Consider the following 57,671-nt stretch of genomic DNA (forward strand, 5'->3'; position numbering starts at 1 on the left):
CAGCCACTTGCGTATCGCGAGCGAGAATCCAGCGGTTCTCATCCTCCCCAATCAACTCGCCATGTGTCGCTTGTGTCGCGTAATCCGTAGGGCCGACCGCAACTGTGGCCCCGATCAGTGCACTGCGTTTCATTTGCTCAGAGATCTTGCGAGGATCTGCATGAGCGGCGATCTGTAGTGTATCTTCAGTGGTTATGTTCGTTCGGTAGCCATGTCCTATAGCGGCCATCCGGTGAAACCAGTTTCTGAGAAGACGACGCCCCTTGAACACTTGCTGCCGATCCATCTTCTCACGGAACCAAACCATATGAACCGCACTGAAATCAGCGATGCCGGGTGTATATCCGTGCAGGAAATCGGAGGTTAATCTGCTCTCCAACTGATCCAGAAACCGCTGCCATGTAGCCTTCGCATCTTCTCGTGTTGTCGGGATAAGGTGCTTATCAGACATCAGTTTCTTCTTGTCCTGCAGATATCCCGGAATAGCCTGCAAAGGCACCTGTTGAAGCAAAGCCTTGATCACACCGAGAACAGGTATGGAGGCCACGCAGGCAAAAAATACATCGGTCTCCAGTTCTTGAAGAAATGCGGTGAGGTCTTCGCTCTGTCCATAAGGAGATAACTGCGGGTTCTCTGAAAGTCGGGCAATCTCTTCGGCAATCAGAATGGTATCGCAGAACACATCCGCACCCTTCTGAGCCACTGGTATGCGCCGATACCCGCCCACCAATGGATCAATTGAGGGACGCGGAGGCGTCAGAGGGGCTTGCACGGAGGACCAGCTGATCCCGGTGTAACCCAGCATAAGCCGAATCTTCTCCGAATACGGAGAAACGTCTTTGTGATGGAAAATCATGAATATACCGCTGATCAGGAGGCAAACGGACGGAAATCACCATTTTTGGCAAGTGCTGTCTTGTAAGCCGGACGCGAACGCATCCGCTTCAGGTAAGCGGCAATCTTCGGGTACTCGCCCCCAAATCCGACCCGAACTTCGGTCACCTCAAGACAGTATCCCATCACGATGTCAGCAGCTGTCAGGTTCTCTCCGGCCAGCCAGGTTGAACGCCCCAACTCTTCCTCAATGTAGGAAAGCATACGCGTAACACGCGGGGTCAGATAAACACCCCGGACCTTGCCAACCACCGCAGACATGATAGGTCGCAAAAAGAACGGCACCTTGGAAACCATCCGCTTGAAGATCAGGCTATCCAGCAGCAGCGGCATAAAGCTGCCCTGCGTGGCGTGAAACCAAAACAGATATCGCGCCCGCTCAGCAGAACCCGGCTCAGGTCGTAAAACCGCATTGGGGTGCTTATCCAGAATGTAGTCGACAATCGCATTGGTTTCCGGCAGCACCACATCACCATCAGAGATTGTTGGCGAAGTACCAATCCGGTGCAGCTTCTTGTAGTCAGCTGGCGCAAGGTCCGTAGTCGTATCCCGCTTATACTGCTTGATCTCATAGGGAACGCCAAGTTCCTCTAGCAGCCACAGGATACGAATGCTCTGCGAGTTTCCAGATTATGAACGGTAATCATGCCAATCCCTTTGCGTGGTGCAAAAGGGGCAGGCCTTAAAGCTTCAGCAGCAGCTCGTAGAGCTTCTCGTAATCGTCCTTCGAAAGAGAGGAGGGCCCCATCTTCAACAGCTCCTCATCAGCAGAGCGGTGGGCTGCTCGCCCATCCTCAGTGATGCTGATAAAAACCGTCCTCTGGTCCTCTTCGCTGCGCTCTTTGGTGATGTACCCCTGAGCTACCAGCTTGTTCAAAGTACGCGAGACATTGGGACTGTCATCAATCATGATCGACTTGAGCTGGCCTACGGTCATGACGCCCGTTGGTGACTTATCAAGCCCGTGCAGAATGGTGAGCTGCAAGAGAGAAAGGTTCTGCCCGCTGATCAGGCGTTCCATCTCTGCCTTGCGTTCCTGAGCCGCGCACATGAGCAAAGCCATGGCTTTGTGCTCAATCTCCATATCTGAATTGATGATGATGTCCTTGTTGGCCAACCGCATCTCCTTGTCTGATGGAATGCTATTTCGCACAGAACTTCATGGTGTTGCAAGTTGCTGAGATGGCGAATGACCCACTGCGATGAACTTTGGCCTGTCCCCCTGTTGTCTTGATTTCAAAAGGGATCAGTGAAACCGGCGAAACCCGCCGTTCAGCTTCTTGATGTTGGGGGCAAGTGCTTGGTTGTCCCACTGATCTCCTGCAAAGGAGTAGCTCTGAGTAAATTAAGTGTCAAGGAATATAAATCCATGGACATTAAATTGCGACAGTTTGAAGCGAGTGAGAGAAAGAGACGATAAAATGAGAAAACCCCCGCAGAAGACTGCGAGCTGAAGGGGAATGTGGTTACTCAGCAGGCCACTTCATCTCACCCATCACCACTTTGGCACCAAGAGCAAGATCGTCCGTTCTGCGCTCTTCCAAAGCCGGAAACTCCGCTTTCATCAGGGTCACCAGATCCTCTGATGTCTTGGCAAGAGCTGCATTCTTCTCAACGGCAGCTACATAAGCCTTGGTGAAGGCGATGGAGCCCACTGTCTGGCTGTTGGTCTCACCCATAAAGTGCCCAGGGATCACGCGTTTAGGGTTCAGAGCCAGAAGATCATCAAGACTCTTCTGCCAGTCATCACGCTTCTTGGTCGTTGGATTATCAGCCTGCCAGATATGAGAGTTGTCATAGACCAACACACCACCAACCACCGTGCGTTCTGAAGGTACCCAAAGGCTGGTGTGAGTAGGGTCGTGTCCTTCAAGACCAACAATCTCGATCGGAGTTCCATCCACTTCAAGACTGTCTCCACCAATGGCATCTGGAACGATCAGCTCTTGTGGCGCATCTTCCTTCAGGATTGGTCCCCAAAAAGTAAACTTGCCCTCGATGGTAGCTTTGATTTTTTCTACGGTTGGCTGTGTCGCAACGATCTTTGCATCAGGAAAGGCAGCATGAAGCGCGTCCAGACCGAAGTAATAATCTGGGTCGCCATGACTGATGTAAATGGACGTCAGAGTCTTCCCGCTTTCTTTGATGAGCGAGATCAGATTTTCAGCATCGCTGCGCTGAAACTGCGCATCCACCAGAACAGCCTCGGTTGGCCCTTCAATCAAAGTGGAAGTAACGGGAAACAGACCTTTATCGCCCGGGTTATAAACTTCGAAGGTCAGTGCAGCAGTATCCTGAGCAAAGGTTGCAACAGGCGCAAGAGTAGCGGTTGCTGCAAGACCTGCAGCAAGAGCAAGTGACTTAATCATTTGTTTTCCTTGGGGTTAAGCGGCAGGGCTGACCTGCTGAATGGTGACAGAGAAACCCTTGAGGTTCTCTGCCAGTTGCTCCTGAGAGCTGTAAAGAAGCGTAGAAGACATAAGCATCCGTTCACCTTGAATGTCGGCCACCAGAGTAGGGACACCACTGGCATTCATCTGGTTCAAAACCATCTGTCCGTGAGCAACACGTCTGGCCGTTTCTGCTTCAACAGAAGCCATATGCCCTTGAAGCAACTCAGCTGCATCTTCAAAACCATTGCCGGAGAGCAAACTTACCAGAACACGAAGATCGGTGATGTCCTCACCGCCCACATACCGTGCCTCCTGAATGAGCTTCAAAGCCTCCGGTCCCTTGTCCGGTTCAACAATGGAACAAGCCGTCATAGCGAGCGTGGCAACCGTGGAATCCAGTAGTTGCCCATCTCCATTCAGAATCCGACTGCGATAAGCAGAGGAGAAGGTCTGCCCAGTCAGTTTGGCAATCCGTTGATCTGATGCCCAGGCATAAGAAGCAAACGAGCGATCCAACGGACGGGCACCAACCCCGGCAAACAGGCCAGCCGGGATCATCTCCACCTCAAAGCTCTTGGCTAGGTCTGCCAGTCGAGGGGCTGAGCCATAACACCATCCGCAGAGCGGGTCATAAATGTAGAGGAACGAGTGCGTCATTGGTTTCTCCTAACTGCGAAGAAACCTAGGGCAACTTGACTATCTGTAGAATGAAGATAATTTCTACACACTGTCTGTAAAATAAAGACAATATGATGAGCCTCTACAATCTCAATCGCCTCCGCCATTTTGTCGAAGTTGTCGAAAGCGGTTCCTTCACTGCCGCCGCGAAAAAGCTCGGCCTCGGCAAAGCCATCGTCAGCCATCAGGTCGCCAGGCTGGAAGAAGAGCTCGGTGCAGCTTTGCTTGTACGAACAACCCGTTCTCTCCAGGTGACGGAAGCTGGACAGCGGTTCTATGAAAGCGCCGCTGAAATTCTGGAACAAGCAGAACGTGCCGCACAAGAACTTCAGCAGGAGCAAGACGTCCCTAGCGGTTTGCTTACGGTGACAGCACCAGAAGATTACGGTCGATACGTCGTCGCCAAAGCGCTCATGCGCTTGCGAAAGAAACATCCCAAAATTCAGGTCAATGCGGTCTTCACGGATGAAAAACTAGACCAGCTCAAGGAGAAGATTGACGTCTCCATCCGTGTCGGTTGGTTAGAAGACAGCTCTGCAATCGCGCGCAAAATCGGTACGTTTCAGCAGTACACAGTAGCTTCACCAAGCGTGGTAGAAGCTCTGGGACCGGTTGAGAAACCATTGGACTTGCAAGGCAAACCATGGATCTATCACCGCAAACTGCCTTCAGAGATGACATGGAGATCTGAAGGCGGGGAGGAGGCACACTTTACGCTTCAATCCCCGGAGGTCACAGTCTGGAACACGCTCACCTCCCATGCCTGCGCACTTGAGGACGGTGGCATCTGTATTCTGCCATCCTTCCAGATACGCGATGACTTAGCCTCAGGCCGACTGCAACGCATCCTAGCCAAACTGGCATCAGAAAGAGGGCGGTATCTACGCGCTCTTCCCAAATAGCCGCTTCCGCCCAGCCAAAACCAAGGCGTTCGTGGAAGAGCTGATCAACGCCCATAGAGAAGTGCGGGATGTGTTTGAGGAGGACGTGTAAGTCTACACCCAAGTCTTCTGGTGCAGCTGACACATACGATTAATCAACCACTTACAGGCCGGAGCCTGTGATTGCTGCTTGCCCCAGACAAGGGAGACTTTGTTAAGAATGGCATTCTGCTGAAAGTCATAGGAAAGCTCCTTCAGCTTACCGGCCTTCACCTCATCATCACCATCTGTGCTGGCAACTCTGCCCAGCCCACACTGCCATGCACCATATTATGCGCCACACGCGGATTATCTGTAATCAGCAGATGTGGCCCTTTCTGGCGTGAGAACTCTGGGGAGTTTCGGTCAATCTCAGTCTCGGAGATGATCTGCCGGTAGCCACGCAAGTCCACCAGCCGTACCTCATCCAATCCTGCCAGTGGATGATCCTTGTGGCACACCGCTATTCGGCGCTCAAATCCAAGCCCGCGGAAGTGAAACCTTCCTTGTAAGGATGGCGCTCAATGATAATCCCCAGCTGAGCGCTTTCATCTGCAAGACGGGAAAAAACATCTCCGAAAGAGGTGGTCTGCACATGCAACTCCACCTTTGGAAACTGCTTGTCGAAGTCATGCAAAACTTCATTAATTGCAGAGACATAGGTGCCATACTCAAACACCACTTTCAGGCTGCCTTCCGCTCCTTCACTCAACGCTCCAGCCTTCACCAGAAGGTCCTGCCTGCTCTGCAAAATGGATTTTGCGTAGTCCAGCAAGGAAACGCCTGAGACTGTCAGCTCAGCCCGGTAACTGCTGCGATCAAACAGATCAGACCCAAGATCAATCTCCAGATTGGAAATCGCAGCACTTACAGCAGATTGCGCCTTTCCAAGGCGCCGGGCAGCAGCAGAAAACGAGCCCAACTCTGCGGCAGTTACAAACGCTTCCAACTGGTCAACACTGGGCATCCAACCTCAACACGATCTGAAATTCTGATGGAGTTCAACTTTACTGCATAGGTCAAACCGATCTTTATGTCATCCAAATTTCAGAACTGAGAGGAATGACCATGCAAAAAATAATCGGGCTGGCAACCGCAACAATGATTGGCTCACTCATGACTGCAGGTCTTGCAATGGCAGAAATATCGCCATGCGAAACCACGCTGCCAATCGACATCCCATCCAACTGCGATGCCATCACGGTGGTCAAACCAATTGAAAACCTGGAGAACTTCCGGGCACTCACCACACCGCAAAACGGTCCGGCTCTGAAGCCACAAATGGTCTTCCGCTCCGACCAGCTGGACAGCCTGACAGAAGCTGATCAGGAGAAGCTCAGTGCGCTGGGCATCGAAACTATCGTGGATCTGCGCGCACCGGATGAGCTGGACAAGCACCCCAACAAACACATCTCCTCCGTAGACTTCAACATCAACCTGCCAATCGGATCTGACCCGGCTGACATCGCCAAGATCATGCCTTTGGAAGTCGCCTCTCAAATCCGTCCGCTCTGGTTCAGTGGTAAATTTGATGAGATCGATCAGCTGCTGAAAGACCACAGTGTAGATATCTACCACACTCGCATCGACCGCTATAAGGACTTCGCTCGCAAGTTCACGCCGCAAATCTCTCGCTTCATGCATGTGCTTCTGGAAGAGCAAAACTACCCGCTGGTGTTCCATTGTGCAGGCGGCAAGGACCGCACTGGTTATGTGGCAGCGGTGCTGATGCTCTCATTGGGCTTCTCAGAGGAGGACGTGATGCGCGATTACCTCACCACCAACCTCTACACCTTTGAAGAACTGAGCAAACTGGTGGGAAGCGGCCCGCATTCTCTACGCCCGGCATTTGGTGCTCACAAAGAGCAGATCTCTGCAGCTTTGGACGCAGTTAAAGAAGACTACGGCAACTTTGAAAACTACCGCCGCGATGCGCTGGGCATCTCTGATGAGGAACTCGTCCGCATCAAAAAGAACCTGCTGGTAGACCCAAGTTAAGGCCTCCCAGCACCCCTCGTGCTGCCTTCCCCCAACGTTGGCGGCACGAGGTTTCTCAAGTAAGTTCCACGAGAGGCTCATTTGCACCTGAAGGCAGATCCAGCCTAGACTTCCCTTATGTTTTAGGGGAATTTCATGACTGTATTATCTTCAGCAATTGAACGCGGATATCTGGGATTTGCGTCCCACGAAGCCAAAGATAACTCGCCTATTTATGAAGAATGGGCGACTCACGTAGCCGGCTCGCCAATCTTCCACGATTTCCTGATGGCAATGCCGGAGGCCAAGCAGCAACCCAACCTCCTTTTCGCGGCAATCAGATGGGTCACAGGACGCGTTCCTGAAGTGGCAGAGCTGGATGAGACATTGCAACGACATAACAGAGCAATCAAACAAGAGATGATGATCCGCAGCACGCAGACCAACGAATCCGGACGCTGTGCAACTCTCCTTCCATTGCTCGCTCGCCTCCCACAACCACTTTCATTGATTGAAGTCGGCGCCTCCGCTGGTCTTTGCTTGCTGCCGGACCACTACGCCTACAATTACAACAACGGCGCACACACACTAGCGCCTGAGACGAACGCACCCGATACACCAGTGTTGCACTGTCAGGCGACTGGCAATGTCCCTCTGCCAACCAAACTGCCAGAAGTTGTCTGGCGTGCAGGGCTGGATCTGAACCCGTTGAACCTTCAGGATGAAGACACCGCAGCATGGCTCCAAACGCTCGTCTGGCCGGGGCAGGAGGACCGCCTATACTGCCTGCAAAAAGCAATCAGTGTTGCAAAGCAGCAGAAAGTCCAACTGGTTAAAGGAAACCTTCTCGAAGACCTGCCAGCCTTGCTGGAACAAGTTCCAACAGGCACCACACCAGTGGTCTTCCATAGCGCCGTTCTCAACTACGTTCGAGATACCACCAAGCGCGAAGTCTTCGTCGATCTGATGCTCAACTCCAAGGCCCATTGGATCTCCAACGAAGCACGCGGCGTCTTCCCACAGTTCGCCGATAAAGTCTCCAGCCCACGCCCTTCAGGTCGCTTCCTCCTCTGCGAAAACGGAGAGCCCCGTGCGTGGACTGGGCCACATGGCCAGTCGATTGATTGGATTGGGTAAACCTATCGAGCCTAACTCCCACAAAAAAGCCCGGCACTTTCGTACCGGGCTCTTCAAACTCATAAAGGCTGTTCAGCTTACTTGCAGAGGCTCTTGCCGACGCAGTTCAGGTCTTCGCAAGCTTCTTTAAGGCGTTCGATGATGCCCAGCTCACCTTCACGCAGCCACTTGCGTGGGTCGTAAAGCTTTTTGGTTGGGGCACCGCTCTCTGGATCGATCTGGTATTTGAAAGCATTGGCGTTTGCTTCCACATACGCACCAACTTTTTCAGAGAATGCGAACTGAGTGTCGGTGTCGATGTTCATTTTGAACACACCGTAGTTCAGGCTCTCTGTGATCTTGGATTTCTCAGAACCAGAACCACCGTGGAACACCAGTGCCAGCGGGTTCTCACCTAGATTGTGCGTTTCGCTCACCAGCTTCTGGCTTTCGCGCAGAATTTCAGGGCGCAGCTTCACGTTGCCTGGCTTGTAAACGCCGTGCACGTTGCCGAAGGACGCTGCCACGGAGAAGTGACCCAGTGGGTTCAGGCGGTCATACGCCTGCAGCACGTCTTCTGGCTGGGTGTAAAGCTTTGGATTGTCCGCTCCAATGTCTTCATCAGAACCGATACCGTCTTCTTCACCACCGGTAACGCCCAGCTCAATCTCAAGGCTCATTTCCAGCGGAGCCATCATCTTCAGCAGACGCTCGCTTTCAGATAGGTTGAACTCGATGTCTTCTGCAGAAAGATCCAGCATGTGAGAGGTGAACAGCGGCTTTCCGTGGGCTTTGTAGAACTCTTCGCCGTGCTTGATGAGTTCTTCCAGCCAAGGGATCAGGCTCTTGTCCGCGTGGTCGGTGTGCAGCACAACGCCAACACCGTAATGCTCTGCAAGCAGGTGCACGTGCTGAGCCGCAGAAACTGCGCCAAGCACTTTTGCCTGGAAGCTGTCCTTGATGCCTTTACCGGCATAGAACTGCGCACCACCGTTGGAGAGCTGAATGATAATGTCTGTATTGTTTGCAGCTGCTGCTTCAAGAACTGCGTTGATGGAGTCCGTTCCAACAACGTTCACCGCAGGCAAGGCGTATTTGCCTGTCCGGCATGCTTCAATCAGGGTTTTATAGTCTTCACCAAAGATGACGCCCGGCTTGAGCTTTCCCATGTTTATAGGCTCCTGTGTAACAGCAGATAGGGGAGGCAAAGTGCCTCGCACTGTGAACTGGCAACAAAGCCGGACCATGGCCTTGGCCAGTTGCCGCGCACACTACTCAGCAATACGCAGAACTACAACATTTCTAAGGGCATTCTGAGGAATTTAATGGATTTAAGAGGCAAATCACTGGCCTTAAGCGTAATTCCCTTCATGCAGTTTTCGTGTTTTTCACAAGTAGCAACAAGAACCACAACTTCTACGCAAGTTTCGCAGTCGACCTAGGGGAATCAGAGGACGGACTGTCCTGACATCACACGGGCGCTGATGCCAATTGGCATGGACTGCGTATCCCCCGCCAGAACCTCCAGCACAGGCCGCAACTCAATCGCGGACCCATACTTGCGCAGATGCGTCGAAAGCTCCATCAGCAAAGCTAGATCAGTGGACACCAGCGTGCCTGCACCGCAAGAGCGAACCGCATGCAGTAGTCCGCTCAGGTCCCCCTGTCCAAGTTCTGGAGAGATTGTGCCATCCGGCGCACCCTTCACCTGAGACGCGCAGATCTGGGGGAGATCGACAACGGAAACCTGCTCCATCTGCCAAGCAGAGCACGGGACGCAACCTGACTGCCAAACAGGTTAGGCGCATCAGAAACATCTAAAAACGCAACCTTGCCTGCAAACCCACCCAAATTCTGCGCAAAGTCTGGTGCCGCAAGCAACAGGTCAGATACCTCAAAACACTTGCGCGTAAACTTCGCTGTGATCTTGGCAAGTTCCTCCGATTGCTCGGAGAGCAGAGGCATATATGCTCGCTCAAACACCTTGGCGCAAAACGGCGATAGCACAGCCACGAAATCGTAATGACCAAACTGCGAAATCACTTCCTTCGCCAAGTCCCGCGCATCATCCAACTCATTGGAGCGCAAGGAAACGAGCCCACAACAGCTTTGAATACTAGGCGCTTCCACCTCATAGCCAGCCTTCTCCAGCAGATGCACAGCAGCTTTGATGAGGGAAGGGCGGAAGAGATTTGTGGTGCAGGAAACAAACAGGCCGACCCGGGCATCCTTCTTGTATTTTGGGCGTCGTTGTTTGGCCATAACAGCTGGAAGTCCTGCAGTCTTTTGAGCAATGCATAAATCAAATCACACAAAGACTGCCTGCCACACTTTCCGGGCCATCGCAATGATTTATCAGGGAGGCGCTATACAACACCCATAGTATCTAATCTGTGCCTATGTGTATTTTTTGTGCGTACTTGTCCAATGAAAACCAAGTGCTATCTATCACACAGAACACGACTTAAAACAATAAATCGGAAATTTGGAATGAACTTAAAAGACGTCGCACTGAGCCGCTATTCCACCAAGGAATTTGACCCAACCAAGCAGATCTCTGCTGAGCAGTTTGACCACATCAAATCCCTGCTGCGCTTTAGCCCATCCAGCGTAAACTCCCAGCCTTGGCACTTCATCATCGCAGATACAACAGAAGGACGTGAGCGCGTTTCCAAAGGCACACAGGGCATGTTCTCCTTCAACAACGGCAAGGTCCTGAACTCCTCGCACGTCATCGTATTTTGCGTAAAGACTGACATTTCTGACGAGTATCTGGAGCGTTTGCTGAAGGCGGAAGAAGATGACAAGCGTTTTGCTGATCCAGCAGTCAAAGAAACCGTAAAAGCAGGCCGCGCGACCTTCGTTGGCATTCACCGTGACCAGCTGAAAGATGCTGACCACTGGATGGAAAAGCAGGTCTACCTGAACATGGGAACCATCCTCCTCGGCGCAGGCGCACTGGGCATTGATGCTGTGCCGATTGAAGGCGTAGATGTCGAAGCGCTCAATAAAGAGTTCGGTCTTTCAGAAAAAGGCTACCGTGCCGTCGCTCTCATCGCTTTGGGCCACCGACACGAAAATGACTTCAACGCCGCCCTCCCAAAATCCCGCCTCCCAGAAGCCGAAATCTTCACCGAACTGGCTTAAGCGGCTTTACAATCCGCTCACTAAAGGGATGCCCTGCGCATCCCTTTTTTATTTGCGAAACAAAGCCTTATTTCTACCAAGGTCCGCGGGCACGTTGCAATCAGCAGATGAAATTCTTCTGTAATGTTGCAACCAATATCGATTTCTGAAGACACCCCAAATGACCATCAGACCCTACCGTGAAACTGACTTCCCCGATGTCCTGAACATCTACGCTGCGAGTAAGTTGGATGAGTTGATTTATGAGGAACGAAGCTTCCAATTGTTGCCGTTGGATCAGGATCAGAAGCGGTTGGAGGGGTTTCTGGCCTCGCAAGTGTTTGTCTATGAGCAGGACGGGGTGAAGGCGTATGCGGCGCGCAACCACTCTGAGATCACGGCGCTGTTTGTGCACCCGCGAGGGCGGGGAACTGGACTAGGCAAAAAACTGCTGCAATTCCTGTTGGACGGGATTGAAGGGGAGGCCGTGCTTTATGTGGCCAAGACTAACCACCCAGCCAAGCAGCTTTATGAGCGCCACGGCTTCAGCGTGACCAGCGAGTTCCTCACCGAGTACAACGGCACGCCCGTGCTGGCGAACAAGATGGTGCGCAAGGCTTAAGCCACTCACCAACATGCCGGCAATAAAAAAGGGCCGCAGAACTGCGACCCCCGATCTTTAGGATCTCTGGAATCCAATTATTTCTTGGAACCGTCTTTGTTGAACTGAGCGAGGTACGCAATAACGTCCTGACGCTGCTGTTCTTTCTTAAGACCAGCGAAAGCCATCTTACCTTTAGGGATAACTTTCTTAGGCTTGGTGAGGTAAGCGTCAAGAGTAGCTTCGTCCCAAGACTTGCCTTCTTCTTTACCTGCCAGAAGAGGTTTGGAGTACTTGTAGCCTTCGACTTCACCCCAGCCTGCACCAACGATACCGTTGAGCTGTGGACCTACCTTGTTCTTGGCTTTTTCACCAACAGCATGACAAGCCTTACATTTTTTGAAAACTTTAGAGCCCTTAGCAACATCGCCTTCCGCGAATGCCGCACCTGTGCTCACCAGCAATGCAAGCGCTGCAACGACGCCAAACTGCTTCATGTTTTAATCCTTCCCACTATATCCTAGAGATAACCGCGAATAGAGAACAACATAGTCTAACTCATGGGGCAGTTCCCATAGATTCGACGTTACCTTCGTATATATTGTTACGGCATATTGTCGCGGACGGAATTGATCATAAGCATAAACGCCTGAAAATAACTTGTTTTGAGTCAAACTCACGAAAATCTGAAGCCGTTGTTTTACGGGCCACAATAGACTTAATGCGGCTTTCTTCTTTGCATAAATTATGAGAGTCTCAGCCCCTGTATTTGGAAAATGCGGTTGAGTTCGTGGCTTGGAAATAAAGTTTCAAACCACGGTGCAGGAGGGAGGCCTGATGGCAGCGATTGCGATGCCAAAACCGTCGCAGGAGACACTAAGCAAGCGCTCCAGGATCGTGGCTGATTTGCAAAAAATCGTGCAGGAGAAGGTGTTATCTGCGATGAGATTGAGATGCGCCCCTATGAGACGGATGCCTTCACAGCGTACCGTCAGCTTCCGCTTGTGGTGGTCCTGCCGGAGACCGTGGATCAAGTTTCACGTGTCCTGAAGTACTGTTACGATAACGATGTGAAGGTGGTGCCGCGCGGTGCCGGAACGTCCCTTTCTGGAGGCGCATTACCGCTCGAAGATGGCGTTCTGCTCTCTATGATGAAGTTCAACCGCATTTTGGAAATCGATTTGCAAAATCGGGCGGTTGTGACCCAACCAGGTGTGACCAATCTGGGGATTACCAAGGCCGTGGAGGCTGATGGCTTCTATTATGCGCCCGATCCATCCTCGCAGATTGCCTGCTCCATTGGCGGCAATATTGCAGAAAACTCAGGCGGCGTGCACTCGCTGAAATACGGTTTGACTACTAATAACCTGCTTGGTCTGGAGATTGTGCTCATCACCGGTGAGGTGATCCGTTTGGGCGGTAAGCATCTGGATTCTGAAGCTTACGACTTGCTGGCTCTGCTCACAGGCTCAGAAGGCCTGCTGGCTGTCGTCACTGAAGTCACCGTCCGCGTTCTGCAAAAGCCAGAAACCGCTCGGGCAGCGCTGATCGGCTTCCCAACTTCTGAGCAAGCCGGCAAATGCGTTGCTGACATCATCGGCGCAGGTATCATCCCCGGTGGCATGGAGCTGATGGATAAACTCGCCATCGATGCAGCTGAAGACTTCGTGCACGCAGGCTATCCGCTGGATGTGGATGCCTTGATGATCGTGGAGCTGGATGGCCCGGAAGCAGAAGTGGATGATCTGCTTGAACGTGTCAGCACTATCGCAGAAAAGAATGGCTCTTCGTATCTGCGCGTTTCCCAGTCAGAGGAGGAGCGCAACACGTTCTGGGCCGGACGCAAAGCAGCATTCCCTGCAGTTGGCCGTATCTCGCCGGACTATTTGTGCATGGATGGCACCATTCCGCGCGCAGCACTGCCACAAGTGCTGCAAGAGATGCAGGAACTGAGCGAAAAGCACGGATTACGCGTCGCCAACGTGTTTCACGCTGGTGATGGAAACCTGCATCCACTCATCCTTTATGATGCGAACCAGCCGGGAGAACTGGCCGCAGCAGAAGAGTTTGGAGCAGATATTCTGCGCCTCTGCGTAAAAGTGGGCGGCGTACTGACCGGAGAACATGGCGTCGGCATCGAGAAACGCGATCTCATGCCGGAGATGTACTCAGAAGACGATCTCAAGCAACAGCAGCGTGTGAAGTGTGCGTTTGATGAAAAGCAGCTTCTCAATCCGGGCAAGATGTTCCCGGTCCTGCATCGCTGCGCAGAGCTCGGCTTCATGCACGTGCATCAGGCCAACTGCCATTCCCGGATATTCCGCGTTTTTAGATAAAACGCGAGACGAAAAGACAGAACAGGACGAAACCATGGGAGAGGGTTTCCACCCAACCACAGCTGAGGAGCTGGAAGCGGTTGTCAAATGGGCTGCCGCTGAACGAACCCCACTGGAAGTGATCGGCAGCGGCTCCAAACGCAACTGGGGCAGGGCGGTGCAGTCCGCGCATACTCTGCGCGTTGATGGCATCACCGGCGTTGTCGACTACGAACCAGCTGAACTGGTACTCACCGTCAAGGCTGGCACGCCTCTGCAAGAGGTTGAGGCCCTGCTGAAGGAACACAATCAGGAATTGCCGTTCGAACCTGCTAATCTCAGCGCTGTGTTAGGGGCACCAGCGCAGTCAGGCACCATTGGCGGTGTTCTGGCCACAAACCTGTCTGGCCCCCGCCGCCTCAAAGCAGGCGCTGCACGCGATCATGTGCTTGGTCTGGAAGCGGTCTCTGGCCGTGGTGAGATTTTCAAGGCGGGTGGCCGCGTCGTAAAAAACGTGACGGGATATGACCTCTCCCGCGGCTTTTGCTCCTCATGGGGCACACTGGCGGTCGCTACAAGCTTCTCCATCAAAGTGCTGCCTCGTGCTGCCAAAGAATGCACCTTTGTCCTGCTGGGCCTCACACCGCAGGAAGCTGCACAGGCCATGTCCGAAGCGATGGGCTCCTCTGCTGAAGTCTCTTCTGCGGCTCACTTGCCTCACGGCTTTTGCCCGCTTTCGCAGGAGCACTCCATCACCTTACTCAGGTTGGAAGGCATTCCCGTTTCCATCGACTACCGGCTGGACAAGCTTCGCAGCATCCTGAAACGTTTCCCGTCGCAGGAGCTGATCGAAGGGCAGGCCTCCCGCAAAACATGGGGTGATCTGCGAGATCTTGTCCCGTTTGCTGGTAGCAATAAACCGCTCTGGAAGATCTCAGTGAGCCCAACAGCTGGGCAGCAAGTGATAGCTGAGCTGGAAAAGCGCTTCGCCATCCGCTGGATGATGGACTGGGCAGGCGGTCTTGTCTGGGTGGAAATGCAAGGTGATGAGCCGCATGATGTGCCGCTCCGCCGTCTCATTGCAGAAAACGGAGGCGGGCACGCCACACTGCTGAGAGCAAGCGCTGAACTGCGTGCGGATGTTGATGTGTTCCAGCCATTGCCGGAAACATTGATGGGTCTTTCCAAACGCCTGAAAGCCCAGTTCGATCCGCACAACATCCTCAACCCGGGCCGTATGTACGCGGGGATCTAGTTCATGCAGACAAATTTTACGCCAGAACAACTCAAAGACAGTGCAACTGCCGTCTCCGAACAGATCCTGCGCAAGTGCGTGCACTGCGGGTTTTGTACCGCAACCTGTCCAACCTTCGCGCTATTAGGGGATGAGCTGGACAGCCCCCGTGGCCGTATCTACCTCATCAAGGAAATGCTGGAAAATGATCGTCCTGCTGACGCCAAAACCGTCAAGCATATCGATCGCTGCCTGTCGTGCCTGTCCTGTATGACCACCTGTCCATCGGGTGTGAACTACATGCATCTGGTAGATCATGCCCGCATTCACATTGAGCGAACCTATAAACGCCCGCTGCAGGATCGCTTGCTCAGATCTGTCTTGCAAGCCATCCTGCCCAAACCGGGCCGCTTCCGGCTGGCAATCGCAGCAGCTTTTTATGGCCGCCCATTTGCTGGCTCATGAAGAAATGCGGTGGCACCCTTGCAAAACTGGGCGCGATGCTGGCACTGGCACCAACCAAGTCACCCATGCCCTCCCAGTTTGTTGGGCAGGAAAGCGTTGCACCCAAAGTGCAGAAAAAGGGACGCGTCGCGATCCTGAAAGGCTGTGCTCAAAGTGTGTTGGCACCTTCCATCAATGATGCAGCCACACGCTTGTTGACCCGCATCGGCTATGAAGTTGTGTTCCCAAAGGGAGAAGGCTGCTGCGGTGCCCTAGTGCATCATATGGGCAAGGAAGAAGCTTCCAACGAGCAGGCCAAAACCAACATCGATGCATGGATGAGAGAGATGGAAGGTGAGGGGCTTGATGCCGTCATCATCACCGCGTCCGGCTGTGGCACCACCATCAAGGATTACGGCTTCATGCTGCGTGATGACCCGCAATATGCAGAGAAGGCGCAAAAGATCTCTGAGATGTCTAAGGATATCGTGGAGTTTCTGATCGAACAGGATCTGGGCGAAACCCAGCTTCAGGAGGAGCTGACCGTTGCCTACCACTCTGCCTGCTCAATGCAGCATGGTCAGAAGATCACGTGGCAACCCAAGAAGCTGCTCCAGAACGCGGGCTTTACTGTGAAGGAACCGCTGGAAGGCCACCTCTGCTGTGGTTCAGCGGGTACCTACAACATCATGCAGCCCAAAATCGCAACAGCTCTGCGAGACCGAAAGGTCGGCAATCTGGAAGCCACACACCCAGATCTTGTCGCCACCGGAAACATCGGCTGCATCACCCAAATCTCCAGCGGCACCCAAATCCCCGTCATCCATAGCATCGAGCTTCTGGACTGGGCCTATGGCGGCCCTAAGCCGGTGCAATTGGGTAAAATGTAAGCATGCTCATCTAAATCCCTCTCAAGTAGGATTGAGGGGGATTTGTGGGTCAGACTCCACCACCCCGACGTAAAACGTTCTCCTGATGAGCCTTTTCTGCTTCTTCGTACTCTTTCCGGATATGTGAAAGATCGCCAGCAGGCGTATTAGGATTTGCTGGATTTATTGGCTTCAGCTCAACGAGAACAGGGTTCGGTTTGTGATTAAGCATCGCGCCGGTATACGCGTCCACCCCTACGCCAATCACACCTCCTATCAGCGCATTGCCTGCCATGGCTGCTGCACCGCTTCCCGCGACTTCCGTGGTGACATGCACTTTCTGCGTTTTGTAACCTTCTTTGGAAACAGTAACGTTGAATTTTTCTTTGCGTGAAACCTTGAGTGTGCAAGGCGAGGAACTGCAGGTCATTCCAATGTCCGTCGAGATCTCTGCATCCTCTGGAGAGGCATAGATTTTGACTTTTTCACTCATACCGCGTGTAACACTGGCGCATCCTGAAAGGACAAAACCTGCTGTAAGAAATGATGCAATCAAGAAAGTCGTCTTCATCTCAATATTCCCGCCTTAGAAAATTAAACCGATACCTTTGGTATCGTGGGGGGCATGCAAACCTAAGAAATTTGATTCCCAGTGCACGTATGAGTTGATTTTCTGCCTTTCACAGTTTCAGGCAACTCCCGAAAAGGAATATGTTAAGCCGATGATTTTAGAGGTAAAAATCTACTAGGTTCTACCGACTCCCCAAAATCGAATGGATTGATTGAGGGGCAATGCAAGCCTCTGTAGCTCAGCAAGTTGAAGCTGCACAAAAGGCCCCCACCGAGAGGCTAAATTGCAAGCGGGCGACAACTGATCTCGGCGCAGATCATGTCTATGAGAAGTCTATGCTGGCGACATCTGCTCTGTTTTTACTCAGCCAGTTTGTCCCGCGCTGACTTCATTTTGCAGATCACGTTGCCACCCAACTCGCCCTCAATATGGCGCAGCTCCTTAGCGATATCTGGGGGCATGGCATCCTCTGTGATTTCAGGAGGTGTGGTGGAAGCAACAACTGCCGGAGTGTCCTCGGCAAAAACGAGACCGGTCTCATGTGCGAGCAGCAGCAGGCTCAGAATGCTGGCAAAACAACCCAGAGCAATCGCAGCAAGCGTATACCGGTTCAGTGGGCTGCTCTGATCCTTGAGGCAATCTTCCAGAACCACGCGGATCTGGCTGATGTCTTCTGAGTTGAGTGGTTCATCAAGCAGCTCAATGGGTGACCGTTCTTCCGCTGTAGTCTCGGAAGCCTCGCTCGCTGTTGAGGTCTCGGAAGCAACAGCCGGCTGCAAACACTCAAACACCGGCACATAGCCCATATCAGGGAGCCGGATCTGTACATGGTGCGCGTTAGGATGTTCTTCGTTGTAGGCACGCAAGAGCGTCCGCAAACGGGAGATGTTCACACGAACAATCGGATTCTCTCGCGGATTGAAGCCATCAGGCAGATTGAAGACCTTCTGGCCAATAATCTGTTCCTTCAGATCATCTTCCTGTCGGGAGAGTTTGCGTTCAACAAGAAACGTAAGAAGTGCTGTCAGCTTCGGGCTTCGCCTGAAGTTGGGGCTGGACAAAATGCTGGAAAGGGTCGCAACCACTTCGTCTTTGCTGGTGACTAGTCCATTTTTCTTGGCACTCATGCGCAGCACTCCCAAAACACATCGGTGTGGCCTGGGGGAAAAGCTCTCCCTCATTCAGATGGTAGCGACGGCACATTCATTGGTCCGGTGCCTGCATTCAAACAGACCCGTTTTTATGCTGCTTTGCCTATAGCTGGGGTAAGACAAGCAACTTGAAGTTGTTGCCTTATCTTATGTTCCACGAGACAGGAATGCAACAAAGGCACATACCTAGCGGACATAGACCTTTGCGCCAACAGGAACCATGTTATACAGCTCCGCCACATCTTCGTTGCGCATACGAATGCAACCGGAAGAAACAGCTTGCCCAATTGTCCACGGCTCGTTGGAACCATGGATGCGGTAGAGCGTGGAACCAAGATAAAGAGCACGTGCACCCAATGGGTTACGCGGACCACCCGGCATGTAACGCGGCAAGTTTGGTTGGCGTTTCAGCATCTCAGCAGGTGGGCGCCAATCTGGCCATTCCCGCTTGCGGGTCACCTTGTGAACCCCCGCCCATTCAAAGCCAGGACGCCCCACACCCACACCATAACGGCGCGCTTTTCCATTGGCCTGCACCAGGTAAAGATATCGTGATGTGGTATCAATAACCACGGTACCAGGTGCATGAGAGGTGTTGTAGCTGACGGTTGTCGGCAAAAACTGCTTCGGAATACGGCGGCTGTATCGGTTAGAAGTTGTCCGCTTCTTCTTCTGCTTGGCCGAACCACGCAGGCTCTGAACGGCCTTTGCCTGAGAGCGTGGGATCTGCACAACCCATGGATTGGAAAGGTCTGGGCTAAGCACAAGAGGAGGTGCAGACGCACGTGGCTTGTACTCTGCCTGTGCAGCTGTACCCAACGCACACATCAATCCACCCGCACTCAACAGGGTGACAAGCCAGCCCGCTTTACCTTTTACCGATGCCCCGAACATTCCACGCTCCTTTGGTCCTTGCCAATGGCCCGATGCCTGCGGGAAAACCTAGAAGTCGCAACTCTAGCAATCGTTAAAATTATCAATGTTATTTATGCGAGTTCAAACTAAGGTTAACCGATTGTTACTGAGTTGTGCGGCGAAAACGTCAAAATTATCCTTAAAAATCAATGCTGATAAATCTAAGGTAATAATTAACACTCTAAGAAGTATGTGAGAGATAGCCCGAGTGCAGGATTGCGAATCGTACCCATTAAAACCTATGGGTGCATGAGCGCGTCTGTGACCGGGAATGCTGTTTAATATCTGTAATTTATGGCCTCCTTTCGCAAACCTGTGCCAGTTTGCAAAAAGGTAAGGCGGCAAACAAAGAGGGCGCAACGTTGGGCAGGAATAACAGCGATGTGGCTTTCAGTGAGAAGCAGTTATGCTTCATGAGTTCGGGGTTGGGATGTCAGTTGTAAGAAAAACCTTTCGTGCGGAGGCTCAGTTCGGAGCGCACAATGCACGTGCCGAGATTGGATCGCCAATCCAGGATAATGGTGAGGCCGCGCGCCACCAGCAGGTGATGGAAGAAATCGCCAGCCTGAAGGAAATGCTGAGTTCGCCAGACACAGACCCACAGGAACTCTCGCGCCGCGTTGCGGAAGAGCTGCGTGAAGAGATCGGTGAAGCAGCCAAGCTCAAGCGCGAGCTGGACGCCATCTACGAAGCCATTGCCGAAACCAAAACTGAAATTGCTGCCCTCCACAACAAAGCCAGCGTCGATAACGACGAACGTGGCCGTGTAACGTTGGAGCTGGGCGCGATCGTTTCCGGTACTGAAGGGGCGACCGAACAGATCCTGTCCGCAGCCGAAGTTATCGACCAGAGCGCGGCAACCGTTATGCCGATGGTTCCATCTGAGCACGAAGGTCTGGTTACCGATATTCATGAGCAAGTGGTGTCCATCTTCGAAGCCTGTAACTTCCAGGATTTGACTGGCCAGCGCATCAGTAAAGTGGTGAACACGCTCTCCTTCGTGGAAGAGCGCATCATTCGCATGATCGAGATCTGGGGCGGTATCGAAAGCTTCAAGGAAATCAGCGATCGCATCAATGCGGAAAAAGAAGGTGACGACTCAGCTCTTCTCCATGGTCCGGCTCTGGATGTGGAAGCAGGCACCGTCACTCAGGACGACATCGACGCCCTGTTCGACTGATCCTCTCAAAAAGATAGATGCAGATGGCTTGCTATTTCGGCAAGCCAATGCTTTATATGAGAACATAACATAAACATTTTGGCGCATTTCGCGAACAGACAAACACCTGTTTGTGATGATACTGGTGCGCAAAGAAAATTGACAAGAAGGGCAAGGCAATGGACCAGAGCTCAAAACCGATTGCTGAAGGCTGATCCGTGGAGAAGACGGCAAGGACCGCTGCTGGTGGCATGGTGGAGACCCGTTCTATCAGGCCTATCACGACAACGAGTGGGGCCATCCGGTTACCAACGATATCCGTCTGTTTGAGAAGATCTGCCTTGAAGGTTTCCAGTCCGGTCTGTCCTGGATCACCATCCTTCGCAAACGTGAAAACTTCCGCGCTGCCTTTGCTGGCTTTGATTTTGAGAAGGTCGCGAAGTTCACGCAAAATGATATCGAACGGCTTGTGAAAGATGAGGGGATCATCCGCCATCGCGGTAAGATCACCTCCACCATCAACAACGCCAATCGTGCTTTGGAAATGCGTGAGGAGTTTGGCTCCCTTGCAGCTTACTTCTGGAAGTGGGAACCAACCCCGGACCAACGACCGGACGTCTGCGATTACGCCAACCTGCGCCAACTGGGCAAAACGGAGATCTCAACAGCCATCTCCAAAGACCTTAAAAAACGCGGCTGGTCCTTCGTCGGCCCAACCACCGTCTACGCCTTCATGCAAGCCATGGGAATGGTCAACGACCACCTGGAAGGCTGCTGCTGCAGAGACGTAGTGGAAGCCAAGCGAGAGGCCTTGGAACGTCCTGTAAAGGCGTAAAGAGCATTATAAGGCTAACGAGCAAGGGAGGGGATCTCTCCCCTTTGACACCTTAATCAGGCATCTTCCTCAGGGCGCTCATAAGTCCCCTGAGGCGGAAGAATAGCCATCACGAGCGTCTCACGATGCTCAAACCCGCAGCGCCGGTAAATCCGTCCCGCTGGGCCATCACTGAAAGCCTGCAGCACCGGCACAGTTGCTGGATACTCCGCTTTCGCCCAATCCACACCAGTAGTCACCAAAGCCGCACAGATACCACGCTTGCGATGGCTTGGACGTGTCTCAACCTCTTGAAACCGCGAAACAACCGCATCCCGGTAGATGCCCAGATCTGCTACAAGCAGGTTTCCATCGAATGCGCCGAACCAGTTCAGCGATCCTTCCTTGACCTGATGACGACGTGCTTCAAATCGGGTGCGCGTATACGACCCAAAACTATCGCGATCATAGCCTTGCTCAACTGCTGTATCGATCTGAAGAGCGATGACCTGCTCCCAATCCTCCTCAGAAACGATTGGGCGGATCACTATCCCTTCTGGAACTGCAGCACGGTTGAGCGGACCGGTCAGGCTCAGAACATCCATCTGCTCAAGCTCATACCCAAGATCCGTGAAAGCCGAATGCTCCGCTCCGATTGTCATATTCGGCGTATCCCAGCCAAACATGGTATGCGCAGCCCTAGGAAAATCCTTGCGGAACTGAGCGATCTGAACTTCTGGATCCACCTTATCGCCCCGGAAGAAAACCATGTTCCCCGACCAGCAAAAAGGCTCTTCTGGCATGCGCAAAACGATCCTGTCCGGATGAGCCTCAATCTCACTCACACCCCGACCAACAAGAAGATTGCTCTGCACCCCCAATGTCGCCGCCAAATCCCGTTCATCACGCATACCGCTTACCTTCAATCCATTACTCGAAATCAAAACATAGCTATTGAAATCCCGCAGGCTTATCAAGAAAAAGACCACCCATCCGCCAAGTCCCCCAACCGCTGTTACCCACCAGCCACTCTTCATGAAAAGGTATGCCACTCCGGCTCGACCACAAAAAAGCCCCAGCGTAATACACCGGGGCTTCGCAAAGAGGCTGCTGCCAATCACTTAGATGAAGTCGAAGTCATCCGCATGAAGATCTGCAACAGAAACGTTCTTCAATGTGATGGACGTGCTGTCATCGACGTAGATAACGGTATCAGAACCAACATCACTCGCGGCAGCAAGAACCTCTGCAACACTCTCAAACGTCTCAGAGAACTGCAGCACATCATCAGTACCTTCACCAGCTACAAAATCAGTGATGATGTCATTGCCGAAGTCTGACCGGAAATAGAACGTATCACTATCCACTCCACCTTCCATGGTGTCATCCCCGTCACCTCCAAGGAGAGTATCGTCGCCAGCGCCACCAAACATGGTATCGTTGCCACCATACCCATAGATCTTATTAGCATTCGCATCACCCGTCAGATGATCGCTATGCTTATCAGTGCCCATGATGTTTTCGATGGAAACATAAACATCCCCAGCAGCATCGCCGGTATTGTTGCTCTGATCCGTCAGATCCACAGTAACCGCAGAACTCGCCCAACGATAACGCACTGTATCGTTGCCGGTACCACCATCGAGATAGTCTGAACCTGAGCCGTAAGCGTTGAGCCAATCGTCTCCAGCGCCGCCTTCTAGATGGTCATTACCACCAAAGCCATAGAGTCCGTTGTTTCCGTCGTCTCCAACGATAACGTCGTCAAAATGAGATCCGAAAACCTGACTGATGTTTGTCAGATGATCACCCTCTGCATGACCGCCAGTGTTCACATTGGTTGCTAGGTTTACTGACACACCTTCTTCCGACAGAGTGTATCTGATCGCATTTCGACCAGCGCCACCATCGATCGTGTCTGCACCAGCACTACCATAGATTTCTTCGTTCGCATCTGTACCGGTGAAGGTGTCGTCACCAGAAGTACCGTAGTATCTGAGGACACCGCCTTCTTCGATTGGAAACTGCGAAAGAGTGGTTCCATCAGAGAACTCAAACTTTTCGATTTGAGGGCTATCTGCACTCCAGTTTTTGATTGTTATGACGTTAGCAATCTCGTCAAGTGGCTGGTTTGGATTAGCTGGATCAATAAGATAGATCTTCAGGTCATTACCATCAATCACGCCTTTAAGGTCTGACAGTGTAATGCCATCTTCAAAGCGGATAGTATCTGTTCCAGATGTCTCAGTGATAACGTCCTTGCCAAAGTTCTGCTCAAACACGTAGGTGTCATTGTCTTCTCCACCGAGAAGGTGATCATCTCCTTTACCACCATAAAGAGTGTCGTTACCTTTATCGCCGTAGATAGTGTCATTGCCGCTTATTTTTTGCTCTTTTGCATCATCGCCATAGATGATGTCGTCACCATCTTCCCCGTGAAGTATCACTACCATCTTTTCCTTCAATATAATCGTCATTGTTTGTTGCAAAGATTTCATCTGATCCCGAAGAGCCATGTAGTCCAGCAATATTGGTGAGTTTCACATTTCGCACATCTAAAACGTGAGGATCGTTCTCGGAACCACCAGTTGGATTATTTGATAATACTGGAAGAGACGTCCCGACCTGCACGAAAGTGTCAACATGTGTCAGTGTGCTTTTTATCTCTTCAATGCCTGACATCGTGATGATCTCAACATTGGCATATGAGGAATATGGGTGGAGATCATATATCTCGATTGTGTCGTACCCGGTGCCGCCAATGTAGTGATCACCATTTGTTACGGTACCAACACGAAATGTATCATCACCCCCAAAGCCATTCATGATGTCATTAAAGAGTGTGCCTTCGAAAACATCGTTCCCTGCTGTTCCGTTGTACAGGCCGCCATATCCGTAGTCATAACCTTCATTGTTTTTATCGGTATCAATATACGCCATAATAAAATCCCACTATATATTATCTTTGTGAAGTTGTTTAGGTGTATGCAACTTCATGTAAATAGTGTTTCGTGTAGCTTGCGCGTAGCTTTTATGTATAAATTAATGTATTTTTTATTTTTTTTATTAGTTTATTTACTTCATGTATGAGGGTGAATGTTATTATGTTGCTATAATGGGCGGGGGTTTTAAAAAAAACTTCTTTTCGAAATTTGCCACTTCCTGCAGTAAAGCTCCGGCATAGAAATGCCGGAGCTTAAAGCACTTGATTACATAATTACTCAGGAAGCGAACGCAAAATCGTCCGCGTGCAGATCAGTGATTGAGACATTCTGGAGAGTTATAGAGTTGTCATTGTCGAGTTGAATAACAATATCGTCCTCAACTTCTCTCGCTGCTGCAATGACATCAGCATAGCTGTCGAAAGTGCCTTCGCTGAAGTGGATGGTGTCAATAGAACCTGCTCCCGCAGTGAAATCTGTAATGACATCTTTGCCGAAGTTTGTACTGAAGTAGAACGCATCGTTGCCTTCGCCTCCAGTGAGCGTGTCATTACCAGCTTGACCATAAAGTTGATCATCGCCCTTATCAGTGATGATGGTGTCATTGCCTGCACCAGCAAAGACAATGTGATCATGGTGGGACTTAGTAGAATAAAAGTCGTCAGCATAAAATAATGTGATTGTAGTGGCAGTTTCAGTAGTTGGAGCATCACCAGTAAGTTTCTGGTCGATGTCATCTCCGGTCCAGATCGTACCATCTGCGAAGTGGAGCTCCCCAAAGTCGAACTGCGAAGTTTGACGGTTGAAAGCTTCTTTGATGATGATTGTACCACCATCAGCAAATGTCAGCAGGAGATCCTCCTCCTGCTCTGCCACGTAAGCAACAACAACAGAGCTCGGTGAAACATCTTCGCCAAACACAATCTTGTTTGGCTGAACTATAGGAGAAGTTGCTTCCAGTGTGTCATTACCATCCCCCAGATTATAAAGGAATGTCGCATCTTTACTGCGATAAATAATGAAGTCGTCGCCTGTCCCGCCTTCAATTATGGATGAACCGCCATTCGCGATTATGTTGTCGTTCCCAGCACCTCCAAGAAGTTTATTGCTATCACTTGAAAAGCTAACGATGTTATCGTCACCATCTCCGCCATCAAGGATATTTTTGCCTCTAGATGCTTCTAGTATATCATCGCCATCTCCGCCTTCGAGATGATCATCACCTTCGCCAGCATTCAGTCTGTCGTTGCCAGCACCGCCAATTAGTTGATCATTTCCATCATCACCGAAGATGATATCATCACCTCCGAGCCCATCGATGGTGTCATCAGCAGTAGTACCTCGAAGATGGTCTGCCTCATCACTCAAGCCTCCAAGAAGCCTTTCATTGATGCTTTCCCAGTTCCAAATTGTGCCATCGGCAAATTCGATTTCATCGAGGTGTAGTCGTAGTACATCAGGGTCAATAACAGATAGCAGGTTCACTGTTCCACCATCTTTAAATGTGAGTAAGATGCTTTTTGAAGTACCTTTAAAGCGTGTCACTGAAACTTCGTCTGGCAAGATACCTTCGCCAAGGACAAGCTTATGACTTTCATCCTGCAACTGGCCTGAGTACGCAAAATCAACTGTGTCATTGCCATCTCCAAGCTTGTAGTGGAGTGTGACTTTTGCATTTGAGATGAAAATTGTATCATCTCCTGTTCCAGCATCCACAACGGTAGAGCCACTCCAGGCAAGAATTTTATCGTCGCCACTTCCTCCTTTGATCTGGTCTACTCCATCAGTGGCGCTGTAAATTGTATCGTTGCCATCTCCTCCATCGAGGATGTTGTTGCCTGTCCAGCCGTTCAGCTTATCGTTGCCAGCCCCGCCTTCCAGGTGATCATCACCTTCTCCACCGAAGAGATCATCATTTCCTGCACCGCCAATGAGATGGTCGTCCCCGGAATAACCGTCGATTGTGTCGTCACCACCCCGGCCATCAATAGTGTCATCACCCAGGGTGCCAGCGAGTTTTTCACCTTCGTCACCAGCGTTTTCAAAGCGCATCTTGTTGAAGGTCTCCCAGTTCCAGACAGTGCCATCTGCAAAGTGGAGCTCGCCAAATGTAAAGTGATTGGGCCCATAATGGAAAACATCAAAGAGACGTAACGTTCCGCCGTCTTTGAAAGTCAATAGAAGGCTGGTTGAAGTACTACCACTACGCGTAACAGTAACCTCATCAGGCGAGATACCTGCTCCAAAAACAATTTTATTATTGTATGAGCTATCGTCAGAGTGCCTGATGTCAACGGTATCATTACCATCACCTAGATCGTAATGAATGGTAACGGTTGCACTTGATATATCTATATCGTCATCACCTGTCCCACCATCAATGATCGCTGTTCCACTCCACGAATAAATGGAATCGTCTCCGCTCCCACCAATAATTGTATCCTCGCCGTCCGTACTGCTAAAGAAAGTGTCGTTGCCATCGCCACCATCGAGAATATTGTTGCCAATAGAGCCTTTTAGCGTGTCATTGCCAGTACCACCTTCCAGGTGATCATTTCCTTCGGCACCATCAAGCGTGTCATTTCCGGCACCGCCAATAAGGTGGTCATTTCCTGAATAACCAATGATATCATCGTCACCACCCCGGCCATCAATCACGTCATCGCCCAAGGTGCCTGCCAGCTTCTCGCCTTCGTCACTCGTATTCTCAAAGCGCATCTTATTGAAGCTTTCCCAGTTCCAGATAGTGCCATCTGAAAAATGGAGTTCTCCAAAGGCAAAGCCATTCGGTCCGTAGAAGAAAGCTTCCTTGATGAGCAATGTACCGCCATCTTTGAATGTCAGCAGGAGATCAAGATTGTCGCGTTCATTACCGTACTTGTCTGTGCCTTCTCCTTGACGCGTAACTGTAACGTCGGCTGGGGAGATACCTGGGCCAAAGACAACTTTGTCATTGTAGGAAGCATCTACATCGTGGTTGGCATGGATAGTGTCGTTGCCATCGCCAAGGTCATAGCGGAAAGTGGTGGTGCCTTCACCGTAGTGGAACTCATCGTCTCCGGCGCCGCCATCGAGATAATCGTCACCATTACCGGCTTTCAGGACGTCGTTTCCATTGCCGCCAAGGATAATGTCGTGGCCATCACCGCCATCGAGAGTATCGTTGCCACCGTAGCCCCAGATCTTGTTGTCACCAGCATCGCCGGTGATGTGGTCACCATAGCTATTGCTGCCCATAACGTTTTCGATGGAAACATAGACATCACCAGCAGCGTCTCCGGCATTGTTTGACTGGTCAGTCAGGTCGACAGTGACAGCAGACCGGGACCAGCGATAGCGTACTGTGTCGTTTCCGGAACCACCATCAAGGTAGTCTGCGCCCGAGCCATAGGCATTCAGCTGGTCATCACCGCCTCCGCCTTCCAAATGGTCATTACCGTTTTGTGCAAACAGGTTGTTATTGCCATCATCGCCAATCAGAACGTCGTCATGATAGGAGCCAATGATGGACTCTACGTTTGAGATCTGATCGCCTTCAGCGTAACCACCAGAACCTTGGCCTGTTGCCAGATTAACGGTCACCCCCGCGTCTGACAGGAGGTAGTTGATAATATCGGTACCGCCCTTACCATCAATCGTATCAGCGCCCTCACTGCCGTAAATTTCATCTCTGCCAGAGGTGCCGACAAAGGTATCATCGCCATCAGAGCCATAGAGTTTTAGTCGGCCGTCACTCTGAACTGTAAATTTCGACAGGGTGGTCCCATCAGAAAACTCAAACCGCTCGATGCCATGATCGTTTGCGATCCAGTTGTCGAAGTAGAAGACATCGGCAATTTCGCTCAGCGGCTGGTTTGGGTTGGCCGGATCGATAAGATAAAAAACCAGATCGCCACCTTCCAGGCGAATCTTGAAATCACTCAGAGTGAGGTCACCATCAAAACGAATGGTGGTGATGCCAGGGGCTCCCCCAAAGTAGTCCTTGCCTACACCACGCTTGAAACCGTAGCTGTTGTCGCCTTCGAGAGGCATTTTATCTGCAGCCATCTGTTTTCCTCGAGTTTCATAAATATTTAAATATATGCATTGCGCACATCGAAGATATGCACCCCAAGGTTGTGTCTAGGTGACTCAGAGATACTGCGAAATTTACATAAATTGGATGGATAAGTATTTTGAAACTACTGTAACTAAGCAGGAGAAACATAAACGCGCAGATTTCTCGTAAGTAACGCAAATCAACGCAATAAAAAACGCACCCCCGGTCAGAGGTGCGTTTTCAAAGATTTCTCAGTGATTTAAGGCTTAGCCTGCGACTTTTTGTGCCAAAGGCTCAAAAAGCGGGTTTGCCGTGTGGAAGACATACTCCAGCGGCGTCACCGTCACCATTTGTGCCCCTTCCTCGCGCAACTTATCCGCACATTCGGGAACTCTGGAAGCAGGGCAGTGCAGGATTAAAGAAGAGCCTTCGATCCCAAACGGAGCTACACAGCCAAGCCCCGCCACTTTCTCCAAAACACCTGCAGGATTGGCGACAACGGTCCGCATCTCTTTGAAATTGTGAGCGTTATCCTGCGCGGTGATACGGTCCAGCATCAAGCGAGCTGCCTGAAGCGCTTTCTCGTCCCAGTTCGCTGTTCTGGACGCCACAAGATGCGCCTGAGACTTGGCAATCACGCCATCCTCTGGGATCTTCAGATTGTTGGCTTTTAGCGTAGAACCGGTTGAGGTGATGTCGACAACCAGCTCAGCAGACCCTGCCGCAGGCGCTCCCTCAGTCGCACCCGCACTCTCGACAATGCGGTAATCCGCAATGCCTTTTTCGGCAAAGAACTGCCGCGTATGGTTCACATACTTGGTTGCAATGCGCAGACGGCGACCATGCCGCGCCCGAAAATCTGAAGCAACATCAGCAAGATCGGACATGGTGGACACGTCAATCCAGGCCGTTGGAACAGCGATCACAACATCCGCATGCCCAAAACCAAGAGCGGTGATGATGTGGGTCTTTTCCTCTGGGCGGTCGATGTTCTCGTTGACCAGATCCGTTCCGGTGATGCCAAAGTGAACGGTACCAGCTGCAATCTCACGGGCGATCTCGGAAGCTGAAAGGAAAGCGATCTCAACGCCGTCCACGCCCTTCAGTGTGCCGCGATAGTTACGATCACCACCTGGACGTTTCACCTTCAAACCAGCACGCGCAAAAAACGCATGTGTCATTTCCTGAAGACGGCCCTTGGAAGGAATAGCAAGAATAAGATTAGAGCTCATCAGTTTGCTCCCTCACCAGCGCGGTCCAGCCAGATTGTAAAGCCAACAGCAGGAACAGTGCTTGGCGCGCCAAGACGTTCAACCAGCTTGTTGTATCGACCACCACCGATCACCTGTCCCAGATGTTCACTGGATTCATGATGAATTTCAAAGACAAAGTCGGTGTAGTAGTCAAGACGGCGCCCGAAATCACCGGAGTATTCCAGTGCTGAGATATCGATGCCACGCTCTGCCATAAGGTCAGTTCGCTTAGCAAGACGCTCAATGGAAGCATCCAGATCAAGGCCGGTTTCCTTGGCGAACCCGTGCAAGGTTTCAACGGCTTTGGCTGGCGGAGGACCAGACACGTTGAGATACTCGGTCAGACGAGCAATCACGTCTTTGTCGATCCCGGAACCCGCAGAAAGCGCAGCCTGTTCCATGAAGCGCTCAGCAATCTCATGAGCTGTACGCCCGCCAACAGCAGAAATGCCCGCAAGCGACAGCACATCTTCAACCACGGCCACAGCAGCTTCCGGATCACGTCCTTCAAGGGCTGCAAGAAAGCCCAGCTTGGCGTCTGGCTTGGCTTCAGAGCCACCCATGCGGTTGATAACCTGATCGAGACGATCACGCTCACCAAACACATCGCGCAAACGACGCTGCCAGACCTTTGGAATCTCAAGGGCTTGCAGAACAGAGGTAAACAAGCCTTCATCACCACGCGAATGCGGGGGGAGGACAAACCAAGGCTGGAAGATGCCTCAAGAGCAAGCGCCAGCATATCAGCGTCTGCTTGCTCCTGATCTGTACGGCCAATGGATTCAACACCGGCCTGCATGGTTTCACCCAGTTGCCCAGGTCGATGTCGGAAAACTTGTCCAACATAGGAGAATGCCGCAGTACGACCCGCTTCACCTGTTTCCAGATAATGTCGGGCAATCGGAATGGTAAAATCAGGACGCAAGCAAAGCTCTTGTCCATCTTCTCCTGTGGTCAGGAAAAGGCGCCGCCTAAGATCTTCACCAGCCAGATCCAAAAAGATATCGGCTGGCTGCAAGATTGGCGGGGTAGCCTCTTCATAACCGGCATCCCGAAAAAGCTGGCTCAAAGCCATGCTGCGGTTATCCCCCAATGTCATATTAGTTCTCGCTTTGGTTTTTGCGATCTTCTTCCTGAGCAGCCAGAAGCTTTTTCACTTCTGCAACAAGCTCATCCCGTTTCACAGCAAACTGTGCAGGACGGCTCTCGCGCCAGGTTTTGTTATCTTCAATCTCAGCAGAAAGACGTTTGCCTTCAATGAGATCTTTGATCTGTACTTCGCCTTCTTCACGCTCCTGAGAGCCCTGAATAATGGCACAAGGTGAGTTGCGCTTATCAGCGTACTGCAGCTGCTTGCCAAACTGTTTTGGATTGCCCTGGTACATCTCAGCACGGATGCCCGCTGTGCGCAGATCCTGAACCATTGCCTGATAATGCGCAATAGAATCAATGTCCTTGTCCATCACACACACAACCACAGGACCAGCAATCTCTTCCTGACCAAGCTTGCCAAGAGTAGTCAGCGCAGCCATCAGGCGAGAAACACCAACGGAGAAGCCAGTAGAAGGCACTGGCTGGCTCATAAAGCGGGAAACAAGACCATCATAACGGCCACCACCGCCCACAGAACCAAAGCGCACAGGACGACCTTTCTCGTCCTTCACTTCAAAAGTGAGTTCGGCTTCGTAAACCGGGCCAGTGTAGTACTCAAGACCACGCACGACAGAAGGATCGATCAGCACACGACCATCTGTGTAGCCAGCTGCGTCAAACAGCTTGCCCATGGTCGCCAGCTCTTCAACACCTTCAGCGCCGGTTTTGCTGTCTGCGATCAAACCGCGAAGGTTCTCGATGGTCTGGTCGGTAGTTTCTCCACCAGCTTCCACAAAGGCCAGCACTTTTTCCGCTTCAGCGTCTCCAAGGCCAGCACCCTTTGTAAAGTCGCCGGAATCATCCTTGCGGCCTGCACCAAGCAGGGCTTTCACACCGTCAACACCAAGGCGGTCAAGCTTGTCGACAGCACGCAGAACAGTCAGGCGGGTTTCTGCATGTTCGTCACCGGCAAGGCCGATCACTTCCATCACACCGTCCAGAACCTTGCGGTTGTTCACGCGGATCACGTAGTCACCACGAGAGATGCCAAGACGTTCCATGGTGTCAGAAGCCATCATACAGATTTCAGCATCTGCAGAAACAGAAGGCGCACCAATGGTATCCGCATCAAACTGCATGAACTGACGGAAGCGACCTGGTCCAGGTTTCTCATTGCGGAACACGTATCCGGCACGGTAGCTGCGGTAAGGCTTTGGCAGGCTTTCGAAATTTTCCGCCACATGACGGGCGAGGGGCGCGGTCAGGTCATACCGCAAGCTCATCCATTGCTCGTCATCATCTTGTAGCGAAAACACGCCAGCGTTCGGACGATCCTGATCCGGCAAGAACTTGCCAAGAGCATCAGTGTACTCGAACATTGGAGTTTCCACGGGCTCAAAGCCATAAAGCTCATAGGTCTGTTTGATAACAGAGATCATCTGCTCCATTGCCAGCAGTTCTGCTGGACCGCGATCTACAAATCCGCGCGGCAAACGAGCTTTGAGCTTGGCACTTTTCTTTTTTGCCATGAGGCCGTCTCATCCATGAAATAATTAGGTGGTTGCAAAAGCTACCCGTAGAAGTTCTTCAGAACACTCTAAGGTAAGTATGCTGTTGTCAGTCTCCTAGCCCATTGAGCAGGGGAGGGCAAGGCGCGAAGGGGACGCAATCCGGCGCAAATTTCCCAATCAATACTTGCAATAGCGTCAAGAGCGGCTAAGGTCGCCCGAAAAAATGGAAGGGCCATTCTCTCAAGCATGAGAAGGAAGGTCTGCACACTGGAGAAATCATGGTGTCAAACACCAATAGTGAACAAACTGAAGTCAGCAAATCCGATGCCCGCGTCACCGGACCGGCAGAGCTAACCGTTGTACTGCCAACCTATAACGAGAGCAAAAACGTCCCGATCGTAGTTGAGCTGCTGGATAAAGCGCTCGCTGGCGTTGCTTGGGAAGTTATTGTTGTTGATGACAATTCTCCAGATGGCACCTCTCAAGTTACCGCAGACATTGCGCAAAAAGACCCACGTGTGCGCATCATCCAGCGTATTGGTCGTCGTGGTCTGTCCGGTGCATGTATCGAAGGCATGCTGGCCTCCAGCTCCAAGTATGTAGCTGTGATGGATGCTGACCTTCAGCACGACGAGAGCCTGCTGCCAAAAATGTTGGAAGCGCTCCGTTCTCAAAACTTCGATATCTGTGTGGCCTCCCGTCATGTGGAAGGTGGGGATGTCGGAACCGGTCTATCCTCCGTCCGTGCGTGGGGCTCCAACCTCGCCAACAATCTGGCACGCAAGTTCCTGAAAGTGGAACTGTCAGACCCAATGAGTGGCTTCTTCATGCTGCGCCGGGATAGGTTTGTCGAACTGGCACCGCGTCTGTCGTCTCAGGGCTTCAAGATTATGCTGGATATCGTTGCCAGCGGAAAAGGCGCCTTGCGGGTGAAGGAACTCCCCTTCGTCTTCCGCGAACGCCAGCACGGCGAGAGCAAGCTCGATACGCTGGTAACAATGGATTACCTCGGTCTGCTGGTCTCCAAACTCTTTAATGACACGATCTCCGTTCGCTTCCTCATGTACTCTATGGTTGGCGGAACCGGTGTCGTCGTTCACCTCATCGCACTGAAGATCCTGCTGGCTCTCTTCGGTCTGCCATTCGGTGTTGCGCAGCTGATAGCGACCTTTGTGGCGATGAGCTCGAACTTCTTCCTCAACAACCGTCTGACTTATCGCGACCGCCGATTGAAGGGGCTTGCGTGGGTCAAAGGTCTGTTCACATTCTATGTGATTTGTAGCTTTGGTATTTTGGCAAACGTTGGTGTGGCAGAACTCATCTACACGAACAAGCCAATCTGGTGGTTTGCTGGTGCCGCAGGTGCCATCATGGGTGCGGTCTGGAACTACATTGTTTCCAACGCGCTCACATGGCGCAAAGGCTAAACACATTTGCGAGAAGCAAGGTTTGCTCTTTGCTTCTCCATATGCTGACGACCAAAACAGACGCTCTCAGAGGAATGCACATAGATGCAGGATAACACCGCAGGAAAGCCCCTGAGCTTTTGGTTGCGCCCAACCAACCTCATTCTGATTGTCGCCGTCCTGTCTCTGGCACGGTTGGTGACCGGCATGAATGTGGATCTGGTTGAGGACGAGGCCTATTACCGCTTGTGGGGGCTGTACCCGGCTCTGGGGTACTACGATCACCCGCCAATGGTGGCTTATTGGATCTGGCTCGGTCAGGCGCTGTTTGGCGATACGGCTCTGGGCGTGCGGTTCATCAGCATCTTATCCGCAGCCATCGGTTCTCTTGTCCTCTGGCGCACAGCAAGATCCTGTACGATGTGCATGTCGCTGGCTGGACAGTCCTCTTCTTCAATGCCAGCCTTTTAATCGGCGTCGGCTCTCTTCTTGCCACTCCAGATGCACCCTCAGTCTTCTTCTGGGGCCTCGCTCTTTGGGGCATGGCGGAACTGTCAGTCTCAAAGAATGCTAACTGGTGGATCCTAGTCGGTATCTTCGCTGGCCTGGGTCTCCTCTCCAAGTATTCCGTGCTGTTTCTGGGTGCAGGCATCATCCTCTGGCTGATCTGGGTGCCTGAAAACCGCAGATATCTGCTGTCGTGGCAGCTTTGGCTTGGTGGTGCACTAGCCATCGCAATCTTCTCTCCGGTGCTCTATTGGAACTCCCAGCACGAGTGGATTTCCTTCGTAAAGCAGTTTGGCCGCTCAGTCCCTGAAGCTACTCCATCAAATACATCGGTGAGTTTATTGGTGCCGTTGCTGGCTTGCTCAATCCGTTGGTCTTCATCATCGCAATGGTTGGAGCGTGGCGCGTTATCCGCTTGATGTTGAAGCAGGACAATGCTGCCAGTCTGTTGGTGCTGACAGTTCTGCCGTTTCTGATCTATCTGTTCTTCCATTCGCTTCATTCTCGCGTGCAAGGCAACTGGCCTGCACCGATGTATCCGACACTGGCTCTGTTTGCAGGCATCGCAGCAGCTTATCCGCCTGCGAATGTTGGTCGCTGGTTCAAGGCTCTGGCACCTACCGCAGTGGGGCTTGGCGTTGTCCTGGCTGGCTTGGTCTACGTGCATGCATTCGCACCGCTGAACACATCCCTTGGCCGAAAAGACCCAACCCACCAGATGCGTGGGTGGCAGCAGGTTGGAGATGAAGTTGCACGGCTGGCAAAGGCCAATGACATCGATTGGGTTGCAACCACCAGCTATGGTTTGACTGGTCAAATGTCCAACGCGCTCAAGACTTCAGGTCTTAAGGTCTACGGAATTCCCGAGCGAATGCGCTATGCAATGATTCCCGATAATCTCCAAAATCCTGAAAACAGCGACATGCTCTATGTCACCGAGGAAAGAAGAGATCGCTCTCAAAAGCTGAAAAGCAACTTCAATCAGGTTGAGCTGCTGGAGACCATCCCCCGAGAGAATAAGGGATTATTCGGAAAAACAGCTATTGAAAATGTACGGATCTATCGGCTGTCAGGAGCCAAAGAGCCCCTGAAATCCAACTGAGAGGGCTGAGATTCCGTTGCGTTAAAATTGCAGGCTTTGTTAAATGTACTCCTGAACCTTTTGGATTGGGAGATCCGCGCGATGAAGCGCATCCTCTTGACGAGTCTGGAATTTGGGCAAAGCTACGGAGTTGATCGAGCGATCTGCGATTTGATTATCGCGGGCCGCCTCTCTGCCGTCGGTTGCGTTGTTACCGGAGAGATGTGGTCAAGAGAGTTCTATCAGCTCCGCGATGTTGTCGCCTGGGCCGAGCATGAAACCATGGTCGGCCTCACAGTGACCCTCACAAAGCCGGCAGCGCCGCTGACTGACTTTGGCCGCACTGTGTTTGGAGATGTCTTCCCGGCAAACTGGTGGTACGCATTCCGCAGTCCGATGAAGATGCTGCCTGAAGAGGCAATAGCAGCGGAGATTGCGGCACAGGTAGACTTGTTTGAGGAAGTCTATGCCCGCCCTCCGGCCTTTGTCGCCATTCAGGGCAATTTGGCAAAACATCCTGCCGTGCATTCTGCGCTGATCACAGTACTCAGCATGATGACAGGCCGCGAGCCAGCGCTTGTGTTGCCTGCTGGCGTTTCCCGAACCGGCAATGCCATTGTGAAGCGTGCAACCAAAGCAGGGTTGGAGACAATTTTTTCTGGGCCAGATCTACCGATGGCTGATGAGGATACGGATCTGCGGGATTTCTTCTGGCATGGAATCAATGAAGCCCAGGATTCCGCGATGATCTTGTGTCGCCCGTCTTATCCGGAAGAACAGGCGCAACCCGTCAAAAAGAAAAACATGCGTCAGAGCTCGTCTCGTGAAAACCAGCTCAAGTTCCTGATTAGTGAGGAATTTCCGTTTCTTTTGATGGAAAAAGATATCTTCTTGTTCTAAGAACGATCTCTCCCTGCGGTTGAAGAGATCGTTCCTTTTGAATTTGCCATAAACGTTGGGGTATTTATGAACACCCCTAATTTGCCTAAAACTAAAGAATATCTCTGTGACTTCGGTCACAAAATGGCCGCATGATAGACCTAATTAAAATCATCAATTATATTGATGCAGCTTAAACTAAAAAACTGAATCAACGGCGCGTCAGGACCTTGTGGCAAGATGACAAAGTTCAAAGAACTCCTTCAAAACAGCTTTTCACTATCGGGTTTGGCAGAGGAGCATGCACAAGGTCTCTCTTAAATTGCCCAGCCTATGTCATTGAAATCTGGCGCAGTTCTCTTCAAGGCTGGCGATCCGGGCAATGGGTGTTACGCAATCATCGAAGGCAGCATGAAGGTCTCCGTTGTTTCGCTGGATGGCAGTGAGCAGCTGCTGGCCGTTTTGGGGCAGGGGTCTCTGGTTGGTGAAATTGCCTTGCTTGATGGCAGTGAACGTTCAGCCACAGTGACCGCTCTGAAGCCGAGTCAGCTTGCATTTATCTCCAAAGCTGCATTTTATCGTTATGCGGATGAGAACCCCGCTGTGTATCGCCACATGCTGCAAATTGTGGCGACTCGCTTGCGCCGGTCCAACGATGCTCTTGCTGCTCGTTCCTTCCTTCCGCTCAATGGTCGCGTTGCTCAGACCCTGCTGCAACTCTCTGAAACCTTTGGCAAAAAAGTCGATAGCAATAAGATCCTCGTGCACTACAAGATCTCTCAGGCAGAGATCGCCAATATGGCTGGCGGTGCCCGTGAGAACGTGAGCCGTGTGCTCAACGTCTGGAAACGCGAGGGCGTAATCAGCCGCCTCTCTGGATATTACTGCCTCGAAAAGCCAGAGGTGCTACGAGCTGCCGCAGAGCTTTAAACTCGGTATTTGAGTAAAAGTGACCCAAAGTAACAACAAGGGCATGAGCCTTGTCCCTGCAAGGTTCCTGAAACACCGAGATGACTTATCAGCACTTTGACATTCGCCCACTAGACGAATGCACTCCAGTTCACCCTGACCTGACACACGATCAGGTCCGTGCGCTGGTCGCCAATCATTCAGAAAAACTTCGTCAGAATGATACACTGGCAAACGTCTACCAGAGCAACATGAAATGCGACTGGGAAGACTATGAAGCGCAGGCCGTTCGTTTCTGGTGCTCCGCTCTCATGAAAGACCAGAGTTATTCCGGTCGTCCGATTGGCAAGTATCGCGGTTCTGCAAAGCAGGTATGCGGTGATGATATTGCCAGCTGGTTGAATTTATTCGAAAATGCCGTCGAAGAATGTGTTGCTGAAACCGCTCGGGCCAATACCATGAAATGTGCGACCCAGGTTGTTGATTGCTTCCATATGGCGATGATCCCTTCTTGAGTAGTTGAGCTTCGCCATGCATAGCATTTCCTCTGATGGATCGACGGAGCTTTAAAACTATGAATGATACAAGAGACGCTGTCGAAGAAGAGCAGCCAGTAGGTGAACTGACCACACGCACAATGGCGATGCCGGCAGACACCAATGCATCTGGCGATATCTTCGGCGGTTGGGTTGTCTCTCAAATGGATATTGCGGCTGGTATTGCAGCAAGCCAGTGCGCCATGGAGCGCGTTGTGACTGTTGCGATCGACAGTATGACGTTTATTCGCCCTGTAAAAGTTGGCGATGTGATGTGTGTTTACTCCCGTGTCCTCCGTGTTGGCAGAACCTCAATTACGCTGGCAATCGAAGCCTGGGCATTGCGCCATCGTTTTGGGTACCGCGAAAAGGTGACAAATGCTCAGTTCACCTTTGTTGCCGTGGATGATAACGGTAAGCCAATCGAGATCTCTGAAGAGCAGCGTGCAAAGTACAACAACGCTTAATCAGCTAACTGGTCAGGAAGAGGAAGCAAGCAGTGTCATCCAAAATTCCCGTTATGTCAGCGCGTGAACGGACACCGCTTGATCCTTCCATCACACCAGCGCAAATCAACCAGTTGGTTGAAAGCTTTTATGGCAGAGTACGTCAGCATGAGACGCTGGGGCCGATCTTCCTAAAAGAAATGGGCGAGGACTGGGGGCCGCATCTGCACAAGATGAAGCATTTCTGGGCCTCCGTTTTGCTGAAGACCGGATCATACAAAGGCAAACCGGTTCCGGCTCACGCAAAAATCACAGGCGTGACCACCGAGAACTTTCATGAATGGATGGATCTGTTCGAAGAAGAAGTTCATGCGATCTTCTCTCCCGAAGCCGCACCTCTTCTGCTGGCGACTGCACAGCGCATAGCTCAGAGCCTCTGGCTGGCAATGTTTGCAGATCCGTTTGCAACGCCTCCCGCCAAGTTTGGCACGCGCGCAGCTTGAATATCATTATCTGATTATGGATCAGCTTGCTTAGCTCGGGAATTTCTTTTTCGAGCGAAGCGCATTTTGCCTGAAGTATTCGCGCAGCGCTTCCAGCTCGTCAGGACGGCGGCGCACGGTATCAGCGAATAAACGCTCATCAACGACCGTATGGCATCCTTCAGCCCACAAACGCAGCAGAACCGCAAAACGATCAGAACGCTCATCTGTGGTGAGGGGAGTGTTAGCCTGACGTGTTGAGTTGGAAAGCAGACGGCTGCGCAGCCCTTTTTCCAGGATCAAACAGTCAAGCAGATAGGCAGCGGTAAACTCGTCGGCAAGATGAGCGACGGCTTCCCTCAAGGATTGAGGCACATATTCAGATACATACGATTGCCATGCAGACTGAGGCTGACTAGCAAGATCAAACATTAAATCCTCCATCGGTTTCCCGAGGAGGACTGGCGCAAAATCCATTGAAACTACCGCTTGGTTGTTACGAATGATGAAGACGACGTCCTCAGTTCGAAACCACATCCCTTTCGGCGGAGACCACCTTGCCCGGTTAGGCAGGTTGGCGAGGGCGCCAGCCCTTCTCTTGATGATGCGTAGGATTTGGCACGAAAATGAGGCAAATGCAAGTGGGCACCTTTCCTTTGTTCTTTGTCCACACTTTCAAACTTACGTTATGTCGTATTCTAGCACCACAAAACGCAACTTCCGCTAAGTGAATATCTTCAATTTTTGTGGTTCTATAAACCGATTTCCCGTCATATCTGAGTATTCTCCTCAGACTTTGAATGAGCGCATAGTGACAGCTCACTCAGCAGAACATTCCGAATAATGCGATAACTTTTCTCAGTCAAATTTCTAGGCCGTTATGGAGGAAAACCCATGTGCACCACTAAACCTGTTCTCTATGGAGTCCTGTCAGGGTGCGCTTATGCTTTGCTGCTAACCACTTCATTAGCAGCAACAAAAACCGAAACCGTTGATGGTGTCGCCACCGAGTATGTCGAGCAGGACACCGACGATCAGAAAACTCTGGCCCGCAACACCGGTGTGGTGGTGATGCCTCCAGGTTTCCGCATAGAGCCTTACGCCGTTGTGCCGGATGCGCGCCATATGGCGGTCGCGCCGGATGGTAAAACTGTTTTTGTTGGCACAGCCACAGATCGAGTCTGGGTGGTGACGCAGGATGAAGACACCAAAAAAGCTGCTGAAGTCCGTCAGTTTGCTCCAAATCAGTCCTTTGTCATCCCCAATGGTGTCTGCTTCACCAAAGATGGCTCACTGATCCTCGCTGAGCAAAACCGCGTTCTGAGCTTTCCCGATGCATTGGAGAACAAAGAGCAGGGCAAACCTGCGGTGAAGGTGCTGGTTGGTCAGGGAATGCTCATTCCTCCTTCTGAAGAAAGCTACAATCACTCCGCCCGTGTATGTGATCAGGGACCGGACGATCGTATCTACATCACTCTCGGACAGCCCTACAACGTACCGCCCAAGATGAAGCTGAAGCTCTATGACAGTCTCGGCATCGGCGGCATCATCTCCATCACCACCGATGGAATGGATCGCCAGGTCTACGCCACTGGCATCAGAAACTCCGTAGGCCTGGAGTTCCATCCAGACAGCGGAAACCTCTGGTTCACCGACAATCAGGTCGATGGCATGGGGGATGACATTCCACCTGAAGAGCTGAACAAAGCCACAGAGCCCGGCAAGAACTACGGCTTCCCATGGTATGGCGGTGGAACCGTTAGAACCCCGCACTACATTGATGAACCCGTACCAAGCGGTGTAGTCGATCCGGAGGTCGAGCTGGATGCGCATGCAGCCAGCCTTGGCATGACGTTCTATCAGGGGGATATGTTCCCTGATGAGTACAAAGGCGGCGTCTTCATCGCGCAGCACGGCTCATGGGATCGTTCTGTGCCCATTGGCGCCCGAGTGGTCTTCGTTCCAATCAACGCTAAGGAAGAAGCTGGAGAACCCAGCATCGTCGCAACTGGTTGGATTGACGCCAGTGGTGACTATCTGGGGCGCCCCGTTGATGTGGTTGAACTGGGCGACGGCTCCCTGCTGATCTCAGATGACTCGGCGGGTGGCATCTACCGCATGTATTACGAAGGTAACTAGGCCTAAACAAATAAGACCAGAGGAACCCCTCTGGTCTTCTCATCTTCTATCGTAAGCTCTTAGTGCTCACCGGGGATACCTTTGTAGGCATTCGGTCCCCAAACCTCTTTCACGCGCTGGTCACGACCACAGCGATAGCGGTAGTACTTGTAGCGGATCGGGTTCTTCTCATAGTAATTCTGATGGTAATCCTCTGCGTCGTAGAACGTGGACGCGGTGCGGATAGGCGTTACAATCGGACGGTTTGTTTCACCGGACTTCTCAAGTGCCTTCTTGGAAGCTTTCGCTTTCTTCAGCTGGGCAGGGGAAGTTGCAAAGATGGTTGTCTGATAGCTTTCACCGCGATCGCAGAACTGGCCACCAGCGTCTGTTGGATCAACAGAATGCCAAAAAGCAGTCAGCAGCTCTTCGTAAGACACCTTCGCCGGATCAAACTTCACTTCCAGCGCTTCAATATGGCCAGTGCCACCAGCTGAAACCTGCTTGTAGGTTGGGTTCTCAGTACGGCCACCGGTGTATCCGGAGGTGGTTTCAAGAACGCCGTCGATCTTGTCGAAATCAGACTCGATGCACCAGAAGCAACCGCCTGCAAAAATGGCAGTCTCGGTTTTCGCAGCGTGGGCAGGCTGGCTCACAGCATAAAGCAAAGGAAGAACGGCAAGGGCTTTCGCAGCTTTGCGTGCAATCATCTCAGATCCTTAAATCAGGTCATGCATTGGAATTGCCAAAACCCTAGCAGCCACCAAAGCACAACGGAAATGAAGTCACATCAACAAAACGTCAGGTCTTGAGAGCACTACAGCTCGCAGGACATGTTCCATCCCGTCACGTTAAAACCCGCCTTGTAGTAAGTGCGGATGGCGCCGTGGTTGTCTGGGGCGACCCGAAGTCCGATCCGGGAAAGACCCTGTTCCTCAAACATCGTCTTCAGCACCTGCAGGGCCTTGGAGGCATAGCCTTTACCGCGATGTTCCGAGTACACCAGAAAATCCATGATGAACGCGGAGCCGTCATCGTGAAGCGTGTACCAAAGAAAGCCAACCTCAACCTCACGCCCTTTGGTCTTGTTGAGGATGCTCAGCAGCTTGTTGCGCTCATTGCTTTTACCAGCAGGAAAGGCTTGCTCCAGGCTCTCCTTGGCTTTCTTTAGGGCAGCCTGCTCATCCATTTTGCGATTGGCCATCAGGTCCTGCGCATATTCAGAGATGGAAATAATCTGAAACTCATCAAAGCGGTCAGCGGGGAAGTCCTGAAGAACAATCATGGTAAGTCCTGGTTGGTAAAAAGGGGAGCGCTTCAAAATATCCTGCGCTGATCATGCATCACTGAGCTTAATCGAAGGCAAAGACACCGCAAAGCGCAATACTGTGATTTCTAACAGGCTCTGATCAGCAGCAGTCATCTGCCTGTTGGCTTCCCAAACTTGCCGTGAAGTGGCGAAGTGTTATTGGGGCCTTTCGAAAACCAATTCAATTCAGAGCTGCAAATCCTCTGGTTGGTTAGAGACCGTCACCTATACTCTGCGTTACTTTTGAAAAGGATTGCGCATGATTATCCTTCTGGCGTGTATCGCGGTGCTCTGTGGGTTGCTCTATGGCTACAACGAGGGCGTCATTGCCGGCGCGTATCAGCCAATCAAAGCGGAGTTCGCGTTCTCTGCATATTGGGGAGGCCTGTTGGTCGCGTCCCTGTCCATTGGCGGACTCATCGGCGCTTACCTGAGCTCCTACCTCAGTGACAGGTTCGGCAGGCGATCAACGGTTATGATCGCAGCCCTGTTCTTCATCACTGGCGCAGGCTTATCCGGTGTCGCGCAAAACCTTTTCATCCTCACATTCGCTCGTTCTCTCATCGGCATGGGGATCGGCCTGTCCTCCATGGCTGGCCCGCAATATGTCTCAGAGATTGCACCGCGCAAAATCCGGGGCCGAATGCTTGGTGCGTTTCAGTTCATGATCTCTTTTGGCGTATTGATCGGTTACCTCACCAATCTGGTAACGCTGGATCTCGGCTACACCGCTGAAATCATCAACCGCTGGCAGTTCATGTTCCTCCTCTCCGCAATTCCGGCCGCACTGCTGCTCTTCGGCATTTGGAGCGCGCCTGAAAGCCCGAGATGGCTCGTCATGGCAAACCGCTCCGCAGAGGCGGAGGCAGTCTTCGAAAAGATCGAGCCAAACCGAACCGTTGAATGGGTCAAAGGCAACGTCAAGCGCATCGAAGAGGATCTTGCAGAAGTCGCAGACCAAAAGGGCGGCTGGCTGGATCTCATAAATCCGCGCAATCGTCCCATCACCAGCTTCTGTGTCTTCACCTTCTTGTTCCAGCAGCTCAGTGGCATCAACGCCGTTATCCTCTACGCGCCGGAACTGTTCGGCGATCTTGGCTTTTCAGCTGAGGCAAGCCGTCTGTCTGCCACCGTAGGGCTCGGTTCTGCCTTGGCTCTGGCCGCTGCAGCCAGCCTGCTCTTGATCGACCGTGTCGGTCGCCGCCCACTCATGGTCTACGGCTTACCCGCCTGCGCCTTCTCCCAGTTCCTGATCGTTGGCGGCTTCATCATGGGCGATGGCATCGGCACAGCTCTCTCCGTCACAGGCCTATGCCTCTATGTAATCTCGTACTCCCTCTCCATGGGCCCATTACCCTGGGTCTACATGTCAGAAGTCTTCCCGAATTATCTGAGGGCTAAGGGAATGGTCGTTGCGGTGACGGTGAACTGGGTCTTCACCTTCCTGGTGGTGTTTGTCTTCCCCAAGTTCAACCAGCTCTTCTCCATCACAGAGATCTTCCTTTTCTTCGGCATCTGCTGCTGTATCGGTACAGTGTATGCCGTACGCCGCGCTCCAGAGACCAAAGGCGTCTCATTGGAGGATATCTACGATCTCTTCCATAAACGCGGAGGAGCGTCTGCTGAGGGCTCTGTGGCAGGAGAATAAAACAACAAGCACCAAAAGCACCGCATGACCCGTCATGCAGTGGGGAAGTTAAGTCCCCGAAGAACGGGGTGAGCAAGGCGAGCAGGCAGTGCCTGCGCATTGTATTAAGATAAGTTTCTTCGGCATTGGCTGCTCGCCTCGCCCAGGCGTTTTTGCATGAAACAAGATCTCCACCGAAAGGCATTGGGAGCAGGTGCCTACCCATCAAGGTCAGCCCTCACAAAGCACAAGGCTTTGATCAGAACCTCTCCCTCTGAGCAGTTGCTATCCGGAACAGTTTGACCTGTCCATGACAGCTGCAGCTGCCAGTGTAGACGCCCATCGGGTGACCAGCTTCCGCTTGGTCCCTGCACTAAAGACTTTCAAGGGATGTTTCAACGAACCCGCCAGATGATGCGTTACTTCACCCGGTAGCCCCGCCCAGCCCACGCCGCACTGACGGTCGGTCCGCCAGCTGCCCGTTTACGTGAACATGAGCTAAGTATGCAGGAGCCTGAGAGGAGGGGGATAAGAATTTCACTTACGAACCAATCTGTTTAAGTGGGCAAACAAACCTCAATTCAAGTTGAATTGAGATCTCCTGATGATTGGATAACAAACACCGATGACAAGTTTGGTTAAACTAAATTAAGGCTCCAATATCTAACCATGCAACCCGCAGATCAGAATTCTATATGCTCACTACATTCACTTCAAAGCCTATCGAAGTAAGCGTTGTAGCTTCTCGCGTTGCTTGCTTATAAACCATTCTTTACTGTCAGAAGAAAAGAGTAAGATAATGCCATAAAGGCTCATAAGAGTTGTTACAAAAGTGATAATGGCGGAAAGGTAAGAGTGGTTGTCAGTTGGTATATCAATGATCACTCTGATCGTAATCCACACGTGTAAAAATGATCCAAATCCATTTTGCGATTACGCTACGCTGTCTGCTCACCAACAACATCAGACCGATGTATAAGCCAAAAAAAACGAGTACGGCTATGAGCACAAATCCTGCAGAAACTTCGACTGGAGCCTCAACTGGGACAAAAAGACTGCTAATACTGCCGAGGACCAGTGACCATATGGTGAGCTTTTCAAATAACTTAATAGAGTTAGGCATTACTATAAAATTTCTGATCCTCAGACAAAAAGTACGACACCCAAACGTTAGGGCATGCGTTACAAGATAGCCTGTTGCGTCTGCAACGAGTTTACCGCACACAAGTTACCGAAGTAAGCGTTGAAGCTTTTCGCGCTGCTTACTTAGAAACCACTCTTCACTATCAGCAGTAAATAGCAGGATCGTGCCATATATGCCCATAGCTGTAACAATAAATTGAGCAAAAGTAGACGGGTTAGAATAATCATTGGTAGGCAGGTCATAGATAAAAAGCGCTACAGCCAACACTTGCAAGATGATCCAGATCCATTTTGCGATGACGCTACGCAGCCTACTTACCAGCAACATTAGTCCTATTTCAAAGCCCAAAAGGAACAATAAGCCGCCAAATATTAATAAGGGAGTTGCGTCAGCTGGAAAAGGCTGAAGCGGGAAAAAAAGGCCGCTAATGATCCCAATGACAAGTGACCATATAATGAGTTTTTCAAATAATTTAATAGAGTTAGGCATTTGCATGGAAATTCCAAACCTCAGAGAAAAGTAGTACTACAAAACATCAGGCTACCTGCGACGAGAGGGCTGACTGCCGATCTGTATATTTAATTGCATTAACTTATATATGTATACTTCTAGTTGTTATTCTGCTTCAAGAAATGTCCTAAAGTTGTGCACATCATCCACTTAACTATCATAGGTACGAGACGTCCCGTGCAAAGCTATTCGCACATTCCTTACGCTTTTGCTGAACGCTAGTCTGAATGGAAATAAGACCCCATTTGTAGAGGATGATTTGGCCTTTCAATATAGTTTGCTTGGGGAAAGTCGATTTAAATGATTGCATACCTTGCCGTTTGTTAGGTGAGTTGGAGCGAGTGTAAGCAACAAAAAAGGGCGCCCCGAGGGACGCCCTAATTCTCATAGACTTATGAGGGATTGGCTTAGAAGCCCATGCCACCCATGCCGCCCATGCCGCCGTCCATTGGAGGCATTGCTGGGCCAGCGTCTTTCTTAGGAAGTTCAGCAACCATTGCTTCAGTGGTGATCAGCAGGCCGGAAACGGATGCTGCGTCCTGAAGAGCTGTACGAACAACCTTAGTTGGGTCGATGATACCAGCTTCGATCATGTTGACGTATTCTTCAGACTGAGCGTTGAAACCGAAGGTCTCATCAGCAATGTTGTCCTGGATCTTGCCAACAACGATGGAACCTTCAACGCCGGAGTTTTCAGCGATCTGGCGCAGTGGAGCTTCAAGAGCGCGCAGAACGATCTTGATACCAGCTTCAATGTCAACGTTCTCGGAAGATACTTTCTCAACAGCAGCTTTAGCGCGCAGCAGAGCAGTACCACCACCTGGTACGATACCTTCTTCAACAGCAGCGCGGGTCGCGTTCAGAGCGTCATCGATGCGGTCTTTTTTCTCTTTAACTTCTACTTCGGTTGCACCGCCAACGCGGATAACTGCAACACCGCCAGCAAGCTTAGCAAGACGTTCCTGCAGCTTTTCACGGTCGTAGTCGGAAGAGGTTTCTTCGATCTGAGCTTTGATCTGAGCAACGCGTGCTTCGATGTCAGCTTTGTCGCCAGCGCCGTCAACAATGGTGGTGTTCTCTTTGGAGATGTTCACCTTGTCTGCAGTGCCGAGCATGTCGATGGTTACGTTTTCCAGCTTGATGCCCAGATCTTCAGAGATCACGGTACCACCAGTCAGGATAGCGATGTCTTCGAGCATTGCCTTACGACGGTCACCGAAGCCAGGAGCTTTAACAGCAGCGATCTTCAGGCCACCACGCAGCTTGTTTACAACCAGAGTTGCAAGTGCTTCACCTTCAACGTCTTCTGCAATGATCAGCAGTGGACGGGAAGACTGAACAGCGCTTTCCAGGATTGGAAGCATTGGCTGCAGGTTGGAAAGCTTCTTCTCGTGCAGGAGAATGAGTGGCTTTTCCAGGTCAGCAATCATCTTTTCAGCGTTGGTGACGAAGTATGGAGAAAGGTAACCGCGGTCGAACTGCATACCTTCAACAACTTCAAGCTCAGTCTCAAGGGACTTAGCTTCTTCAACGGTGATAACACCTTCGTTGCCAACGCGCTGCATTGCTTCAGCAATGTCTGCACCGATCTGGGTGTCGCCGTTAGCGGAGATGGTGCCAACCTGTGCAACTTCGTCAGAAGAAGAGATGGTCTTGGAACGTGCAGTCAGGTCTGCAACAGCAGCAGCAGTTGCCATGTCAACGCCGCGCTTCAGGTCCATTGGGTTCATGCCAGCAGCAACGAACTTAGCACCTTCTTTAACGATAGCCTGTGCCAGAACAGTAGCAGTGGTTGTACCGTCACCAGCGATGTCGTTGGTTTTGGAAGCAACTTCACGCACCATCTGTGCGCCCATGTTTTCGAACTTATCTTCAAGTTCGATTTCCTTCGCAACAGAAACACCGTCTTTGGTGATGCGTGGTGCGCCGAATGCTTTATCCAGAACAACGTTACGACCTTTAGGGCCGAGGGTAACTTTTACAGCGTTTGCAAGAATGTCGACGCCTTTAAGCATCTTCTCACGAGCGTCAGAACCGAACTTGACTTCTTTTGCAGCCATTTGTTTGTCTCACTTAAATTCTTGTATTTACAGAAGGAACGAGGGTTTGCTCGATGGCTTTAATTAAGCCAGAACGCCCATGATGTCGGATTCCTTCATGATCAGCAGGTCTTCACCGTCGATCTTAACTTCAGTACCGGACCATTTGCCGAACAGAACGCGGTCGCCAGCTTTAAGGTCGATAGCGATCAGCTCACCGTTGTCCTTGCGTGCGCCAGGACCTACTGCAACTACTTCGCCTTCCTGTGGCTTTTCTTTTGCAGTGTCAGGGATGATGATGCCACCAGCAGTCTTTTCTTCAGACTCGATACGGCGAACGACAACACGGTCGTGTAGCGGACGAAACTTCATAATTGGCTCTTCCTCTCATACGCGAGCGTCCCTTTTAGGCAACGCCCGGACGCGAAGGTTAAAAACTTTGAGAGTGGGTGAAACCTTGCGGCCCCACAGTGATTAGCACTCCCAAAGGCAGAGTGCTAACAACCGGGAAATGATGTAGTTTCACGCCTCTGTATAGTCAAGGAGAGAGCAGCAAAAAAATAATCTGAACGGCAAAAAATATAGGAATACTGCGAGAATTTGGGGGTAATCTGGGTGCAAGTTCAACTCAGATTAGACCAATGGACTGTCGCATAGGGAAAGTTCGCAGGAACCCGGAATCAGGCAAAAGAAAAGCCGGCTTTAATATCAAAGCCAGCTTTTGAATGGTCTGCGTAAGGCTTAAGCCAATCAGTTCTGAAGAGCAGCCTCTGTCATGGAGAACGGAAGCTCGAAGCTGCCGGACTTATCAGAGTTCTCGTCGTTGAACCGAACCTTCAGCACATACTCACCTGTCTGCAAGCCAGTCAGGTTGAAGCTGAGGGAAGTCTGGTACTCACGGATCTGGTTGAAGCTCTCAGAATGCAGGGTGGTGAACCCGTCCTGAGAAGCCAGCACCTGACCGGTGGTGTTGCGCAGTTCAAAATCCACGCTCAGATCAATCGCATACTTGCCGCCGGTCTCCTTGTAGGAAAAGCCGACAGGCTCAGCATAAACAGTCAGCGGATCTCCGCTCTGGAACTCAGCAGTTTCCAGAGGCGTGTAAGAACCGTAACTCTCGGCTGGCAATGCAATGAATTTGGCTGCGGTAAAAGCGAGTGGCTGCTGCTGCCAGGCAACGGCATATGCATCTTGTGCAGCTTTAAAGTCAGCGCTCAGCGCCGTCGCTTCTTCAGCAGATGCGGCGCTACCCAACAAAGCAACCGCAAAGATGGAATAGGTCGCAGCTTTGGCAGCTGACATCCCTTTCACTGTAAATGGCATTCTTAGCCCCCTAGAGCCAGCAGAACACAAAATCTGCGGCACTCACCTGATTCTTGGCGGTGGTATAACTCTTAAATCTAAGGGAGACAATACTGCCCCAATTCCTGAGGCAGCTTAGATATGCGTCGTGAAGACATTCCTCATGCGATGGTTAAGCAATTACCACGCAAACCATCACGCGTTGGCGCGCTCAGCCCAGGACTGTTTCTTGCGATAAATGGTAGAAGGGCTGATTTCCAGCGCTGCCGCCGCAAGTGCGATATTGCCGTCAAATGTCTCCAGCGTCGTCTCGATAATCTGCTTCTCCTGGAACCAGAGCGGCTCAATGGAGCGACCCATGCTTGGAGCAGGTTCAGCAGTGCCAAAGGCAATCTCAGAGAGCACTGGCACAGTCTGCTCACGCAGCAACGGGGAAAGCATGAGTTCGGTGACCTCATCACCGTCATTCATCACCACAAGCTGACGAATGACATTCTCCAGCTCACGCACGTTGCCAGGCCAGTTATGTTGGAGCAGAAGCGCTTCTGCATAAGTTGAAAAGCGCTGAAACCTGCGGTTTTCTTCTTCTGCGTACTTCTTCAGGAAGGTGAGGGCGAGGGACGGAATATCCTCCCGGCGCTCACGAAGAGCTGGCAAACGGATCGGCAATACATGAAGGCGATAAAACAGATCTTCACGGAAACGACCAGCTGCAATTTCGGTCTTTGGATCTCTGTTCGTCGCACAGATCACACGCAAGTCCAGCGAACGGGTCTTATGCTCGCCAACACGCTGAATGGAGCCGGTTTGTAGGAAGCGCAGCAGCTTGCTCTGCAGGCAAAGTTCCATCTCACCAATCTCATCCAGGAACAGTGTTCCACCATCCGCAAGCTCAGCCGCACCAGCTCTGGCTTCGTCCGCTCCGGTAAAGGCACCACGTGCATGACCGAAGATTTCAGACTCCATCAGATTGGCTGGAATCGCTCCACAGTTGATTGCGACAAAAGGCCCAGCTTTCCGCGCAGATCTGGCGTGAAGCGCCTGTGCACACAGTTCCTTGCCTGTACCTGATTCCCCAGTAATGAACGCAGGTGCACTGGATGTCGCCATCCGTTTGATCTGCGCATAAACGCTCTGCATGCGGTTGGAGGAACCAACAAACCCCTCAAACTGAGAGGAAGTTCCGGACGCTTCACCAGAGACAATCGCATCCGAACCAGTAGATGCTGTCACGGACGGCGAAGGCGCAGCGGATTTGAAGACACCGAGGTGAGCCTCAAGCTTCTCCAGAAGCATTTCGCTGGTGTAAGGCTTGGTCAAAAAGTCATGCGCACCGTTGCGCATAGCATTCATGGCGCGGCTCACAGAACCCTTGGCGCTCACAGCGATCAGAACCGCGCGTGGAGCAGCAGCAACGATCTCTGAAAGCTCAGCTTCTCCGCCAATGCATTCAAGGTCGACAATGACGATATTGATTGGGGTATGCCGCAGAAAAGCGACTGCATGCTCTTTGCTGGAAAGAATATGCGCAGGTTGTCCGCTGGTCACGTACTTCGACAAAGCGCTGCTGGTTTTGCGAGCCTCTGTGCGATTGGTGTCCACGACACAGGCGTTCAAAAACCTATTGTTAGCTTTGGGGGATCCCATTGGCAGGCAACCTCAAAAATCAATACATCAGGTCGAAAATCATTCGACACCCTGAGTTTGTGCAAACAGGGTAAACAAACCCTTTTCGTTTTTGAGGTTGGTTGCATTATGCAGTTAATTTCTACTGCCCAGAACGCTTCAGGCAACTTTCTTGCCTGATAAAATTCACCATGAGGCGGAATCACACACCCAAGTTCAGCTCGCGATTATGACGAAAATCGTATGCATCGATGATATATGTAGCCTGATTGTCATTCTTGCGGGGACAACACGGGTTTTCCCTAGAAATATGATGGGTATAGGGTTCGAAGGGCCTCGGTAAATGCGGCAAAATTCAGTTATGTATTCTCTGATTCGGACCAACAGGTACTCTTGAGGTTATGACGCGCTTGGCGAACATTTCCATTTTGTTTTCTATTTCGGCCATTGCAGCCTCTTGCGGCACAGTGATGGTCTATCTTTTTGCGCGTCCCGTTGGCGAAGCCATCACCGTTTCTTTCACGGCGATGTGCACCATGATCTTCATCCATTTCATGCTGACCCGCTCCCAGGAAAAATCTGCGGTATCTGAAGCCGTTAATCGTCTGGAAGAGCGCATCGCGGTCATCGATGATGATGTTGGAAATCTCGAAGGTCGCCTGACCGGCGTCGAACACAACATCCCACGCCGCACCCGTGAGGAGATTGATCCGCTGTTCGCAGAGGTTGAAGTCATTGGCTCCCTCGTCAAGCAGATGGCAGAAGCCATGGCGGATATGGAAACCCGTATCGAGGATCAGGGTATCGCCATTGAGGACCAGCGCACCAAACAGGCCATGCTGCAGCCGCAACCGGCACAGCGTCTGGCATCTCCTCAAGCGACGGTAGCTAAGGAACCATCTGTCGATCTGGCTAGTCAGGCAGCTGCTGCCTTTGCGAGTGCAGCAAGCAAGCCAATGGCCTCACCGCAGGAAACATTTGCTGAAACCCGCGCGCCAGAGATGAAGCGTCCAGCCGCACCGCGTATGCATCATCCAAATGCAGCACTGGCTGAGGAAATCCGCGCCAGCATCGAAGCGGGCAGGGTGGATCTGTACCTCCAGCCAATTGTGACTTTGCCGCAGCGCCGCGTCCGCTACTACGAAGCGTTGACCCGTCTGCGCAAAGCCAATGGGGACACGCTGGAACCAATCGAGTTTCTGCAGGAAGCAGATCGCACCGGCCAGATGCCAGCGATCGACAACATCCTGCTGTTCCGTTCTCTCCAGATCCTCAAGCGCTTGGCAACACGCAACAGAGAAGCAGGCCTGTTCTGCAATCTGTCACCAAGCACGCTCATGGATGAAAACTTCTTCCCGGGCTTCCTGGAGTTTGTGCGCGCCAACGACACGTACTCTGACCTGCTGATCTTCGAATTCTCGCAGGCCGATGTCGCTGTCATGAGCGCGATTGAATACGAAAGCCTCGCAGCACTTGCAGAACTGGGCTTCCGCTTCTCCGTAGACCGCATCACTGATCTGCGTATGGATTTTCGCGCGCTGGCTGATCGGGGCTTCCGCTTTGCCAAGCTGCACGCATCCCGCTTGCTGTTACATGAAGATGATCTGGCCAAGAGCAACATCCACCCGGCAGACTTTGGCAGCCTGCTGCAGCGTTATGGCATTGAGCTGATCGTTGACCACGTGGAAAGTGAAAGCGCTGTGCTGGAGCTTCTGGAGATGGACGTCCGCTGCGCACAGGGCTTCCTGTTCTCACCACCACGTCCGGTACGTGCGGATGTTCTGCAGGGGGCTCCAAACCCACGCCCGCTAAAAAGAGAGGCGAGCTGATTTTCATTAACTCGCCTGCTGCAATTTCTCGATTTCTCTCAGGATCAGTTTAGCGGCTTGCCAACTGTAACAAAGGTTGGCTCGTTACCGTCAAACATGTCCCGCGCAACTTCGCGAACACCTTCCAGCGTGACTGCCTCAACCATCTCATTGCGCTTGTCGATGTAATCGATGCCAAGCCCTTGAGTTTGAATGCCTGTCAGCTGACGAGCAATGCTGCTGGAGCTGTCGAAGTTAAGCGCATAAGAGCCGGTCAGGTAAGACTTCGCTTCCTCAAGCTCAGCAGGGGTAGGACCAGTCTGCGCCATGCGTTCCATTTGCGCTTTGATGATATCAATCGCTTCACCAGCTTTATCCGCACGTGTGCCTGTGGAACCCATCAGCAGAGCAGCGTGCTGGTAAGGAACCAGATAGGAACCGACAGAATAAGCAAGGCCACGCTGCTCACGGATCTCGTTGTAAAGCCATGAGGAGAATGTACCACCACCCAGAATGTGGTTCATTACGAACGCAGACATAAACTTCGGATCGTGGCGCTTGTAGCCCGGCAGAGCGAATTGAATGGAGGTCTGCGGGCTTTCAAAGTCCACATGCACATTCTTGTCCGTCACAGGTTCTACATTTGGAATCTCAACCAGATCACCGCTTTCAGGCAGGTCTGCAAAGACCTTGTCCAGAACCACGGCCAGTTCATCGGCGCTGATTGCACCAACAACGCCGATCTTCAAAGAATCCTTTGCAAAGATCTTCGCACGCTGTACCTTCAGATCATCAGAAGTCAGCTTGGAAACGGTATCCTCAGTGCCACGGCTAGGGCGGCCATAAGGATGATCCGGGAAGATGGTCTTGGACAGGGTCAGACCCGCGAGCGCATCCGGGCGTTTCAGGCTGCGACGAATACCGGAGATGGTCTGAGCTTTCATGCGCTCCAGCGGAACAGCATCAAAACGTGGCTCATTGACCGCAAGACGCAGCATCTCAAAAGTATGGTCCTTGTTCGCCTGTAAGCTCTGGAAGGAGCCATAGAAGAAATCACGGCCTGTGCTGAAGGAAAGGCTCATGGTCAGGTCTTCAAGGCGGCCCTGAAAAGCCTGAGAATCCAGATCGCCAGCACCTTCATCAAGCATTGTGCTCAGCAGATTGGTCACGCCAAGTTTGGCATCTGTGTCCTGAGAGCTGCCACCTGCAAACGCAAAGTTCAGCGCAATGATTGGCACAGTGTAATCTTCCACCAACCACGCTGTGATACCGCCAGGGCTCTTGACCTCTTTGATCTCGATCGCCTGACTGCTCTGCGCAAAGCTGGCGACTATTAGGAATGACAGGGCCATCAGAGCAAACAGGCTTGCTGTCAGTCGGGAAGCGGAGGCAGAAGCTGCCATAAGAACTTTAGCTTTCATGGAGCGTCCCCTCTCACTCTACGTTTTCTGCTTGTGCAGCTGGCATCAGATAGCTCGCCACGCTGGTTTCAGTAAGGTACTTCTGCGCAACGGCCTGAACCTGTTCAGGTGTCACCTTCGCAACCCGTGCAGGCCATGTCTGTACTTTGTCGACAGAACCACCTGTTGTCAGTGCGGTGCCAAAAATACGAGCCAGAACATCCTGCTTGTCTTGGGCATAGATTGCAGAGGCCAGCATGGAGCGCTTGGAACGTTCCACTTCCTCAGCAGTGACACCGTTTTCCAGAAGGTCATTCACAATGGAAAGCGCCTTCTTCTCCAGCTCCTCCAAAGAAACGCCATCCTTCGGTGAGGAATAGAGAATGAGACGGGTGTCATCCAAAGCGGTAGATTGATACCAGGCGCCTGCACTGGTCGCCATTTCACCCTCAATCACCAGCTCTTGGTACAGGCGGCTGTTAACGCCACCACCTAGAATGTCAGAGAGAACTTCCAGAGCTTCAGATTCAGTTGGCTCTGCGGTGGTAGAGCTTGGAACAATCCAGCCATGCTGCAGGCTTGGTTGAGCAACCTGATCGCTCTGCAGGCTCACTTCACGGTTGCCCGGAACGATCTGCACATGCGGACGGTCACGAGGACCCGGCTCTGCGCGTTGCTCCACCTTGCCGTAAGTCTTCTTGGCAAGGTCCAGAACATCTTCGGAGGTCACATCACCCGCCACAATCAGGATGGCATTGTTCGGGGTATAGTACTTGTCGTAAAACGCGATTGCATCGTCTTTGTTCAGGCTTTGAATCTCATCTTTCCAACCGATGACCGGAATGCCATACGGGCTGTTTGGAAACAGGACCTGATCAAAGGTTTCGGAAAGACGAGCTGCCGGGCTGCGGTCCACGCGCTGCGAGCGCTCTTCCAGCACCACGTCGCGTTCCGGGTTAACCTGCTTCTCGGTCAGGATCAGGTTGGACATGCGATCGGCTTCATAGCCCATCACCATCTCCAGATGCTCTTTGGCAACCTGCTGGTAGTAAGCGGTGTAATCCTGAGAGGTAAAGGCGTTTTCCTGACCACCCACCTGAGCAACCATCTTGGAGAACTCACCTTCCGGTGTATTCTTGGTTCCCTTAAACATGAGATGTTCTAGAAAATGCGCGAGGCCCGATTTACCGGGTTCTTCATCAGCACCACCAACGCGGTACCACACCATATGCGTTACGATAGGTGCACGGCGATCTGGGATAACAACCACCTGAAGGCCGTTGTCGAGCGTGCTTTGAGAGACATCGGTTCCACCGATGCGAATTTTGGAGAAGTCTTCGATTGAAGCTTTCCCTGTTGTATCCGCAGCCACGGGCAATACTGAGCTTGCGAAAACAACGAGACTTAAAGCAAGGGCTTTAAGCGTGAGAGATCGACCAGTCACGTAGGGGGCTCCCTTTAAAATGAGCAGGACACAGCTGCCCTACCTATAGCGTGATTGTGGTTAATCTCCTCGTGAATTATTCGTAATCTATTGCAGCTATAATGAAAAAAGCGCGAACATCGTCGCGCTTGCTTCATAATTTACTAAGGCTTTCAGCGGGCTTTTAACGCCCTGAGAGAGGTCTCTCTTACTGCTTGCTCATGTCGATGCGAGCGCCATCTTCAATTGCAGCTGCTTCACGCTTCTTGCGCACGAGTTCGCTCTCATCGACTTCCGGCGTCGCAAAGGCTACGCCTGCAACAGGAGTGGAGTATGCGACTGGAGGCTCAGTCAGATATTTGCGGGTAGGCTTACAGGTAGGATCTTCAGGAGAGCAAATTGGAGCTTCCACATCCTTACCGCCAAGCTGCTTTTTCGCTTCCTGATACTGTCTGCCAAGGGCAGCCAGTTCTGCTGGGCTCAGCTTATCGCCATCAAGCAGTTCCTGCTGACGCTTTTCTGCAGCAAAATCGCGAGGACGGGCAGAAGCCTTCAGCACAGCAGGGTGACCACGCATCTGCTCAACGCTGAGCGGCTGACCTGGCTCGACCTTGTAGAACGCACGGATCTCTTCCAGCTCTTCCTTGGAACGATCAACTGGCCAGTTGCTTGCAACTTCAGAAAGTTTGCGGCTGTCCGGCTGAGGCAAGTTGCCAGCCTGTGTCGGCATAACAAGCGGTGCACGCTCTTTGTACTCGATATCTGTATTGTGCTGGGATTCCAGACCAACGACACTTAGAACACCTGAAACCAGGTTTGTATCAGTGGTTTCTGTGCCATCGCTGAAGTCACCATTTCCTGTCATACAGGCAGATAGTGCGAGAGAGAGCCCGCAAACAAAAGAGGCGCGAACGACGAATTTTTTGCTACGGCTTTGCAATTTCATTACCCTTGTTTCCCGATCACCATCAAAGCGGCGTTTGACAGGCTTCACGGGTCATATGACAGCCTGCGAAATCTGTAGTCCTCATAATCCAGTGATGCCACCTTAAAACAGGAATCACGAAACCATGAAGGCCCTAAGTGTGTAGTTATGCCCAGAAGCACCCGATCTTCCCCACATATAATTGGGAATTAGGCAGTTTTAGGGCCGGCTATCCTTATTTTTGCCAATAAATAAGGTGTCGAGCAGCAACCCGGCAGCGCCAATAACAATCCACGCATCAGCAAGATTGAAGACGTACCAGGAAAATTCTCCAACGTGGAAATAGAGGTAATCGACGACTTGGCCATAATAGAGGCGGTCAAAGCCATTACTCAGCGCACCGGATAAAACCAGCCCGAGGCAAATGGCTTCCAGTCGATTGATCGCCCGCGCACTCCAGAACCAGATGAAAACAGAAGCGGCAACTGTAAAGGCAGCCAGCCCCCAGCGACCAATCTCGGTCGTCTGCTGGAAGAGGCCATAAGAAACGCCTTTGTTCCAGACCAGTACCAAATCAAGAAACGGGCCAACGGAAATCGGAGGAATGCCTCCAACTGAAAAGTGGCCGACAGCCCAGAATTTAGCGATCTGATCAACGACCAGACCGACAATGGCAAGAAGCAGGACGAGGGAACTGTGATGTCCCCAAACTTTTAGTTTCTTCAAAGCAATTCCCTCGTCACTTTGTTTGCTTAAACAGCAGCGCTATCCAGCTCGCGCATCGCATTTGCATCGCGCAGGGTCAGCTCTGGATACTCACCATCTGTTCCAACTTCTGGCAGGATCTTCCAGGAGCGGGCGCACTTGTTACCCTCTGCAAGGCCTGGCACAACACCAACACCAGTAACGTCTTCCAGAACGAACGCACCTTCAGGAGCACCGTCTGCAGAAAGGTTCAGCTGGGAAGTGATGGCAATTTCAGCCATATCCAGACCGTTCAGCGCACCCATCAGTTCTGCGTCAGAAACGAAGACGGTTGGGTGTGCTTCCAGAGAAGAACCGATCCGCTTTTCACGGCGTTCGATCTCAAGAGCACCGGTGATCACACGGCGAACCGCACGTACCTTCTCCCACTTTGCTGCCAGCTCATCGTTTCTCCATGCAGAAGAAACAGCAGGGAACTGCTGCAGGTGAACGGAAGTGGTCGCTTCACCGTAACGGTAGCCCCAGCTCTCTTCCATGGTGAATGGCAGGATTGGTGCCAGCCACATGGTCAGATGACGGAACAGCTGCTCAATCACGTATAGAGATGCCTTACGCTTCTTGGAAGACGGTGCATCGCAGTACAGCGCATCCTTACGGATGTCGAAGTAGAACGCAGACAGCTCAACAGTCATGAAGTTGAACAACGTGGAGAACACACGCTTGCTGTCGAATGCCATGTAAGCATCGCGAACCAGCACATCCAGCTCAGCCAGACGATGCAGCATCAGCAGTTCCAGCTCTTCCATGTCAGCAAGAGCAACCTCTTCGCCTTCATAGTGACCGAGAGAACCGAGCATGAAGCGCAGGGTGTTGCGCAGCTTGCGGTAAGCATCAACGTTGGTTTTGATGATCTCAGGGCCGATACGCTGATCTTCTGCATAGTCGACAGAACCAACCCACAGACGCAGGATGTCTGCACCGTACTGCTTGATCACGTCCTGAGGTGCGATGGTGTTGCCCAAAGACTTGGACATCTTGCGACCATCTTCAGCCATGGTGAAGCCGTGGGTAAGAACAGCGTCATATGGCGCATAACCACGGGTGCCACAGCTTTCCAGCAGGGAAGAGTGGAACCAACCGCGGTGCTGGTCGGTGCCTTCCAGATACAGAACGTAGTCGTCACCACCCAGACCCCTACGCTTCGGGCTCAGGTCTTCACGACGCTCCATGCAGAACGCGTGAGTGGAACCAGAATCGAACCATACGTCGAGGATGTCATCGACCTTCTCGAAGTCGTCAGCCTTGTAGCCTTCACCAAGGAAGCGCTGAGTTGCATCTTCCTCAAACCACGCATCCGCGCCTTCATTCTGGAAGGCTTCGAAGATACGCGCGTTGACTGCTTCGTCCTTCAGAACTTCACCGGTTTCCTTGTTCACGAACACAGTGATCGGCACGCCCCATGCACGCTGACGGGA

53 protein-coding genes, 5 pseudogenes and 1 riboswitch (1 of these 59 running past the window's edge) are annotated in these 57,671 nt (G+C 51.8%); of the genes and pseudogenes, 21 read left to right on the forward strand and 37 right to left on the reverse strand.

The window, feature by feature from the left end; genetic code table 11:
- The 6 genes and pseudogenes from JCM12308_RS15635 to JCM12308_RS15655 form a co-directional block, all read right to left on the reverse strand.
- A partial coding sequence (locus JCM12308_RS15635; protein WP_244271919.1) for a glutathione S-transferase family protein occupies positions 1–805 on the reverse strand: 805 nt, incomplete at its 3' end.
- 65 nt (positions 806–870) lie between these two features.
- Positions 871–1,362 carry a glutathione binding-like protein gene (locus JCM12308_RS15640; protein ID WP_208978627.1) on the reverse strand — a complete coding sequence of 164 codons (492 nt, stop codon included), beginning with the start codon at positions 1,360–1,362 and terminating at the stop codon, positions 871–873.
- Between the two features lie 3 nt (positions 1,363–1,365).
- Positions 1,366–1,506: pseudogene (locus JCM12308_RS31590) on the reverse strand (thioredoxin domain-containing protein); the annotation flags it as partial.
- A gap of 70 nt (positions 1,507–1,576) precedes the next feature.
- Positions 1,577–2,017, reverse strand: a complete 441-nt coding sequence (locus JCM12308_RS15645; protein ID WP_054784389.1) for a transcriptional regulator, SarA/Rot family — start codon at positions 2,015–2,017, stop codon at positions 1,577–1,579.
- Between the two features lie 343 nt (positions 2,018–2,360).
- Positions 2,361–3,263 (reverse strand): MBL fold metallo-hydrolase, encoded by a 903-nt coding sequence (locus JCM12308_RS15650; protein ID WP_054784390.1) that lies wholly within the window; start codon positions 3,261–3,263, stop codon positions 2,361–2,363.
- A 15-nt stretch (positions 3,264–3,278) separates the two neighbouring features.
- Positions 3,279–3,944: a DsbA family protein gene (locus JCM12308_RS15655; RefSeq protein WP_054784391.1), complete on the reverse strand. Its 666-nt coding sequence runs from the start codon at positions 3,942–3,944 to the stop codon at positions 3,279–3,281.
- A gap of 95 nt (positions 3,945–4,039) precedes the next feature.
- Between JCM12308_RS15655 and JCM12308_RS15660 the strand changes: the two genes are divergently transcribed.
- The gene (locus tag JCM12308_RS15660; RefSeq protein ID WP_208978628.1) at positions 4,040–4,867 is read left to right on the forward strand and encodes a LysR family transcriptional regulator; all 828 of its coding nucleotides are present in this window, start codon (positions 4,040–4,042) and stop codon (positions 4,865–4,867) included.
- A 93-nt stretch (positions 4,868–4,960) separates the two neighbouring features.
- Here JCM12308_RS15660 and JCM12308_RS30095 read toward each other — a convergent pair whose 3' ends face one another.
- The 3 genes from JCM12308_RS30095 to JCM12308_RS30105 are packed head-to-tail and all read right to left on the reverse strand — an operon-like array spanning position 4,961 to position 5,852.
- Positions 4,961–5,119, reverse strand: coding sequence for a hypothetical protein (locus JCM12308_RS30095; RefSeq protein ID WP_208978629.1), 159 nt, complete (start codon positions 5,117–5,119; stop codon positions 4,961–4,963).
- Positions 5,116–5,346, reverse strand: coding sequence for a type 2 periplasmic-binding domain-containing protein (locus JCM12308_RS30100; RefSeq protein WP_244271920.1), 231 nt, complete (start codon positions 5,344–5,346; stop codon positions 5,116–5,118). The genes JCM12308_RS30095 and JCM12308_RS30100 overlap by 4 nt, the downstream gene beginning before the upstream one ends.
- Before the next feature lie 2 nt (positions 5,347–5,348).
- Positions 5,349–5,852, reverse strand: a complete 504-nt coding sequence (locus JCM12308_RS30105; RefSeq protein WP_208978630.1) for a LysR family transcriptional regulator — start codon at positions 5,850–5,852, stop codon at positions 5,349–5,351.
- Positions 5,853–5,953: 101 nt separating this feature from the next.
- On the opposite strand from JCM12308_RS30105, the gene JCM12308_RS15670 reads away from it, so the two are divergent.
- Together JCM12308_RS15670 and JCM12308_RS15675 are read left to right on the forward strand one after the other, a co-directional pair.
- Positions 5,954–6,883 (forward strand): tyrosine-protein phosphatase, encoded by a 930-nt coding sequence (locus tag JCM12308_RS15670; RefSeq protein ID WP_208609037.1) that lies wholly within the window; start codon positions 5,954–5,956, stop codon positions 6,881–6,883.
- Between the two features lie 135 nt (positions 6,884–7,018).
- The gene (locus JCM12308_RS15675) at positions 7,019–7,999 is read left to right on the forward strand and encodes a DUF2332 domain-containing protein (protein WP_054784393.1); all 981 of its coding nucleotides are present in this window, start codon (positions 7,019–7,021) and stop codon (positions 7,997–7,999) included.
- Positions 8,000–8,076: 77 nt separating this feature from the next.
- On the opposite strand, the gene fbaA is transcribed toward JCM12308_RS15675, so the two are convergent.
- The 3 genes from fbaA to JCM12308_RS15685 all read right to left on the reverse strand — a co-directional run bounded on the left by fbaA (position 8,077) and on the right by JCM12308_RS15685 (position 10,240).
- Positions 8,077–9,147 (reverse strand): class II fructose-bisphosphate aldolase, encoded by a 1,071-nt coding sequence (gene fbaA / locus JCM12308_RS15680; protein WP_054784394.1) that lies wholly within the window; start codon positions 9,145–9,147, stop codon positions 8,077–8,079.
- A 278-nt stretch (positions 9,148–9,425) separates the two neighbouring features.
- Positions 9,426–9,686 carry a hypothetical protein gene (locus JCM12308_RS30110; RefSeq protein ID WP_208978631.1) on the reverse strand — a complete coding sequence of 87 codons (261 nt, stop codon included), beginning with the start codon at positions 9,684–9,686 and terminating at the stop codon, positions 9,426–9,428.
- Positions 9,683–10,240, reverse strand: a complete 558-nt coding sequence (locus JCM12308_RS15685) for a heterodisulfide reductase-related iron-sulfur binding cluster (RefSeq protein WP_208978632.1) — start codon at positions 10,238–10,240, stop codon at positions 9,683–9,685. Before JCM12308_RS15685 ends, JCM12308_RS30110 begins: the two co-directional genes overlap by 4 nt.
- Before the next feature lie 228 nt (positions 10,241–10,468).
- Here JCM12308_RS15685 and nfsB point away from each other — a divergent pair, with 228 nt between their 5' ends.
- Both nfsB and JCM12308_RS15695 read left to right on the forward strand, forming a co-directional pair.
- Complete coding sequence (gene nfsB, locus JCM12308_RS15690) at positions 10,469–11,125, forward strand: oxygen-insensitive NAD(P)H nitroreductase (protein WP_054784395.1); 657 nt, start codon at positions 10,469–10,471, stop codon at positions 11,123–11,125.
- A 160-nt stretch (positions 11,126–11,285) separates the two neighbouring features.
- The gene (locus JCM12308_RS15695; protein WP_054784396.1) at positions 11,286–11,726 is read left to right on the forward strand and encodes a GNAT family N-acetyltransferase; all 441 of its coding nucleotides are present in this window, start codon (positions 11,286–11,288) and stop codon (positions 11,724–11,726) included.
- Positions 11,727–11,803: 77 nt separating this feature from the next.
- Here the strand turns inward: JCM12308_RS15695 and JCM12308_RS15700 are convergent, their stop codons facing one another.
- Positions 11,804–12,202, reverse strand: a complete 399-nt coding sequence (locus JCM12308_RS15700; protein ID WP_008552097.1) for a c-type cytochrome — start codon at positions 12,200–12,202, stop codon at positions 11,804–11,806.
- A gap of 340 nt (positions 12,203–12,542) precedes the next feature.
- On the opposite strand from JCM12308_RS15700, the pseudogene JCM12308_RS15705 reads away from it, so the two are divergent.
- The 3 genes and pseudogenes from JCM12308_RS15705 to glcF all read left to right on the forward strand — a co-directional run bounded on the left by JCM12308_RS15705 (position 12,543) and on the right by glcF (position 16,588).
- Positions 12,543–14,037: pseudogene (locus JCM12308_RS15705) on the forward strand (FAD-linked oxidase C-terminal domain-containing protein).
- 38 nt (positions 14,038–14,075) lie between these two features.
- Complete coding sequence (gene glcE, locus JCM12308_RS15710; RefSeq protein ID WP_054784397.1) at positions 14,076–15,275, forward strand: glycolate oxidase subunit GlcE; 1,200 nt, start codon at positions 14,076–14,078, stop codon at positions 15,273–15,275.
- 3 nt (positions 15,276–15,278) lie between these two features.
- Positions 15,279–16,588 (forward strand): annotated as a pseudogene (gene glcF / locus JCM12308_RS15715) (glycolate oxidase subunit GlcF).
- 49 nt (positions 16,589–16,637) lie between these two features.
- On the opposite strand, the gene JCM12308_RS15720 reads toward glcF, so the two are convergent.
- The 3 genes from JCM12308_RS15720 to JCM12308_RS15730 form a co-directional block, all read right to left on the reverse strand.
- Positions 16,638–17,138 (reverse strand): PEGA domain-containing protein, encoded by a 501-nt coding sequence (locus tag JCM12308_RS15720; RefSeq protein WP_054784398.1) that lies wholly within the window; start codon positions 17,136–17,138, stop codon positions 16,638–16,640.
- Between the two features lie 359 nt (positions 17,139–17,497).
- Positions 17,498–18,265: a helix-turn-helix domain-containing protein gene (locus JCM12308_RS15725; RefSeq protein WP_054784497.1), complete on the reverse strand. Its 768-nt coding sequence runs from the start codon at positions 18,263–18,265 to the stop codon at positions 17,498–17,500.
- 210 nt (positions 18,266–18,475) lie between these two features.
- A complete protein-coding gene (locus JCM12308_RS15730) occupies positions 18,476–19,183 on the reverse strand; it encodes a L,D-transpeptidase (protein ID WP_054784399.1) in 708 nt (235 codons plus the stop codon).
- Between the two features lie 427 nt (positions 19,184–19,610).
- On the opposite strand from JCM12308_RS15730, the gene JCM12308_RS15735 reads away from it, so the two are divergent.
- Entirely contained in the window at positions 19,611–20,384 is a 774-nt protein-coding gene (locus JCM12308_RS15735; protein ID WP_008552149.1) for a protein phosphatase CheZ, read from the forward strand.
- A gap of 190 nt (positions 20,385–20,574) precedes the next feature.
- Positions 20,575–21,198, forward strand: coding sequence for a DNA-3-methyladenine glycosylase I (locus tag JCM12308_RS15740; protein ID WP_128647425.1), 624 nt, complete (start codon positions 20,575–20,577; stop codon positions 21,196–21,198).
- Between the two features lie 56 nt (positions 21,199–21,254).
- Here JCM12308_RS15740 and JCM12308_RS15745 read toward each other — a convergent pair whose 3' ends face one another.
- From JCM12308_RS15745 to hisS, 8 genes and pseudogenes are all read right to left on the reverse strand, one after another.
- On the reverse strand, positions 21,255–22,088 hold the full coding sequence (locus JCM12308_RS15745) for a GNAT family N-acetyltransferase (protein WP_054784400.1): 834 nt from the start codon (positions 22,086–22,088) through the stop codon (positions 21,255–21,257).
- 210 nt (positions 22,089–22,298) lie between these two features.
- Positions 22,299–23,630: a calcium-binding protein gene (locus tag JCM12308_RS15750; protein WP_054784401.1), complete on the reverse strand. Its 1,332-nt coding sequence runs from the start codon at positions 23,628–23,630 to the stop codon at positions 22,299–22,301.
- Positions 23,599–24,117 (reverse strand): hypothetical protein, encoded by a 519-nt coding sequence (locus JCM12308_RS15755; RefSeq protein ID WP_054784402.1) that lies wholly within the window; start codon positions 24,115–24,117, stop codon positions 23,599–23,601. The genes JCM12308_RS15750 and JCM12308_RS15755 overlap by 32 nt, the downstream gene beginning before the upstream one ends.
- Before the next feature lie 281 nt (positions 24,118–24,398).
- The gene (locus JCM12308_RS15760; protein WP_054784403.1) at positions 24,399–28,166 is read right to left on the reverse strand and encodes a calcium-binding protein; all 3,768 of its coding nucleotides are present in this window, start codon (positions 28,164–28,166) and stop codon (positions 24,399–24,401) included.
- A gap of 258 nt (positions 28,167–28,424) precedes the next feature.
- Positions 28,425–29,390, reverse strand: a complete 966-nt coding sequence (gene hisG, locus JCM12308_RS15765) for an ATP phosphoribosyltransferase (protein ID WP_054784404.1) — start codon at positions 29,388–29,390, stop codon at positions 28,425–28,427.
- Positions 29,390–30,079: an ATP phosphoribosyltransferase regulatory subunit gene (locus JCM12308_RS30115; RefSeq protein ID WP_244271921.1), complete on the reverse strand. Its 690-nt coding sequence runs from the start codon at positions 30,077–30,079 to the stop codon at positions 29,390–29,392. Before JCM12308_RS30115 ends, hisG begins: the two co-directional genes overlap by 1 nt.
- A gap of 68 nt (positions 30,080–30,147) precedes the next feature.
- Positions 30,148–30,510: pseudogene (locus tag JCM12308_RS31595) on the reverse strand (ATP phosphoribosyltransferase regulatory subunit); the annotation flags it as partial.
- A 1-nt stretch (position 30,511) separates the two neighbouring features.
- Positions 30,512–32,032 carry a histidine--tRNA ligase gene (hisS, locus tag JCM12308_RS15775; RefSeq protein WP_054784405.1) on the reverse strand — a complete coding sequence of 507 codons (1,521 nt, stop codon included), beginning with the start codon at positions 32,030–32,032 and terminating at the stop codon, positions 30,512–30,514.
- Between the two features lie 260 nt (positions 32,033–32,292).
- Here hisS and JCM12308_RS15780 point away from each other — a divergent pair, with 260 nt between their 5' ends.
- From JCM12308_RS15780 to JCM12308_RS15810, 8 genes and pseudogenes are all read left to right on the forward strand, one after another.
- A complete protein-coding gene (locus JCM12308_RS15780; protein ID WP_054784406.1) occupies positions 32,293–33,441 on the forward strand; it encodes a glycosyltransferase in 1,149 nt (382 codons plus the stop codon).
- Between the two features lie 270 nt (positions 33,442–33,711).
- Positions 33,712–34,346 (forward strand): annotated as a pseudogene (locus tag JCM12308_RS30130) (glycosyltransferase family 39 protein).
- Entirely contained in the window at positions 34,286–35,029 is a 744-nt protein-coding gene (locus JCM12308_RS30135) for a glycosyltransferase family protein (RefSeq protein WP_208978637.1), read from the forward strand. The pseudogene JCM12308_RS30130 and the gene JCM12308_RS30135 overlap by 61 nt, the downstream one beginning before the upstream one ends.
- 81 nt (positions 35,030–35,110) lie before the next feature.
- The gene (locus JCM12308_RS15790; protein WP_208609039.1) at positions 35,111–35,908 is read left to right on the forward strand and encodes a ChbG/HpnK family deacetylase; all 798 of its coding nucleotides are present in this window, start codon (positions 35,111–35,113) and stop codon (positions 35,906–35,908) included.
- A gap of 312 nt (positions 35,909–36,220) precedes the next feature.
- Positions 36,221–36,817 (forward strand): Crp/Fnr family transcriptional regulator, encoded by a 597-nt coding sequence (locus tag JCM12308_RS15795; protein WP_208609040.1) that lies wholly within the window; start codon positions 36,221–36,223, stop codon positions 36,815–36,817.
- 80 nt (positions 36,818–36,897) lie between these two features.
- Positions 36,898–37,311: a group III truncated hemoglobin gene (locus JCM12308_RS15800; protein WP_008552085.1), complete on the forward strand. Its 414-nt coding sequence runs from the start codon at positions 36,898–36,900 to the stop codon at positions 37,309–37,311.
- 59 nt (positions 37,312–37,370) lie between these two features.
- Complete coding sequence (locus JCM12308_RS15805; protein WP_008552238.1) at positions 37,371–37,799, forward strand: acyl-CoA thioesterase; 429 nt, start codon at positions 37,371–37,373, stop codon at positions 37,797–37,799.
- Positions 37,800–37,852: 53 nt separating this feature from the next.
- Positions 37,853–38,281: a group III truncated hemoglobin gene (locus JCM12308_RS15810; protein ID WP_008552226.1), complete on the forward strand. Its 429-nt coding sequence runs from the start codon at positions 37,853–37,855 to the stop codon at positions 38,279–38,281.
- A 30-nt stretch (positions 38,282–38,311) separates the two neighbouring features.
- Here the strand turns inward: JCM12308_RS15810 and JCM12308_RS15815 are convergent, their stop codons facing one another.
- Positions 38,312–38,692: a hypothetical protein gene (locus JCM12308_RS15815; RefSeq protein ID WP_208609041.1), complete on the reverse strand. Its 381-nt coding sequence runs from the start codon at positions 38,690–38,692 to the stop codon at positions 38,312–38,314.
- A gap of 47 nt (positions 38,693–38,739) precedes the next feature.
- A riboswitch (SAM-I-IV-variant riboswitch) is annotated at positions 38,740–38,870 on the reverse strand.
- 284 nt (positions 38,871–39,154) lie between these two features.
- On the opposite strand from JCM12308_RS15815, the gene JCM12308_RS15820 reads away from it, so the two are divergent.
- The gene (locus JCM12308_RS15820; protein WP_054784408.1) at positions 39,155–40,399 is read left to right on the forward strand and encodes a PQQ-dependent sugar dehydrogenase; all 1,245 of its coding nucleotides are present in this window, start codon (positions 39,155–39,157) and stop codon (positions 40,397–40,399) included.
- A gap of 59 nt (positions 40,400–40,458) precedes the next feature.
- On the opposite strand, the gene msrA is transcribed toward JCM12308_RS15820, so the two are convergent.
- The gene (gene msrA / locus JCM12308_RS15825; protein WP_014284252.1) at positions 40,459–41,088 is read right to left on the reverse strand and encodes a peptide-methionine (S)-S-oxide reductase MsrA; all 630 of its coding nucleotides are present in this window, start codon (positions 41,086–41,088) and stop codon (positions 40,459–40,461) included.
- 107 nt (positions 41,089–41,195) lie between these two features.
- Entirely contained in the window at positions 41,196–41,663 is a 468-nt protein-coding gene (locus JCM12308_RS15830) for a GNAT family N-acetyltransferase (RefSeq protein ID WP_008552220.1), read from the reverse strand.
- A gap of 283 nt (positions 41,664–41,946) precedes the next feature.
- Between JCM12308_RS15830 and JCM12308_RS15835 the strand changes: the two genes are divergently transcribed.
- On the forward strand, positions 41,947–43,335 hold the full coding sequence (locus JCM12308_RS15835; RefSeq protein WP_054784409.1) for a sugar porter family MFS transporter: 1,389 nt from the start codon (positions 41,947–41,949) through the stop codon (positions 43,333–43,335).
- A gap of 1,207 nt (positions 43,336–44,542) precedes the next feature.
- Here JCM12308_RS15835 and JCM12308_RS15845 read toward each other — a convergent pair.
- The 5 genes from JCM12308_RS15845 to JCM12308_RS15865 form a co-directional block, all read right to left on the reverse strand.
- Entirely contained in the window at positions 44,543–44,947 is a 405-nt protein-coding gene (locus tag JCM12308_RS15845; protein WP_164845328.1) for a hypothetical protein, read from the reverse strand.
- 428 nt (positions 44,948–45,375) lie between these two features.
- Positions 45,376–47,028 (reverse strand): chaperonin GroEL, encoded by a 1,653-nt coding sequence (gene groL / locus JCM12308_RS15850; RefSeq protein WP_008552213.1) that lies wholly within the window; start codon positions 47,026–47,028, stop codon positions 45,376–45,378.
- Positions 47,029–47,091: 63 nt separating this feature from the next.
- Positions 47,092–47,379 carry a co-chaperone GroES gene (gene groES, locus JCM12308_RS15855; RefSeq protein WP_008552275.1) on the reverse strand — a complete coding sequence of 96 codons (288 nt, stop codon included), beginning with the start codon at positions 47,377–47,379 and terminating at the stop codon, positions 47,092–47,094.
- Between the two features lie 378 nt (positions 47,380–47,757).
- Complete coding sequence (locus JCM12308_RS15860; protein WP_054784412.1) at positions 47,758–48,330, reverse strand: hypothetical protein; 573 nt, start codon at positions 48,328–48,330, stop codon at positions 47,758–47,760.
- 174 nt (positions 48,331–48,504) lie between these two features.
- Positions 48,505–49,911 (reverse strand): sigma-54-dependent transcriptional regulator, encoded by a 1,407-nt coding sequence (locus tag JCM12308_RS15865; RefSeq protein ID WP_054784413.1) that lies wholly within the window; start codon positions 49,909–49,911, stop codon positions 48,505–48,507.
- A gap of 425 nt (positions 49,912–50,336) precedes the next feature.
- Here JCM12308_RS15865 and JCM12308_RS15870 point away from each other — a divergent pair, with 425 nt between their 5' ends.
- The gene (locus JCM12308_RS15870) at positions 50,337–51,764 is read left to right on the forward strand and encodes an EAL domain-containing protein (protein ID WP_054784414.1); all 1,428 of its coding nucleotides are present in this window, start codon (positions 50,337–50,339) and stop codon (positions 51,762–51,764) included.
- 44 nt (positions 51,765–51,808) lie between these two features.
- Here JCM12308_RS15870 and JCM12308_RS15875 read toward each other — a convergent pair whose 3' ends face one another.
- From JCM12308_RS15875 to ileS, 5 genes are all read right to left on the reverse strand, one after another.
- Positions 51,809–53,164 (reverse strand): M16 family metallopeptidase, encoded by a 1,356-nt coding sequence (locus JCM12308_RS15875; protein WP_054784415.1) that lies wholly within the window; start codon positions 53,162–53,164, stop codon positions 51,809–51,811.
- A 13-nt stretch (positions 53,165–53,177) separates the two neighbouring features.
- A complete protein-coding gene (locus JCM12308_RS15880; protein WP_054784416.1) occupies positions 53,178–54,587 on the reverse strand; it encodes a M16 family metallopeptidase in 1,410 nt (469 codons plus the stop codon).
- Between the two features lie 187 nt (positions 54,588–54,774).
- The gene (locus JCM12308_RS15885; RefSeq protein WP_208978638.1) at positions 54,775–55,431 is read right to left on the reverse strand and encodes a hypothetical protein; all 657 of its coding nucleotides are present in this window, start codon (positions 55,429–55,431) and stop codon (positions 54,775–54,777) included.
- Positions 55,432–55,710: 279 nt separating this feature from the next.
- Positions 55,711–56,217 (reverse strand): signal peptidase II, encoded by a 507-nt coding sequence (gene lspA, locus JCM12308_RS15890; protein WP_008552123.1) that lies wholly within the window; start codon positions 56,215–56,217, stop codon positions 55,711–55,713.
- A gap of 26 nt (positions 56,218–56,243) precedes the next feature.
- Positions 56,244–57,671, reverse strand: partial view of an isoleucine--tRNA ligase gene (gene ileS, locus JCM12308_RS15895; RefSeq protein WP_054784418.1) — the final stretch only. Its footprint extends 1,506 nt past the window's final position; 1,428 of the gene's 2,934 nt are visible here — the last part of the coding sequence; its start codon lies beyond the right edge, outside the window — the gene reads right to left on this strand; the stop codon is at positions 56,244–56,246.

It is taken from the genome of Pseudovibrio denitrificans JCM 12308 (assembly GCF_001310815.1).
GTDB lineage: Bacteria > Pseudomonadota > Alphaproteobacteria > Rhizobiales > Stappiaceae > Pseudovibrio > Pseudovibrio denitrificans.

Bases quoted from the DNA above. Each gene is read 5' to 3' on its own strand.
- JCM12308_RS15645 (WP_054784389.1), bottom strand. From the start codon at position 2,017: ATGCGGTTGGCCAACAAGGACATCATCATCAATTCAGATATGGAGATT.
- JCM12308_RS15650 (WP_054784390.1), bottom strand. From the start codon at position 3,263: ATGATTAAGTCACTTGCTCTTGCTGCAGGTCTTGCAGCAACCGCTACT.
- JCM12308_RS15655 (WP_054784391.1), bottom strand. From the start codon at position 3,944: ATGACGCACTCGTTCCTCTACATTTATGACCCGCTCTGCGGATGGTGT.
- JCM12308_RS15660 (WP_208978628.1), top strand. From the start codon at position 4,040: ATGAGCCTCTACAATCTCAATCGCCTCCGCCATTTTGTCGAAGTTGTC.
- JCM12308_RS30105 (WP_208978630.1), bottom strand. From the start codon at position 5,852: ATGCCCAGTGTTGACCAGTTGGAAGCGTTTGTAACTGCCGCAGAGTTG.
- JCM12308_RS15670 (WP_208609037.1), top strand. From the start codon at position 5,954: ATGCAAAAAATAATCGGGCTGGCAACCGCAACAATGATTGGCTCACTC.
- JCM12308_RS15675 (WP_054784393.1), top strand. From the start codon at position 7,019: ATGACTGTATTATCTTCAGCAATTGAACGCGGATATCTGGGATTTGCG.
- fbaA (WP_054784394.1), bottom strand. From the start codon at position 9,147: ATGGGAAAGCTCAAGCCGGGCGTCATCTTTGGTGAAGACTATAAAACC.
- JCM12308_RS15685 (WP_208978632.1), bottom strand. From the start codon at position 10,240: ATGGCCAAACAACGACGCCCAAAATACAAGAAGGATGCCCGGGTCGGC.
- nfsB (WP_054784395.1), top strand. From the start codon at position 10,469: ATGAACTTAAAAGACGTCGCACTGAGCCGCTATTCCACCAAGGAATTT.
- JCM12308_RS15695 (WP_054784396.1), top strand. From the start codon at position 11,286: ATGACCATCAGACCCTACCGTGAAACTGACTTCCCCGATGTCCTGAAC.
- JCM12308_RS15700 (WP_008552097.1), bottom strand. From the start codon at position 12,202: ATGAAGCAGTTTGGCGTCGTTGCAGCGCTTGCATTGCTGGTGAGCACA.
- glcE (WP_054784397.1), top strand. From the start codon at position 14,076: ATGGGAGAGGGTTTCCACCCAACCACAGCTGAGGAGCTGGAAGCGGTT.
- JCM12308_RS15720 (WP_054784398.1), bottom strand. From the start codon at position 17,138: ATGAAGACGACTTTCTTGATTGCATCATTTCTTACAGCAGGTTTTGTC.
- JCM12308_RS15725 (WP_054784497.1), bottom strand. From the start codon at position 18,265: ATGAGTGCCAAGAAAAATGGACTAGTCACCAGCAAAGACGAAGTGGTT.
- JCM12308_RS15730 (WP_054784399.1), bottom strand. From the start codon at position 19,183: ATGTTCGGGGCATCGGTAAAAGGTAAAGCGGGCTGGCTTGTCACCCTG.
- JCM12308_RS15735 (WP_008552149.1), top strand. From the start codon at position 19,611: ATGCTTCATGAGTTCGGGGTTGGGATGTCAGTTGTAAGAAAAACCTTT.
- JCM12308_RS15745 (WP_054784400.1), bottom strand. From the start codon at position 22,088: ATGCGTGATGAACGGGATTTGGCGGCGACATTGGGGGTGCAGAGCAAT.
- JCM12308_RS15750 (WP_054784401.1), bottom strand. From the start codon at position 23,630: ATGGTAGTGATACTTCACGGGGAAGATGGTGACGACATCATCTATGGC.
- JCM12308_RS15755 (WP_054784402.1), bottom strand. From the start codon at position 24,117: ATGGCGTATATTGATACCGATAAAAACAATGAAGGTTATGACTACGGA.
- JCM12308_RS15760 (WP_054784403.1), bottom strand. From the start codon at position 28,166: ATGGCTGCAGATAAAATGCCTCTCGAAGGCGACAACAGCTACGGTTTC.
- hisG (WP_054784404.1), bottom strand. From the start codon at position 29,390: ATGAGCTCTAATCTTATTCTTGCTATTCCTTCCAAGGGCCGTCTTCAG.
- hisS (WP_054784405.1), bottom strand. From the start codon at position 32,032: ATGGCAAAAAAGAAAAGTGCCAAGCTCAAAGCTCGTTTGCCGCGCGGA.
- JCM12308_RS15780 (WP_054784406.1), top strand. From the start codon at position 32,293: ATGGTGTCAAACACCAATAGTGAACAAACTGAAGTCAGCAAATCCGAT.
- JCM12308_RS15790 (WP_208609039.1), top strand. From the start codon at position 35,111: ATGAAGCGCATCCTCTTGACGAGTCTGGAATTTGGGCAAAGCTACGGA.
- JCM12308_RS15795 (WP_208609040.1), top strand. From the start codon at position 36,221: ATGTCATTGAAATCTGGCGCAGTTCTCTTCAAGGCTGGCGATCCGGGC.
- JCM12308_RS15800 (WP_008552085.1), top strand. From the start codon at position 36,898: ATGACTTATCAGCACTTTGACATTCGCCCACTAGACGAATGCACTCCA.
- JCM12308_RS15805 (WP_008552238.1), top strand. From the start codon at position 37,371: ATGAATGATACAAGAGACGCTGTCGAAGAAGAGCAGCCAGTAGGTGAA.
- JCM12308_RS15810 (WP_008552226.1), top strand. From the start codon at position 37,853: ATGTCAGCGCGTGAACGGACACCGCTTGATCCTTCCATCACACCAGCG.
- JCM12308_RS15815 (WP_208609041.1), bottom strand. From the start codon at position 38,692: ATGTTTGATCTTGCTAGTCAGCCTCAGTCTGCATGGCAATCGTATGTA.
- JCM12308_RS15820 (WP_054784408.1), top strand. From the start codon at position 39,155: ATGTGCACCACTAAACCTGTTCTCTATGGAGTCCTGTCAGGGTGCGCT.
- msrA (WP_014284252.1), bottom strand. From the start codon at position 41,088: ATGATTGCACGCAAAGCTGCGAAAGCCCTTGCCGTTCTTCCTTTGCTT.
- JCM12308_RS15830 (WP_008552220.1), bottom strand. From the start codon at position 41,663: ATGATTGTTCTTCAGGACTTCCCCGCTGACCGCTTTGATGAGTTTCAG.
- JCM12308_RS15835 (WP_054784409.1), top strand. From the start codon at position 41,947: ATGATTATCCTTCTGGCGTGTATCGCGGTGCTCTGTGGGTTGCTCTAT.
- JCM12308_RS15845 (WP_164845328.1), bottom strand. From the start codon at position 44,947: ATGCCTAACTCTATTAAATTATTTGAAAAACTCATTATATGGTCACTT.
- groL (WP_008552213.1), bottom strand. From the start codon at position 47,028: ATGGCTGCAAAAGAAGTCAAGTTCGGTTCTGACGCTCGTGAGAAGATG.
- groES (WP_008552275.1), bottom strand. From the start codon at position 47,379: ATGAAGTTTCGTCCGCTACACGACCGTGTTGTCGTTCGCCGTATCGAG.
- JCM12308_RS15860 (WP_054784412.1), bottom strand. From the start codon at position 48,330: ATGCCATTTACAGTGAAAGGGATGTCAGCTGCCAAAGCTGCGACCTAT.
- JCM12308_RS15870 (WP_054784414.1), top strand. From the start codon at position 50,337: ATGACGCGCTTGGCGAACATTTCCATTTTGTTTTCTATTTCGGCCATT.
- JCM12308_RS15875 (WP_054784415.1), bottom strand. From the start codon at position 53,164: ATGAAAGCTAAAGTTCTTATGGCAGCTTCTGCCTCCGCTTCCCGACTG.
- JCM12308_RS15885 (WP_208978638.1), bottom strand. From the start codon at position 55,431: ATGACAGGAAATGGTGACTTCAGCGATGGCACAGAAACCACTGATACA.